This window comes from Actinoplanes sp. NPDC023801 (genome assembly GCF_040639655.1).
Taxonomy (GTDB): Bacteria; Actinomycetota; Actinomycetes; order Mycobacteriales; family Micromonosporaceae; genus Actinoplanes.
In genome coordinates this window covers 519,045-570,482 of record NZ_JBFAAI010000003.1, presented here as the reverse complement: position 1 = coordinate 570,482, position 51,438 = coordinate 519,045, and the positions used below count along the sequence as shown (strand labels likewise).

Annotated in this window: 51 protein-coding genes (1 of these 51 cut by a window edge); 32 read left to right on the top strand and 19 right to left on the bottom strand. The window is 71.4% G+C overall.

Going from position 1 to position 51,438, the window contains the following annotated elements:
• The first annotated feature begins 858 nt into the window (after window positions 1–858).
• Both AB0G04_RS09645 and AB0G04_RS09640 read left to right on the top strand, forming a co-directional pair.
• Window positions 859–2,010 (top strand): Replicase polyprotein 1ab, encoded by a 1,152-nt coding sequence (locus AB0G04_RS09645; RefSeq protein ID WP_360979378.1) that lies wholly within the window; start codon window positions 859–861, stop codon window positions 2,008–2,010.
• Window positions 2,007–3,020: an HAD-IIA family hydrolase gene (locus tag AB0G04_RS09640; protein WP_360979344.1), complete on the top strand. Its 1,014-nt coding sequence runs from the start codon at window positions 2,007–2,009 to the stop codon at window positions 3,018–3,020. The genes AB0G04_RS09645 and AB0G04_RS09640 overlap by 4 nt, the downstream gene beginning before the upstream one ends.
• A 259-nt stretch (window positions 3,021–3,279) precedes the next feature.
• Here the strand turns inward: AB0G04_RS09640 and AB0G04_RS09635 are convergent, their stop codons facing one another.
• The gene (locus AB0G04_RS09635) at window positions 3,280–3,564 is read right to left on the bottom strand and encodes a hypothetical protein (protein ID WP_360979341.1); all 285 of its coding nucleotides are present in this window, start codon (window positions 3,562–3,564) and stop codon (window positions 3,280–3,282) included.
• A gap of 144 nt (window positions 3,565–3,708) precedes the next feature.
• On the opposite strand from AB0G04_RS09635, the gene AB0G04_RS09630 reads away from it, so the two are divergent.
• Both AB0G04_RS09630 and AB0G04_RS09625 read left to right on the top strand, forming a co-directional pair.
• Window positions 3,709–3,918: a hypothetical protein gene (locus tag AB0G04_RS09630; RefSeq protein ID WP_360979338.1), complete on the top strand. Its 210-nt coding sequence runs from the start codon at window positions 3,709–3,711 to the stop codon at window positions 3,916–3,918.
• 177 nt (window positions 3,919–4,095) lie between these two features.
• Complete coding sequence (locus AB0G04_RS09625; protein ID WP_360979335.1) at window positions 4,096–4,821, top strand: methyl-accepting chemotaxis protein; 726 nt, start codon at window positions 4,096–4,098, stop codon at window positions 4,819–4,821.
• A 112-nt stretch (window positions 4,822–4,933) separates the two neighbouring features.
• Here the strand turns inward: AB0G04_RS09625 and AB0G04_RS09620 are convergent, their stop codons facing one another.
• On the bottom strand, window positions 4,934–5,269 hold the full coding sequence (locus tag AB0G04_RS09620; RefSeq protein ID WP_360979332.1) for an SCP2 sterol-binding domain-containing protein: 336 nt from the start codon (window positions 5,267–5,269) through the stop codon (window positions 4,934–4,936).
• 96 nt (window positions 5,270–5,365) lie between these two features.
• Between AB0G04_RS09620 and AB0G04_RS09615 the strand changes: the two genes are divergently transcribed.
• The 13 genes from AB0G04_RS09615 to AB0G04_RS09555 all read left to right on the top strand — a co-directional run bounded on the left by AB0G04_RS09615 (window position 5,366) and on the right by AB0G04_RS09555 (window position 21,186).
• Complete coding sequence (locus AB0G04_RS09615; RefSeq protein WP_360979329.1) at window positions 5,366–6,676, top strand: hypothetical protein; 1,311 nt, start codon at window positions 5,366–5,368, stop codon at window positions 6,674–6,676.
• Window positions 6,677–6,845: 169 nt separating this feature from the next.
• Window positions 6,846–7,031 (top strand): hypothetical protein, encoded by a 186-nt coding sequence (locus AB0G04_RS09610; RefSeq protein WP_360979326.1) that lies wholly within the window; start codon window positions 6,846–6,848, stop codon window positions 7,029–7,031.
• A 108-nt stretch (window positions 7,032–7,139) separates the two neighbouring features.
• On the top strand, window positions 7,140–8,000 hold the full coding sequence (locus AB0G04_RS09605; protein WP_360979323.1) for a TlyA family RNA methyltransferase: 861 nt from the start codon (window positions 7,140–7,142) through the stop codon (window positions 7,998–8,000).
• The gene (locus AB0G04_RS09600) at window positions 7,997–8,884 is read left to right on the top strand and encodes an NAD kinase (protein WP_360979320.1); all 888 of its coding nucleotides are present in this window, start codon (window positions 7,997–7,999) and stop codon (window positions 8,882–8,884) included. The genes AB0G04_RS09605 and AB0G04_RS09600 overlap by 4 nt, the downstream gene beginning before the upstream one ends.
• A 51-nt stretch (window positions 8,885–8,935) precedes the next feature.
• Window positions 8,936–10,696, top strand: coding sequence for a DNA repair protein RecN (gene recN, locus AB0G04_RS09595; protein ID WP_360979317.1), 1,761 nt, complete (start codon window positions 8,936–8,938; stop codon window positions 10,694–10,696).
• A gap of 50 nt (window positions 10,697–10,746) precedes the next feature.
• Window positions 10,747–11,940: a putative cytokinetic ring protein SteA gene (gene steA / locus AB0G04_RS09590; protein ID WP_360979314.1), complete on the top strand. Its 1,194-nt coding sequence runs from the start codon at window positions 10,747–10,749 to the stop codon at window positions 11,938–11,940.
• Between the two features lie 24 nt (window positions 11,941–11,964).
• A complete protein-coding gene (locus tag AB0G04_RS09585; protein WP_360979311.1) occupies window positions 11,965–12,900 on the top strand; it encodes a copper transporter in 936 nt (311 codons plus the stop codon).
• Window positions 12,901–12,925: 25 nt separating this feature from the next.
• Complete coding sequence (locus tag AB0G04_RS09580) at window positions 12,926–13,759, top strand: hypothetical protein (RefSeq protein WP_360979308.1); 834 nt, start codon at window positions 12,926–12,928, stop codon at window positions 13,757–13,759.
• The gene (locus AB0G04_RS09575; protein WP_360979305.1) at window positions 13,756–15,339 is read left to right on the top strand and encodes a lipid II flippase MurJ; all 1,584 of its coding nucleotides are present in this window, start codon (window positions 13,756–13,758) and stop codon (window positions 15,337–15,339) included. The genes AB0G04_RS09580 and AB0G04_RS09575 overlap by 4 nt, the downstream gene beginning before the upstream one ends.
• Window positions 15,340–15,448: 109 nt before the next feature.
• Window positions 15,449–16,561, top strand: a complete 1,113-nt coding sequence (locus tag AB0G04_RS09570; RefSeq protein ID WP_360979302.1) for a glycosyltransferase family 4 protein — start codon at window positions 15,449–15,451, stop codon at window positions 16,559–16,561.
• Window positions 16,558–18,792, top strand: a complete 2,235-nt coding sequence (locus AB0G04_RS09565; protein WP_360979299.1) for a hypothetical protein — start codon at window positions 16,558–16,560, stop codon at window positions 18,790–18,792. The genes AB0G04_RS09570 and AB0G04_RS09565 overlap by 4 nt, the downstream gene beginning before the upstream one ends.
• A 119-nt stretch (window positions 18,793–18,911) precedes the next feature.
• Entirely contained in the window at window positions 18,912–20,606 is a 1,695-nt protein-coding gene (locus AB0G04_RS09560; protein WP_360979296.1) for a CTP synthase, read from the top strand.
• A 1-nt stretch (window position 20,607) separates the two neighbouring features.
• Window positions 20,608–21,186, top strand: coding sequence for an NUDIX hydrolase (locus tag AB0G04_RS09555; protein WP_360979293.1), 579 nt, complete (start codon window positions 20,608–20,610; stop codon window positions 21,184–21,186).
• Window positions 21,187–21,188: 2 nt separating this feature from the next.
• Here the strand turns inward: AB0G04_RS09555 and AB0G04_RS09550 are convergent, their stop codons facing one another.
• Entirely contained in the window at window positions 21,189–22,382 is a 1,194-nt protein-coding gene (locus AB0G04_RS09550; RefSeq protein WP_360979290.1) for a macrolide family glycosyltransferase, read from the bottom strand.
• A 78-nt stretch (window positions 22,383–22,460) separates the two neighbouring features.
• Here AB0G04_RS09550 and AB0G04_RS09545 point away from each other — a divergent pair, with 78 nt between their 5' ends.
• A complete protein-coding gene (locus AB0G04_RS09545) occupies window positions 22,461–23,084 on the top strand; it encodes a TetR/AcrR family transcriptional regulator (RefSeq protein ID WP_360979287.1) in 624 nt (207 codons plus the stop codon).
• 133 nt (window positions 23,085–23,217) lie between these two features.
• Here AB0G04_RS09545 and AB0G04_RS09540 read toward each other — a convergent pair whose 3' ends face one another.
• Window positions 23,218–24,303, bottom strand: coding sequence for a nucleotide disphospho-sugar-binding domain-containing protein (locus AB0G04_RS09540; protein WP_360979284.1), 1,086 nt, complete (start codon window positions 24,301–24,303; stop codon window positions 23,218–23,220).
• A gap of 30 nt (window positions 24,304–24,333) precedes the next feature.
• Between AB0G04_RS09540 and AB0G04_RS09535 the strand changes: the two genes are divergently transcribed.
• Entirely contained in the window at window positions 24,334–24,750 is a 417-nt protein-coding gene (locus AB0G04_RS09535; protein ID WP_360979281.1) for a VOC family protein, read from the top strand.
• An 85-nt stretch (window positions 24,751–24,835) separates the two neighbouring features.
• On the opposite strand, the gene AB0G04_RS09530 is transcribed toward AB0G04_RS09535, so the two are convergent.
• On the bottom strand, window positions 24,836–25,291 hold the full coding sequence (locus AB0G04_RS09530; RefSeq protein WP_360979278.1) for a MarR family transcriptional regulator: 456 nt from the start codon (window positions 25,289–25,291) through the stop codon (window positions 24,836–24,838).
• Window positions 25,292–25,392: 101 nt separating this feature from the next.
• Here AB0G04_RS09530 and AB0G04_RS09525 point away from each other — a divergent pair, with 101 nt between their 5' ends.
• Entirely contained in the window at window positions 25,393–25,854 is a 462-nt protein-coding gene (locus tag AB0G04_RS09525; RefSeq protein ID WP_360979275.1) for a DUF6069 family protein, read from the top strand.
• Window positions 25,855–26,061: 207 nt separating this feature from the next.
• On the opposite strand, the gene AB0G04_RS09520 is transcribed toward AB0G04_RS09525, so the two are convergent.
• On the bottom strand, window positions 26,062–26,352 hold the full coding sequence (locus tag AB0G04_RS09520; RefSeq protein WP_360979272.1) for a hypothetical protein: 291 nt from the start codon (window positions 26,350–26,352) through the stop codon (window positions 26,062–26,064).
• Window positions 26,353–26,430: 78 nt separating this feature from the next.
• On the opposite strand from AB0G04_RS09520, the gene AB0G04_RS09515 reads away from it, so the two are divergent.
• Window positions 26,431–26,826: a PPOX class F420-dependent oxidoreductase gene (locus AB0G04_RS09515; RefSeq protein WP_360979269.1), complete on the top strand. Its 396-nt coding sequence runs from the start codon at window positions 26,431–26,433 to the stop codon at window positions 26,824–26,826.
• A gap of 53 nt (window positions 26,827–26,879) precedes the next feature.
• Here the strand turns inward: AB0G04_RS09515 and AB0G04_RS09510 are convergent, their stop codons facing one another.
• Entirely contained in the window at window positions 26,880–28,088 is a 1,209-nt protein-coding gene (locus AB0G04_RS09510) for a barstar family protein (RefSeq protein WP_360979266.1), read from the bottom strand.
• A 90-nt stretch (window positions 28,089–28,178) separates the two neighbouring features.
• Here AB0G04_RS09510 and ald point away from each other — a divergent pair, with 90 nt between their 5' ends.
• The 5 genes from ald (at window position 28,179) to AB0G04_RS09485 (ending at window position 33,326) form a co-directional block, all read left to right on the top strand.
• The gene (ald, locus tag AB0G04_RS09505) at window positions 28,179–29,294 is read left to right on the top strand and encodes an alanine dehydrogenase (protein WP_360979263.1); all 1,116 of its coding nucleotides are present in this window, start codon (window positions 28,179–28,181) and stop codon (window positions 29,292–29,294) included.
• Window positions 29,291–30,205, top strand: a complete 915-nt coding sequence (xerD, locus tag AB0G04_RS09500; protein ID WP_360979375.1) for a site-specific tyrosine recombinase XerD — start codon at window positions 29,291–29,293, stop codon at window positions 30,203–30,205. The genes ald and xerD overlap by 4 nt, the downstream gene beginning before the upstream one ends.
• 114 nt (window positions 30,206–30,319) lie before the next feature.
• On the top strand, window positions 30,320–31,252 hold the full coding sequence (locus AB0G04_RS09495) for a ParA family protein (RefSeq protein ID WP_360979260.1): 933 nt from the start codon (window positions 30,320–30,322) through the stop codon (window positions 31,250–31,252).
• Window positions 31,253–31,263: 11 nt separating this feature from the next.
• Window positions 31,264–31,932 carry a hypothetical protein gene (locus AB0G04_RS09490; protein ID WP_360979257.1) on the top strand — a complete coding sequence of 223 codons (669 nt, stop codon included), beginning with the start codon at window positions 31,264–31,266 and terminating at the stop codon, window positions 31,930–31,932.
• A gap of 83 nt (window positions 31,933–32,015) precedes the next feature.
• Window positions 32,016–33,326, top strand: coding sequence for an MFS transporter (locus AB0G04_RS09485; protein ID WP_360979254.1), 1,311 nt, complete (start codon window positions 32,016–32,018; stop codon window positions 33,324–33,326).
• Between the two features lie 128 nt (window positions 33,327–33,454).
• On the opposite strand, the gene AB0G04_RS09480 is transcribed toward AB0G04_RS09485, so the two are convergent.
• Both AB0G04_RS09480 and glpK (AB0G04_RS09475) read right to left on the bottom strand, forming a co-directional pair.
• Window positions 33,455–35,161, bottom strand: coding sequence for a glycerol-3-phosphate dehydrogenase/oxidase (locus tag AB0G04_RS09480; RefSeq protein ID WP_360979251.1), 1,707 nt, complete (start codon window positions 35,159–35,161; stop codon window positions 33,455–33,457).
• Window positions 35,162–35,183: 22 nt separating this feature from the next.
• A complete protein-coding gene (gene glpK, locus AB0G04_RS09475; RefSeq protein ID WP_360979248.1) occupies window positions 35,184–36,665 on the bottom strand; it encodes a glycerol kinase GlpK in 1,482 nt (493 codons plus the stop codon).
• Window positions 36,666–36,757: 92 nt separating this feature from the next.
• Here glpK (AB0G04_RS09475) and AB0G04_RS09470 point away from each other — a divergent pair, with 92 nt between their 5' ends.
• Window positions 36,758–37,519, top strand: coding sequence for an IclR family transcriptional regulator (locus AB0G04_RS09470; RefSeq protein WP_360979245.1), 762 nt, complete (start codon window positions 36,758–36,760; stop codon window positions 37,517–37,519).
• Between the two features lie 30 nt (window positions 37,520–37,549).
• A complete protein-coding gene (gene glpK, locus AB0G04_RS09465; protein WP_360979242.1) occupies window positions 37,550–39,031 on the top strand; it encodes a glycerol kinase GlpK in 1,482 nt (493 codons plus the stop codon).
• Here the strand turns inward: glpK (AB0G04_RS09465) and AB0G04_RS09460 are convergent.
• Both AB0G04_RS09460 and AB0G04_RS09455 read right to left on the bottom strand, forming a co-directional pair.
• Entirely contained in the window at window positions 39,013–39,750 is a 738-nt protein-coding gene (locus AB0G04_RS09460; protein WP_360979239.1) for a class I SAM-dependent methyltransferase, read from the bottom strand. The genes glpK (AB0G04_RS09465) and AB0G04_RS09460 overlap by 19 nt on opposite strands.
• Window positions 39,751–39,813: 63 nt before the next feature.
• Window positions 39,814–40,080, bottom strand: coding sequence for an acylphosphatase (locus AB0G04_RS09455; protein WP_360979236.1), 267 nt, complete (start codon window positions 40,078–40,080; stop codon window positions 39,814–39,816).
• Window positions 40,081–40,273: 193 nt separating this feature from the next.
• On the opposite strand from AB0G04_RS09455, the gene AB0G04_RS09450 reads away from it, so the two are divergent.
• Window positions 40,274–40,492, top strand: coding sequence for a hypothetical protein (locus tag AB0G04_RS09450; RefSeq protein ID WP_360979233.1), 219 nt, complete (start codon window positions 40,274–40,276; stop codon window positions 40,490–40,492).
• Window positions 40,493–40,511: 19 nt separating this feature from the next.
• On the opposite strand, the gene AB0G04_RS09445 is transcribed toward AB0G04_RS09450, so the two are convergent.
• Window positions 40,512–41,048 carry a GNAT family N-acetyltransferase gene (locus tag AB0G04_RS09445; RefSeq protein WP_360979230.1) on the bottom strand — a complete coding sequence of 179 codons (537 nt, stop codon included), beginning with the start codon at window positions 41,046–41,048 and terminating at the stop codon, window positions 40,512–40,514.
• Window positions 41,049–41,166: 118 nt separating this feature from the next.
• Between AB0G04_RS09445 and AB0G04_RS09440 the strand changes: the two genes are divergently transcribed.
• The 3 genes from AB0G04_RS09440 to AB0G04_RS09430 all read left to right on the top strand — a co-directional run bounded on the left by AB0G04_RS09440 (window position 41,167) and on the right by AB0G04_RS09430 (window position 44,055).
• Window positions 41,167–42,180 (top strand): segregation/condensation protein A, encoded by a 1,014-nt coding sequence (locus tag AB0G04_RS09440; protein WP_360979227.1) that lies wholly within the window; start codon window positions 41,167–41,169, stop codon window positions 42,178–42,180.
• 323 nt (window positions 42,181–42,503) lie between these two features.
• On the top strand, window positions 42,504–43,331 hold the full coding sequence (gene scpB / locus AB0G04_RS09435; protein WP_360979372.1) for an SMC-Scp complex subunit ScpB: 828 nt from the start codon (window positions 42,504–42,506) through the stop codon (window positions 43,329–43,331).
• Complete coding sequence (locus AB0G04_RS09430; RefSeq protein ID WP_360979224.1) at window positions 43,300–44,055, top strand: pseudouridine synthase; 756 nt, start codon at window positions 43,300–43,302, stop codon at window positions 44,053–44,055. The genes scpB and AB0G04_RS09430 overlap by 32 nt, the downstream gene beginning before the upstream one ends.
• Window positions 44,056–44,187: 132 nt before the next feature.
• Here AB0G04_RS09430 and AB0G04_RS09425 read toward each other — a convergent pair whose 3' ends face one another.
• The 7 genes from AB0G04_RS09425 to AB0G04_RS09395 all read right to left on the bottom strand — a co-directional run.
• Window positions 44,188–45,171, bottom strand: coding sequence for an ABC transporter substrate-binding protein (locus AB0G04_RS09425; protein WP_360979221.1), 984 nt, complete (start codon window positions 45,169–45,171; stop codon window positions 44,188–44,190).
• A gap of 195 nt (window positions 45,172–45,366) precedes the next feature.
• A complete protein-coding gene (locus AB0G04_RS09420; RefSeq protein ID WP_360979218.1) occupies window positions 45,367–46,662 on the bottom strand; it encodes an ABC transporter permease in 1,296 nt (431 codons plus the stop codon).
• Window positions 46,659–47,354 carry an ABC transporter ATP-binding protein gene (locus AB0G04_RS09415; protein WP_360979215.1) on the bottom strand — a complete coding sequence of 232 codons (696 nt, stop codon included), beginning with the start codon at window positions 47,352–47,354 and terminating at the stop codon, window positions 46,659–46,661. Before AB0G04_RS09415 ends, AB0G04_RS09420 begins: the two co-directional genes overlap by 4 nt.
• Window positions 47,351–48,322, bottom strand: a complete 972-nt coding sequence (locus tag AB0G04_RS09410; RefSeq protein WP_360979212.1) for an efflux RND transporter periplasmic adaptor subunit — start codon at window positions 48,320–48,322, stop codon at window positions 47,351–47,353. Before AB0G04_RS09410 ends, AB0G04_RS09415 begins: the two co-directional genes overlap by 4 nt.
• A 110-nt stretch (window positions 48,323–48,432) precedes the next feature.
• Window positions 48,433–48,672, bottom strand: coding sequence for a hypothetical protein (locus AB0G04_RS09405; RefSeq protein ID WP_360979209.1), 240 nt, complete (start codon window positions 48,670–48,672; stop codon window positions 48,433–48,435).
• A 26-nt stretch (window positions 48,673–48,698) separates the two neighbouring features.
• Complete coding sequence (locus tag AB0G04_RS09400; RefSeq protein ID WP_360979206.1) at window positions 48,699–49,475, bottom strand: metallophosphoesterase; 777 nt, start codon at window positions 49,473–49,475, stop codon at window positions 48,699–48,701.
• A gap of 56 nt (window positions 49,476–49,531) precedes the next feature.
• Window positions 49,532–51,438, bottom strand: the 3' portion of a protein-coding gene (locus tag AB0G04_RS09395) for a bifunctional diguanylate cyclase/phosphodiesterase (RefSeq protein WP_360979203.1). Its footprint extends 349 nt past the window's final position; only the last 1,907 of its 2,256 coding nucleotides appear in the window; the start codon falls outside the window, past its right edge — the gene reads right to left on this strand; its stop codon occupies window positions 49,532–49,534.

Here is a 51,438-nt window from a genome sequence, read left to right as displayed (position 1 = left end):
GGGTTCCGTGGTGGGGACCGTCCGGGTTACCAGGGTGGCGGCGACCGTCGTCCGAGCGGCGACCGTCCGGGCTATCAGGGTGGCGGCGACCGTCGTCCGAGCGGCGACCGTCCGGGTTACCAGGGTGGCGGCGACCGCGGTGGATTCCGTGGCGGCGACCGCCCCGGCTATCAGGGTGGCGGCGACCGTCGGCCCAGTGGCGACCGTCCGGGTTACCAGGGCGGTGGCGACCGCGGTGGATTCCGTGGTGGCGACCGTGACCGCGGTGGCTACCAGGGTGGCGGCGACCGCCGGCCTAGCGGTGACCGTCCCGGTTACCAGGGTGGCGGCGACCGCCGGCCCAGCGGTGACCGTCCCGGTTACCAGGGTGGCGGCGACCGTGGCGGAGCTCGTGAGAGCTTCCAGGGCGGATCCGGTGGATTCCGCGGTGGCGACCGTCCGCAGGGTGGCGGCTTCCGGGGCGGGGACCGTGAGCGGTCCTTCGACCGGCCCCGAGGCGACCGGCCGACCGGCGACCGGGGCGGCTACCAGGGCGGCGACCGCCGGCCGAGTGGGGACCGTCCGGGTTATCAGGGCGGCGACCGCCGGCCCAGTGGCGACCGTCCGGGTTACCAGGGCGGTGGCGACCGCGGCGGATTCCGTGGTGGCGACCGTGACCGTGGCGGCTACCAGGGCGGCGGCGATCGTAGCGGCTACCAGGGTGGCGGCGACCGTGGCGGGTTCCGGGGCGACCGTAATGAGGGCGGCTACCAGGGCGACCGGGACGACCAGGCGAACGCCGGTCAGCCGCCGTTCGAGGCTCCCGAGATTCCCGAGGACATCAACGCCAGCGACCTCGACAAGGAGGTCCGCGCCGAGCTGCTGAGCCTGGCCCGGGACGTGGCCGACAAGGTCGCCCGGCACCTGGTGGCGGCCGGCACGATCATCGACGAGGACTCCGAGCTGGCGCTGCGGCACGCGATCGCGGCCCGGCGGCTCGCCTCGCGGATCGCGGTCGTACGGGAGGCGGTCGGTCTGGCGGCGTATGCGGCCGGCGACTGGACCACGGCGATCGCCGAGCTGCGCACCTACCACCGGATGACCGGCCGGCAGACGCACCTGGCCGAGCTGGCCGACTGCGAGCGGGCGCTGGGCCGTCCCGAGCGGGCGATCGACCTGTACCGCGGCGCGGACGTGGCGAAGCTGGAGAAGGCCGGCGCGATCGAGTTGCTGATCGTCGCCGCCGGTGCCCGGGGTGACCTGGGCCAGCACGACGCGGCCGTTGCGATGTTGCAGGTCGGCGACCTGACCGGCCCCGAGGACGCCGAGTGGGCGGCGCGTCTGCGCTACGCCTACGCGGACGCGCTGCTGGCCGCCGGTCGCCGGGAGGAGGCACGGGAGTGGTTCGCACGGGCTGCCGCAGCCGACGAGGACCAGGCCACCGATGCGGCCGAGCGGCTGCTCGAACTCGACGGGGTCACCATCGAGGGTGACGACCACGACGAGGACGACGACGAGGAGACCGCCGAAGCGTCTGCGGGCGGTGGCGACCGTGAGTCCAGCGATGGCCGCGGGTCCGATGACGACGAGGACGGCGACTTCGACGACGGGGACGACCTCGACGACGTTGACGCCGAAGCCGACCAGGACGGCGACTTCGACGACGAGGACGAGGACGACGAGGACCGGCATGACGGCCTTGGCGTCGATGAGCGGGCGCCCGTCGCGGACACCGATGTGAACACCGACGGCCTCGGCGGCGACGCCGGCGCGGCGGCGGTCAGTGGTGGTGTCACGGATTCGCTGGAGAAGCCGGCCGACGAGTTCACCGGGAAGCAGAGCGTCGACGGCGGCTTGACCGACTCGGTCGACAAGGCGCTGGACGCTGAGGCGCTGGACGCTGAGGCGCTCGATGCTGAGGCGTTGGACGACAAGGCGCTGGACGCCGAGGCGGCCGGTACCACGGGCGACAAGGCGGACGAGTCCGTGGCCGGCGAGGTCAAGGACGACGAGGAGAAGCCGAACGCGTGAGCGATCACCTTGCCGGTGGCTACGACCTGGTCATCTTCGACCTGGACGGTGTCGTCTTCCTGATCGACAAGCCGATCCCGGGAGCGGCCGAGGCCGTCGAGAGGCTGCGTGCGGACGCGACGACGATCGCGTACGCGACCAACAACGCCTCCCGGCGTGCCGCCGAGGTGGCGACACTGCTGACCGGCATGGGTGTGAGCGCGACGCCGGCCGAGGTCTTGACCTCGGCCGGCGCCTCCGCGGCGCTGCTCGCCGAGCGCCTGCCGGCCGGGGCGCCGGTGCTGGTCGTCGGTGCGGAGGCGCTCCGCGGCGAGGTCCGTGACGCGGGCCTCACGCCGGTCGACTCCGCTGAGGACGAGCCGGTCGCGGTGGTTCAGGGGTACGGGCCGGAAGTCGGCTGGAAGATCCTGGCCGAGGCCGCGCTGGCAGTCCGTGCCGGTGCGGCCTGGTACGCCACCAACGCCGACCGCACCCTGCCGAGCCCGCGTGGCCCTCTGCCCGGTAACGGCTCACTGGTCGCCGTCCTGCGGACCGCGCTGGATCGCGACCCGGACGTGGTTGTCGGGAAGCCGCAACCGGCCCTGTTCCGGACCGCGGCGTCCCGCTCCGGCGCCCAGCGACCGCTGTCGATCGGCGACCGCCTGGACACTGACATCCAGGGCGCCGTGACCGCCGGCATCGACAGCCTGCTGGTGCTGACCGGTGTCAGCGGGCCCGCCGATCTGCTGGCGGCCCCCGAGGATCGGCGGCCGACCTACGTGGCCGCCGACCTGTCCGCCCTGTTCCGTCCACCCGCCGATGCCCGCGTTCCGGCGCCCGGCGACGAGGCCGGCGGCTGGCAGCTGTCCCGTGAAGGTGACAGCGTCACCTTGAAGGGCTCCGGGACCCCGGTGGATGCGCTGCGCCTGCTCTGCGGGGCCACGTGGAACGGTGTCCCGGTCGCTGCTCTCGCCGCGGCCTCTCCCGAAGCTGAACATCTGCTCCGGTCCTGGGGCCTCCCGACCCCCTGACTCTCCGTCACACCCGTTACGGGCGGATCGCCTTCGCCGACGAGGCGGCCGGGCGCATCACCGGCCTCGAGCGTGACCGGGCGTGAGGATTTGCGGGCGGATACCCTTCGCCGACGAGGCGGCCGGGCTCATCACCGGCCTAGGGCGTGACCCGGCGTGACGATCCGATTTGCCGGACAGGCCGTAGGCCACCGGCGGGCTCGCGCCGGCCGGCGACCGCCGCGATGAGGTGACGCATCGGTGGTGGCTCTCCAGGCGGTCAGTGACGGATCCGGGTCAACGCTGCCAGGAGAAGGCCGCCGCTCTGCGCCGCGTCGTCGACCGGGGTGACCTGCGGGCCTCCCGCCGGGCGCGGAATCCTGTAGCGGTGACGGGACGGCAGTGGTGTGTCCGGATCGATGTGCAGCATGCCGTCGACCATCGCCACGACCGGGGTGCTCATCCAGTCGAAGTCGGGTACTGCCACCTGCTCGGCGCGCTCGTGCACGTTCGCGGCGGACACCGTGGCGTCGAAGCGCGGGAGGCCGGGACGGGGTTGTTTCATGGTCCCTCCCTGTTCGGGCCGGCACAGCCGCCGGCCGTTGGGTTCCCTTCGTTCATCGTGGCACCGTTCATGGCCTGGCAGGCACACCTTCCGCCTTTTGCCCTGAGGGGTCATGCCTGTCGTCCCCCGGCCGATCGGAGGAGTGTGACTTCTCTTACGCTGCCGCGTGGCACCCGGCTCTCCGAGGCGTCGTGGCAGGCCCGGCATCGGATCGTCAGCCGGTTTCTCTGGTTCCACGTGCCGATCTTCCTGGTCGTCGGCATTCTCGGCCCGCGATCGCCGTGGGAGGCGGTGCTGCTGTCCGGCGCCGTCGCGGTGTGGGGCGGCGCCGGCGGGCCTGGTCCCGTCGGCTAAAGGCCGGGCAAGTCACGTCAGCGTCGGGCTGATCGCGTGCACCTTCGTGGCGATCGAGCTGACCGGTGGGGAGATGTCCACCCACATCCACCTGTACGCGGTGCTCATCTTCGTGGCGCTCTACCAGCAGTGGACGCCGCTGGTGTCGGCGATCGTCGTGGTGGTGCTGCATCACGGGTGCTGGGGCTGCTGTCGCCGGAACGGGTCTTCGGCGAGCACCACATGGGCATCGCCGCCGCGATCGGGATGGTCGCGGTGCACGCCGGGCTGCTCACCCTCGAAGTGGCCGGCATCGTGGTCTTCTGGCGCTTCGCTGAGCAGGCGGAACGCGAGAACGAGGTGTTGTCGCGGCAGGCCGGCGAGGCTGGCCGCGAGGGGGAACGCGCCGAGCAGGATTCCCGGGAGCGGGCCGCCCGACGAGTGGCGCGGGCGCGGGCGGCCGGGACCGCCTCCTCCGGCAAGGAGGCGGCGGCGTCGGCCGGGGAGAAGGTCCGGCAGCTGGAGAAGTCAATCGGGGAGATCGCCGACGTGAACGCGATCATCGCCTCATCGGCCGAGCCGACCAACCTGCTCGCGCTGAACGCCACCCTCGAGGCGGCCCGGGCCGGGGAGCTGGGCAAGGGATTCGCGGTGGTCGCCGGTGAGGTCAAGGACCTGGCCCGGGAGACGGCCACGTCGGTGCAGAAGGTCAACCAGGTGATCTCCGCGATCGTGGCGGAGACGTTCGCGTCCACCACCGGGGCGGTCGACGACATCCACCAGCTTCAGCTGAACATCGCGTCCTCGGTGGAGGAACAGGCGTCGGTACTCGCCGAGGTGACCACGCAGCTGTCAGCGGCCACCGCGGCGGCCGACCAGGTCCTCTCCGGGTTGCAGAGCCTCTCCGCGACGGCCGGCCGCTGACGGAGCGTGTGCGACAGCGCGCGATCGTACGATCCGCGACTGATGGTGTTGATCCTTTGAACTCACCGGCAACCGGGACCGTATCCCCGGGCACAGCCGCCGGCGGTCGGTCTCAGAGGAGTTTGCGGAGCTTGAGCAGGTCGAACGGGTTCGCCTTGATGCTGATCTGCCGGGTGGCGATCGCTCGGGTCACGTCGAGCCTGCCGGACACCAGCAGAAGCAGGTCGTCGCTCGCAGTGATCAGGGCGATCTTCGCCTTCGGGTCGTCGCCGTCGGCGATGTCGACCAGCCGGCCGCCCGTGATACGGGCGTGGAAGGCGGCACCGAGATCGGTGACACGGCAGGCGAGGGTGCGGTCCAGATCGAGGCGCCCCTGTGCCTCGGCATTGGTGTCGAGGCGGGCGGCCAGGTCGTACAGCGCCTGGCGGCAGTCGTCCACGGTGGCCATAAGCGCATCCTCCCTCACGACACCAGCACGGTACCTCAGGAGTTTCCCGGAGGTGCCCGGTAGCGTGGCACCCGACGCGGCGAGAGGAGGCGAGACATGCCGGACGCATGGCGGGCATATCTGGACCTGGCACTCGGTTTGACGGAGGCCCCCCGGAAGAAGGCGCAACAGGTCGCCGGGGAGCTGCTCAACCGGGGCGGGGCCACGGCGGCACAGATGCAGGGCCTGGTCGAGGACCTGCTGTCGGCGGGCATCGCGAATCGTGAGGCACTGACGAACATCGTCCGGTACGAGGTGGACCGGGCCCTCGGACGGGTGGGACTCGCCACCGCCGAGGAGGTGTCCGACCTCACGACCAAGGTGCGTGACCTGGAACGGCAGTTGCGCGACGCGCAGACCCGGGTGAGCACGGCCGAGGTAACCGGCGGTACGCGGCTGGAGCAGCCGGCGCCGGTGCCACCGCCGGCGAAGAAGACGGTGGCCAAGAAGGCGCTCAAGGCGAAACCGAACGCGATGCCGGCGGCAGGCACCGAACCGGCGGCCGGGCCGGCCAATGCGGCGGCGGCTCCGGCGGCGACCGGTTCGACGGCGGCCGCTCCGGCGGGGGAGCCCACACCGGCGAAACGCACTTCGGCCAAGCGTGCCCCGGCCAAACGCGCCGCGGCGAAGGCTGCGCCGGCAAAGGGCACGCCCGCGGCGGTCGAGGCGACCCCGGTGAAGCCCGCGGCGGTCGAGGCGACCCCGGTGAAGCCCGCGGCGGTCAAGGCGGCGCCGGTCAGTTCGACGCTGGCCAAGCCGATGGTAGGCGGGACGCCGACAGCCGAGACGACTCCGGGTACGTCGACGTCCGTGAACGACGCGCCGGCGAAGTCGGTGCCTGCCAAGGCGGCGCCCAGGTCCGCGCCGGCACCCGCCAAGGCGGCGCCGGCCAAGTCCGCGCCGGCCGCCACGGGTGAGACGCCGCCCGTCAAGCGGGCTCCGCGGAAGACGGCCGCTGCGGCGCCGGTGTTCGTGGAACCGGCGACGGCTGACAGGACGGTGGCGCCGGAGCCGGGCGAGACGGCTTCGAAGAGCGACCAGACCGCGCCGGTGTTGGCCGATAAAGCTCAGCAGGCCGACGAGGCAGCGCCGGATTTCGCCGGGAAGCCGGCATCGGAACGGGCCGTGAAGGCGGCGCCCCAGCGGACGTCGGCGAAGAAGGCTCCCGCCAAGCAGACGCCCGCCAAGCAGACGCCCGCCAAGCAGACGGCGGTCAGGCAGACGGCGGTCAGGCAGACGCCTGCCAAGCAGACGCCCAGCACGCAGGAGACGCGGCGGTCCGCACCGGCGAAGAAGGCCACGCAGGTGCCGACGCAGCAGAAACCGGCGTCGGAGACGATCAGCCGGACCGAGACTTCGGAGACGTGAGGCAGTGAATCCCTACTCGCCGCAGCCCGGCCCGCGGCCCGGTCCTCCACAGCCCGGCCCACAGCCCGGTCCTCCACAGCCCGGTCCTTCTCAGCTTGGTCCTTCACCGTCCGGCCTGCAGTCCGGTCTTCCGCAGCCCGGTTCGCAGTCCGGTCAGCCCGGTGCACCGGTGGACGGACCGCGGGCCGTGGTATCGGTCGCTGCGCACAGCGGGGAGGACACCGGGCACCCGGCCGTGGACGCGGTGCTACGGTCGCTGGCCAACGCTTCCCGGCTGGCTCCGGCCGAGCAGATCGCCGAGTACGAGGCGGCGCACCAGGTGCTCCAGGAGACTCTCGCGAGCATCGATCGTTGACGATTGTTCGTGGTTGGCCGAAGCTGCGGGGGAAGAACCGGCGGTACGGCCGAACCGACCGGCCGTACCGAAAAGCATCGACCGCCCGTACCGAATAAAAGGATCTTGATGGCCCGCCGTGCGCGTCTCGACGCCGAGCTCGTCCGTCGCAAGCTCGCCCGCTCCCGGGAGCAGGCCGCAGCGCTCGTCGCGGCCGGCCGGGTGCAGGTGCGTGGCACCGCCGCGCTGAAGGTGGCCGCGATGGTCGACCCCGCCGATCCGATCCTGGTGACCGGGGAGGACCCGAAGGACGAGTACGTGTCGCGGGGTGGCCACAAGCTCGCCGGCGCCCTGGCGGCCTTCGGGGCCGGCGGCCTGACCGTGGCGGGACGTCGCTGCCTGGACGCGGGTGCGTCGACCGGCGGGTTCACCGATGTGCTGCTGCGCGCCGGGGCCCGGCAGGTGGTGGCGGTGGACGTCGGGTACGGGCAGCTGGCCTGGCCGATCCGCACCGACGAGCGGGTGGTGGTGCAGGAGCGGACCAATGTGCGTTCGATCACCGCCGAGTCGATCGGCGGACCGGTCGATCTGACCGTGGCGGATCTCTCCTTCATCTCGCTGCGGCTGGTGCTGCCGGCGCTGGCCGGGTGCACCGGGCCGGACGGTGATCTGGCGCTGATGGTGAAACCGCAGTTCGAGGTCGGCAAGGAGCGGGTCGGCTCGGGCGGTGTGGTTCGTGACTGGCGGCTGCGGGCCGAGGCGGTGCTGGACGTGGCGGCGGCGGCCGCGGAGCTGGGGCTGGGGGTGGCCGGCGTGACGGCGAGCCCGCTGCCGGGGCCGAGCGGCAACGTGGAGTTCTTCGTGTGGTTCCGGCGGGACGCGCCACCTGCCGACCCGGCCCGCATCGAGACAGTGGTGGAGGCCGGTCCGGCCGGGACGACGACGGCGGCGACGGCCGGCGCCGGAGAAGCTCTCTTGGAGGAGAAATGACGCGCTCGGCCCTGCTGGTGACGCACACCGGGCGCCGGCAGAGTACCCAGCACGCCCGTGCGGTGGCGCTGGACCTGATCGCCGCCGGTTTCGAGGTGCGGGTGATCGCCGAGGAGGTCGACGACCTGGAGCTGCCCCCGGGGGTGGAGCCGGTGTTCGGCCCGGACGTGGCCGACGGTGTGGAGATCGTGCTGGCGCTCGGTGGCGACGGCACCATTCTGCGTGCCGCCGATCTGGCCCGGCCGGCGAAGGCTCCGCTGCTCGGGATCAATCTGGGCAAGGTCGGCTTCCTCGCCGAGACCGAGATCGATCACATCGACCACGCGGTCGCCGAGGTGGTGGCCGGCAACTACACGGTCGACGAGCGGCTGACGCTCGATGTCCGGGCGGAGTACGACGGCCGTCTGATCGCCGAGTCGTGGGCGCTCAACGAGGTGACCGTGGAGAAGGGCCAGCGGGCCCAGATGCTCGAGCTGATGGTGGACGTCGACGGCCGGCCGCTGTCCCGGTACGGCTGCGACGGTGTGGTTTGCGCCACACCGACGGGGTCGACGGCGTACGCGTTCTCCGCCGGTGGCCCGGTGGTCTGGCCCGAGGTGGAGGCGCTTCTGCTGGTGCCGATCAGTGCGCACGCGCTGTTCTCCAAGCCGCTGGTGACCGCGCCGACGTCGACGTTCGTGCTGACGGTCGACCCGTACACGTCTTTTGCGGTGTTGTGCTGCGACGGGCGCCGTACCTGGGACCTGCCGCCCGGCTCACAGGTGACGGTCGAACGGGGCCGGCTGCCGGTTCGCCTGGTCCGGCTGGCACCGCGTCCGTTCACCGACACGCTGGTCGCGAAGTTCGGTCTGCCGGTCGTCGGGTGGCGCGGGAATCGACGCTGATCAGACCTGCGCCGTTGGGCAATTGTCGGGGGGTCCCGATACTGTCTGGCTGTGCTTGAGGAACTGCGCATCACCGGGCTCGGCGTCATCGACGACACGACGCTGCGGCTCACGTCGGGCATGAATGTGATCACCGGCGAGACCGGGGCCGGTAAGACGATGGTGGTGACCGGTCTCGGACTGCTGTTCGGCGGGCGGGCCGACGCCGGCCGGGTGCGGGCTGATCCGGGCCGGGCCGTGGTCGAGGGCCGGCTCAATCTGCGGGGCACCCTGGGCGACGCGGTGCGGACCCGGGTCGCCGATGCGGGCGGCGAGGTCGACGACGACGGCTCGGTGTTGCTGAGCCGCACGGTGACGGCCGAGGGCCGGTCCCGGGCGCATGTCGGCGGCCGGAGCATGCCGGTGTCGACCCTGAGCGAGCTGGGTGAGCAGGTGCTGGCCGTGCACGGCCAGTCCGACCAGCTGAGACTGCTGCGCCCGTCGGAGCAGCGGTCCGCGCTGGACCGTTTCGCCGGCCCGGAGCACGAGAAGCTGATCGACTCCTACAAGGAGGCGTTCGTCCGGTGGCGTGCCGTGGTCGAGGACCTGGCCGACCGCCGCCGCAACGCGCGGCAGCGCTCGCAGGAGGCCGATCTGCTCAAGCTGGGCCTCGACGAGATCACCCGGGTGGACCCGCAGCCCGGTGAGGACGACGACCTGCGTAACGAGGTGCAGCGGCTGGAGCACGCCGAGGGGCTGCGGGTCGCGGCGGCCCTGGCGGCGCAGGCACTGGCCGGTGGGGTGGAGGTGGCCGACGACACCCCCGACGCCACGCAGCTGCTGGGTCTGGCCCGGCGCACGCTCGAGGGCCAGTCGGCGGTCGACTCGTCGCTCGGTGACCTCGCGGCCCGGATCGAGGAGGCGGCCACCCTGGTGGGTGACGTCTCCTCGGAGCTGTCGGCCTATCTCGGCACGCTCGACGCGGATCCGGCCCGGCTGGAGGCGATCTACGAGCGGCGGGCCGCGCTGCGGGCGCTGACCCGCAAATACGCCGACGACATCGACGGTGTGATCGCCTGGGCGGAGAACGCCCGCACCAAGCTGGGCGAGCTGGACTCGTCCGACGAGCTGCTCGACGAACTCGACAAGGAGCGGCAGCGGCTCGAGGTGACGGTCGGCGAGCTGGCCGGGCGGCTGACCGCGGCCCGGCGGGAGGCGGCCGGGCGGTTCTCCGAGGCGGTCAGCGTGGAGCTGGCCGGGCTGGCGATGCCACACTCGCGGGTCGAGGTGGCGGTGCTGACCCGGGCGCCGGTGCGGGACGAGCCGGCCGTGACCGTCGACGGTGCGACCCTGGCCGCCGGTGCCGACGGCGCCGACGAGGTGGAGCTGCGGCTGCACGCGCATCCCGGTGCGCCGGCGTTGCCCCTGCAGAAGGGCGCCTCCGGAGGCGAGCTGTCCCGGGTGATGCTGGCGATCGAGGTGGTGTTCGCCGGCGCCGGTGGGCCGCCGACCCTGGTGTTCGACGAGGTGGACTCCGGTGTGGGCGGCACGGCCGCGGTGGAGATCGGCCGGCGGCTGGCGCGCCTTGCTCGTACCCATCAGGTGTTGGTCGTGACGCACCTGCCGCAGGTCGCGGCATTCGCCGATCGTCACCTGGTGGTCGCGAAGGACACCGGTGGGGCGATCACCACCAGTGGTGTGCGCATTGTGGAAGAAACCGAGCGAGCCAGGGAATTGTCCCGGATGCTGGCTGGTCTGCCCGATTCCGACCTGGGTATCGCGCATGCTGAGGAGTTACTCTCCGTGGCCGCGCGGGAGAAACGCGCTTCCTAGAGGTGAGCTGGCGCATGTCGCGGGGCCGTCGGGTGCGGTGGCATGTCAGGATGGCCGGGATGCGACTTCCCATTCCCACCCTCCGCCGGACCAGGAGCGTCGACCCCGGTCCGGTCTCCGGCGTGGCCCGGCTGGACCGGCGGACCAAACGCCTGACCGGCCGGCTGCGACCCGGCGAGATCGCCGTGATCGATCACGTCGACCTGGACCGGGTGGCGGCCGACTCGCTGGTCGCCGCCGGGGTCAGGGCGGTGCTCAACGCGAAACCGTCGATCTCGGGGCGCTATCCGAACCTGGGTCCCGAGGTGCTGATCCAGGGCGGCGTGATCCTGGTCGACGATCTCGGCGAGGACGTCTTCGCCGGCCTGCGCGAGGGCCAGACGATCGGGATCGACGGCGAGACGGTGCTGCTCGACGGTGAGCCGGTCGCGTCCGGTGTGCGGCAGGACGCGGAGAGCGTCGCCAAGTCGATGGCCGACGCACGCGAGGGACTGTCCGTGCAGCTCGAGGCGTTCGCCGCGAACACCATGGACTATCTGAAGCAGGAACGCGACCTGCTGCTCGACGGTGTCGGTGTGCCGGACGTGCAGACCCGGATCGGCGGGCGGCACGTGCTGATCGTGGTGCGCGGCTACGACTACAAGGAGGACCTGGAGGTTCTCCGGCCGTACATCCGGGAGTACAAACCGGTTCTGATCGGCGTCGACGGCGGTGCCGACGCTCTGGTGGAGAACGGCTACACCCCCGACATGATCATCGGGGACATGGACTCGGTCACCGACGACGTGCTGCGCTGTGGCGCCGAGATCGTGGTGCACGCCTACCCGGACGGGCGGGCGCCCGGCCTCAAGCGGGTGGAGAACCTCGGTGTCGACGCGCTGACCTTCCCGGCCGCGGCGACCAGCGAGGATCTGGCGATGCTGCTCGCCGACGAGAAGGGCGCGTCCCTGATCGTGGCGGTCGGTACACACGCCAACCTGGTCGAGTTCCTCGACAAGGGACGCGGCGGCATGGCGTCGACGTTCCTCACCCGGCTCAAGGTCGGCGGCAAGCTGGTCGACGCGAAAGGTGTGAGCCGGCTCTACCGGCAGAGCATCTCCGGGTCGGCGGTGCTGCTGCTGGTGCTGTCGGCGCTGGCCGCGATGGCCTCGGCGATGGCGGTGTCCACGGTGGGGAAGGCGTACCTAACCGTCGTGTCCGAGTGGTGGGACAATCTGCTCTTCCAGCTCGGCAATCTTTTCTGAGGTCGACGTTCTCCTGAGGGCATTGTGATCAACTTCCGGTACCACGTGGTGTCGCTCACCGCGGTATTCCTGGCTCTGGCGATCGGTCTGGTGGTCGGCACCGCGGCGCTCAACGGCCCGGTCTCCGAGAACCTGCGCAACAATCTGGCCGCGCTCAACAAGGACAACAACGTCCGCCGTGAGCAGGTCAACAAGTTGAACGACGAGGTCAACCGGAACCAGGAGTTCGCCAACCAGATCGCGCCGATGCTGCTCGGCGGCAAGCTGACCGGCCGCAAGATCGCGGTGGTGGCGCTGCCGGGCACCGAGGAGCCGGCCGCCGGTGTGGTGAAGATGTTGACCGTGGCCGGGGCGACGATCACCGCCCAGGTCCGGGTGGAGGAGAAGTTCTTCGATCCGAGCACGGTCAACGAGCTGCTGCTCCTGGTCGACGAGCTGTCCCAGCCGAGCATCTCGACGGTCGGGCTGCCGCTCAACAGCGACGGCGTCGAGACGGCGAGCGCACTGCTCGCCCGCACCCTGTACCGCGGCACCAGCCCGACGCCGCCGACGGCAGGTGACGTGACCGCGGTGCTTGCCGCTTTCGCCCAGCCCGGCTACCTCACGGCTGAGGAGGGTGCGACCGGTGGCGCCGAGGCGGTCGTGCTGGTGGCCGGGGTGCCGCCGACCGACAAGGAAGCCGGTAAGAAGACGGAGTACGCGCTCACCATGGCCGAGCAGTTCGGTCAGGGTCAGCCGTTGGTGGTCGCCGGCGACGACGCGGGCGACGGAAATCTGGTCGCCGGCATCCGCAACGACCCGGCGCTGGTCGCCGTCACCTCCACGGTGGACAACGTGAGCACCGTGCAGGGTCAGGTCGCGACGGCGCTGGTCACGGTGGAGCGGCTGGTGCAGAACAAGGTCGGCCAGTACGGCCTGGCCACCGGCGCCACCTCGATCGTGCCGTCGGCCGCGCCGTAGCCGTCCCCGTCTAGACTCTCCGGCCATGGCTTACCTCCGTTCCGCTGCCGTCGGTGCCCTCGTCGCCCGGAATGTGCTCGCCTGGGTGCGCCGCGACCCGAAGGCACGTGAGCTGGAGCGAACCAACTTCCACGGGCGCACCGTGACACTCGCGGGCGGTCCGGCCCTGGCGGCCGGCGCCACGATCGGCGCGGCGTCCGGGGCACCGACCGGCCGGCTGGCGGCCGCCGCGGCGGTGGCCGGGGCGGTCAGCGGTGCGGTCGGCTTCTACGACGACGTGGTCGGCAACCGGCCGGAGCAGAAGGCGGCGAAGGGTTTCGCCGGGCACCTGGGCGCGTTGCGCGAGGGCATGGTCACCAGCGGGCTCGTCAAGGTTGCCGGAGTGGGTGCGGCCGGGCTCGCCGCCTCCGCGCTGATCGGCAGCGGCCGGTCCTCGCGGTTCGGGCGCGGCGTCGACGTCCTGCTCGGCGCCGGGGTGATCGCCGGCACGGCGAACCTGCTCAACCTGCTGGACCTGCGACCGGGCCGGGCGATCAAGGCGGGCACGATCATCGGTGCGCCGCTGGCGGTGGGCCGCAATGCGTCGATGACGGCGGGCACCCTGGGCGCGGGCGCCGCGCTGCTGCCCGACGACCTCGGCGAGGAGATCATGCTCGGCGACTCGGGGGCGAACGCGCTCGGTGCGCTGCTCGGTGTCGCGCTGGTGGCGCGGTCCTCGACGACCGGCCGGGCGGGTGCCCTGGCGGCGCTGGCCGCGCTGACCGCGGCGAGCGAGAAGGTCAGCTTCACCAAGGTCATCCAGGACACCCCGTGGCTGCGTACCCTCGACGACCTCGGCCGCCGGCAATCCCAGGCGTGACCTCACAACCTTCCGGCGGTACGACGGCCAAGCTCGCCGGCGCGGCCGCGCTGATCACCGTACTGACGATCGTGGCCCGCCTGGCCGGGTTCGGCCGCACCCTGGTGTTCTTCTACACCGTGGGCGAGGACGGCCTGGCCGACCTCTACTTCGCCGCGAACCTGGTGCCGAACATCGTGTTCGAACTCGTCGCCGGCGGAGCGCTGGCCAGTCTCGTGGTGCCGCTGCTGGCCGGCGCCGTGGCGGCCGGCGACCGGGACCGCGTCCAGCGGGTCACCTCGGCACTGCTCACCTGGGTGCTGCTGCTCACCGTGCCGCTGGCCGTGGCGGTGTTCCTGGCGTCCGGCCCGATCAGCGGCCTGCTCGACGGGGTGCCGCCGGAACATCAGGAGGTCGCCGCCCGGATGCTGCGGGTCTTCGCGCCGCAGCTGCCGCTCTACGGTGTCGGGATCGTGCTGACCGGGGTGCTGCAGGCACATCACCGGTTCGCGTGGCCGGTGATCGCTCCCCTGCTGTCGAGCGTGACAGTGATGACGGCGTACCTCGCGTACGCCATGATCGACGGCGCGCGCACCGGGTTCGCCGGGCTGAGCCGTGCCGGTGAGCTGACCCTGTCGGTGGGCACCACCCTGGGCGTGGTCGTGCTCAGCCTCTGCCTGCTGGTTCCGGCCGCGCGGCTGGGGCTGCGGATCCGGCCGAACCTGCGGTTCCCCGGCGCCGAGGGCCGCCAGGCGCTGCGGCTGGGCTGGGCGGGCGCCGTCACGGTCGGCGCGCAGCAGGTGGTGGCCGCACTGATCGTGGTGTTCGCGGCGCGGGAGATGGCGCACTACACCGGTGCACAGACGGTCTTCCTGCTGCCGTGGGCGGTGCTCGCCGTCCCGCTGGCCACGGCCGTCTATCCACGGCTCGCGGCGTCGTTCTCGGGCGGCGACGAGGCCGGCTTCGCGGCCGCGCTGTCCGGTACCGCCCGCTCGGTGGTGCTGCTGGCCGGGCTCGGCACGGCCGCGCTGGCCGGGCTGGCGGTTCCGGTGGCCGCACTGATGAACGCGCGCGGCGCGGCCACCGGTGTCGTCGGGTTCGCCCCGGGCCTGTTCGGTTACGCGCTGTTCGCGCTGCTGTCGCGGGCGCTGTACGCGCGGGGCGCGACCGTTGCGGCCGCCGTCGCCTCGGCCGTGGGATGGCTCACCGCCGGTGTGGCCGTGATCGTCGTCACGACCCTGCCGGGTGACGGTACGCGGGTGTTCGGCCTGGGGCTGGCCAACGCGATCGGCATGACGGTCACCGGCGTGCTGCTGGTCCTGGCGGTACGCCGCCACGCGGGCCGGGAGGCGCTGGCCGGGCTGGGCCGCGCGGCCGGGGCCGCGGTGCTCGCGGCGGCGTTCGCGGCCCTCGCCGGGCAGGGGGTGGTCGCCGGTCTCGGCGCGGCCTTCTGGCCCACCCCGGGCGTGCTGGGCAGCCTCGTTGAAGGCATGCTGGGCGGAGTGGTGGTCGCCGGGGTGTTCCTCGCCGTGGCCCTCGTGCTGGACCGGCGGGACCTCGGACCACTGATCGGCACGCTGGGGAGACGCCTCCGCAGGTGACCGGCGCCCCGGGATTCCGGGCGGACGCCGGGCCGCGAGCAGGAACCGGCCGGGCCGGAGGCAGGACGCCGGTCGGACCGGTGCGACAGGGGAGAGGGGTTTGCCGGTCGTGAGCAGCGACGGGGAGTGGCGCGGCTCGGTCGTGCTGGTGGTGGCGTCCAGTACCGGCGGGATCGGCCAGCACGTCGCCTCACTGGCCCGCGGCCTGGTCACCGCCGGCTGCCGGGTGCTGGTGTGCGGGCCGTCCGCGGTGGATCAGCACTTCGGGTTCTCGGCGAGCGGCATCGAGTTCTCGGTGGTGGAGATCCCGGCCGACCCCGGTCCGCAGGACTCCGGCGCGATCCGGCAGCTGCGCAAGGCGATCGCCGGGCGCGACGCCGAGGTGATCCACGCGCACGGTCTGCGGGCCGCGTTCGTGGCCTCGGTCGCGCGGACCGGCGTGCCGCTGGTGGTGACCTGGCACAACGCCGTGCTCGCCCGTGGTCTGAAAGGTCAGGCGGGCGCCCTGCTGGAGCGGATCGTGGCGCGCAACGCCGCGCTGACCCTCGGCGCCTCCGATGACCTGGTGCGACGGGCGACGGCGCTCGGCGCCCGCAAGGCGCGACTGGGCCCGGTGGCCGCGCCGCAGCTGGCGCAGCCGAAACGGAGCCGGGCGGCGGTACGCGCCGAGTTCCGGCTGCGCGGTGAGACCCCGCTGATCCTGTCGGTCGGCCGCCTGCACCCGCAGAAGCACCACGACCTGCTGATCGACGCGGCCGCCCGATGGCGTGACCTCGACCCGGCCCCGGTCGTGGTGATCGCCGGCTCCGGGCCCAGCTACATGCCGCTGGCGCAGCGCGCGTCGCGCCTGCACGCACCGGTCCACCTCCTCGGGCACCGGACCGACGTGCCGGACCTGCTGCTCGGCGCCGACCTCGCGGTGATCACCAGCGACTGGGAGGCGCGGCAGCTGTTCGCCCAGGAGGCGCTGCACGCCGGGGTGCCACTGGTCACCACCGCGGTGGGCGGGCTCCCCGGCCTGGTCGGGGACGCGGCGGTGCAGATCCCGCCGAATGATCTCGACGCGCTTGACGCGGCGGTCCGGCGGCTGCTCGGAGATCCGGAGCTGCGCGCCGACTACGCGGCCCGCGGCCCGCGGCAGGCCGCCACCTGGCCCGGGGAGGCCGACGTGGTCGCCGATGTGCGGTCGGCCTACGCGGAAGTCGCGGCGGTCCGCCGGTGACGGAGAAGCGTGGCCCACTCGACCGGTTGCGCCGGGTCCGCCCGCCGGGCACCCCGCGCGGGCCGGTCGTCGCCGCCTGGGTGCCCTATCTGCTGGTGATGCTGGTCGCCGCGGCGAGCCTGGCCATCCTGGCGCTCCGGCCGGCCGAACGGCAGCGCGGCGGCGAAGCCGACTACGTGGTGGTCGCGGCCGCGGCCGGGCTGCGCTGGGAGGACCTCGATCCGCAGCGCACCCCGGCGCTGTGGCAGGAGGCGACCCGTGGGTCGGTCGGCTGGCTGTCGGTGCGGTCGGCGCATTCGGTGACCTGTCCGTCCGACGGCTGGCTGACGCTCGGCGCCGGCAACTACGCGGCCTGGGACACCCGCACGGTGACCGGCCGCTGCCCGGCGGCCCAGCCACGCCTCACCCAGCCGGACGGGCGCGGCGCCAACCTCACCGACCAGCCCACGGTGGTCCGCAACAACCAGGACCGGATGCCGTACGGGACGACGCCCGGCGCCCTGGCCGAGTCGGTGCGCTGCTCGGTGGCCGTCGGTCCCGGTGCGGCCATCGCGGCGGCCCGCCCGTTCGGCCGGGTCGACCGGTACGTCGCCGAACTGCCGGCGAACCCGGCCGAGCTGCTCGACGACTGTGTGCTGAGCATCGTCGACCTCGGCACGATCGAGGGCGACGGGGCGGCCCGCCGGACGGCGGTGGAGGCCGCCGACCGTACCCTCGCCAGGGTCCTCGCCGCCCGCCCGGAACGCTCCATGATGCTGATCGCCGGCCTCGCCGACACCGACACCACGTCACGCCTGCACGTGGCGATCGCCGAAGGCCCCGGCTGGGAGGGCGGCTGGCTCACCTCGGCCGGTACCGGCCGGGAGGGGTACCTGCAGCTCGTCGATCTGGCTCCGACCGTGCTGTCGGCACTCGGTAAACCGGTGCCGGAGAAACTGTTCGCCGGGTACACGGCCGGTGTCACGCCGGGCCGTGCCGCCGATCCGGCCGCGGCGATGCAGGGCCGGCAGGACGCCGACCGGCGGGCGATCGCCCAGCGTGGCGTCGCCGAGATCTTCTTCACCGTGCTGGCGGTCCTGCAGCTGGTGCTCTTCATCGCGGTGGTCCCGGTGCTGGTCCGGGCCCGCCAGCACGCCGGTCCGCTCGGGCCGCCGCTGCCGCCGCGCCGCCTCGTCGAACTGGCCGAGCTGGCGCTGATCGCGGCCGGGCTGGCGATCCCGGCGGCCCTGATCGCCGACGTGGTGCCGTGGTGGAGCAGCGCCCATCCGGCGTGGATGTTCGGGTCGGCGACGGCCGTTCTGATGGCGGTGGGAACACTGCTGATCCGGCTCGCGCCGCGTTACCAGCGGACGCTGTGGCCGATGGCCGCGGTCGCCGCGGTCAGTGCGCTGGCGGTGGCCGTGGACCTGGCCACCGGGGCCCGGCTGCAGCTCAACTCGGTGGCCGGCTACTCGGCGATCCACGGTGTGCGCTACGCCGGGCTCGGCAGTGTCGGCCTCGGCGTCTTCGTGGCCGGGCTGTTCCTGCTCGGCGGCTCGCTGGCACAGTGGGTGACCCGGCGCTGGCGCCCGCTGGTCATGGTCACCTTCGGCGGCCTCGGTGTGGTCATGGTCGGCAGCACGCACCTGGGCGCCGATCCGGTCGGCGCGATCGCGGTCACCGCCGGCGCCTGCGTGGCCGCGGTGATCAGCACCGGCGGCTGGCTGACCTTCCCGCGGTTCGCCTGGGCGGCACTGACCGGGGTGGTGGTGACCATCACGTTCGCGGTCCTCGACCTGCGGCGGGCGCCGCTGGAGCAGGGGACGCTCGGCCGGTTCCTCACCGCGCTCGGCGACGGCACGGCCGGCCCGGCGATGCAGCGTGCCGCGACCGCCAACGGCCAGGCCCTGGTGGACAGTCCCCTCACGCTGCTGGCCCTGTGCGGCGCGGTGATGCTGTTGTTCTGCCAGTTCTCCCCCTGGGGCGGGCTGAACCGGGTCTACGGCCTGCATCCGGCGGTCCGGGGCGGCGTCGCCGGGACGGTGGTGACGACGCTGATCGCCGGTGTGCTCGGTGGCACCGCTCTCGGCGTGGCCGGGGCCGCGGCCGCCGCGGCGGCGCCGATCGCGGTGCTCACGGCCCTGCGGGTGCTGCTGCACGCCGCCGACCGGACCCCCGCTCCGGGCGAGACCGACGGTCCCGGTGGCCCACTACTACGTAAATCCGACGAAGATCCGTTAACTGTGCCATGACACGCACGTCCACCAGCCCGAACGTGGAGGTGACAGCAATCGGTGTTACGGTGAACTCCCGTGGATGGGGTCCTGCCCCGGCCGCAAGAACCTGTTAACGGCGACCACGGGAGCGGGCCTTGGCCTCAACAGTGCGCGAAACGCGGCACATCTTCGTCACCGGGGGCGTCGCCTCCTCGCTGGGCAAGGGCCTCACCGCCTCCAGCCTCGGCAATCTGCTCACCGCCCGCGGCCTGCGCGTCGTGATGCAGAAGCTGGACCCCTACCTCAACGTCGACCCGGGAACGATGAACCCGTTCCAGCACGGTGAGGTCTTCGTCACCGAGGACGGGGCGGAGACCGACCTCGACGTCGGGCACTACGAGCGTTTCCTCGACCGTGACCTGTCCGGCAAGGCGAACGTGACGACCGGCCAGGTGTATTCGGCGGTCATCGCGCGCGAGCGGCGCGGTGAGTACCTCGGCGACACGGTGCAGGTCATCCCGCACATCACCAACGAGATCAAGAGCCGCATCTTCGCGATGGCAGACCCGGACGAGAACGGCAACGTCCCGGACGTGGTGATCACCGAGGTCGGCGGCACGGTCGGCGACATGGAGTCGCTGCCCTTCCTGGAGGCCATCCGGCAGGTCCGCCACGAGGTCGGCCGTGACCACGTCTTCTACCTGCACGTGTCGCTGGTGCCCTACCTCGCCCCGTCGGGTGAGCTGAAGACCAAGCCGACCCAGCACTCGGTGGCCGCGCTGCGCAACATCGGTATCCAGCCGGACGCCCTGATCTGCCGCAGCGACCGGGAGATCCCGGAGAAGATGAAGCACAAGCTGGCGCTCTACTGCGACGTGGACGCCGAGGCGGTCATCGCCTGCCCGGACGCGCCGAGCATCTACGACATCCCGAAGGTCCTGCACGACGAGGGCCTCGACGCGTACGTCGTCCGCCGGCTCGGCCTGTCCTTCCGCGACGTGAACTGGAAGACCTGGAACGACCTGCTCGAGCGGGTCCACCACCCGAAGCGCACGATCACGATCGCGCTCGTCGGCAAGTACGTGGATCTGCCGGACGCGTACCTGTCGGTGAGCGAGGCGATCCGGGCCGCCGGTTTCGGCAACACCGTGAAGATCAAGATCCGGTGGGTGCCGAGCGACGACTGTGTCACCCCGGCCGGCGCCGCTGCCGCCCTCAAGGGCGCTGACGGCATCGTCATTCCGGGCGGGTTCGGCGTCCGCGGTATCGAGGGCAAGGTCAACACATCCCGGTACGCCCGGGAGAACAAGATCCCGATTCTCGGGCTGTGCCTCGGCCTGCAGTGCATGACCATCGACGCGGCCCGCAACCTGGCCGGACTGGCCGGCGCCAACTCGGTCGAGTTCGACGAGAGGGCCACCTACCCGGTGATCTCCACGATGGCCGACCAGGAGGAGATCGTCGCGGGCAAGGGTGACCTGGGCGGCACCATGCGGCTCGGTGCGTACCCGGCCAAGCTCAAGGCCGGATCGATCGTGGCCGAGGTGTACGGCGCGACCGAGATCTCCGAGCGGCACCGCCACCGCTACGAGGTCAACAACGACTTCCGGGACAAGCTGTCGCAGTCCGGTCTGGTCTTCTCCGGCACCTCCCCGGACGGGCGCCTGGTCGAGTTCATCGAGCTGGACCGTGGGACCCACCCGTACTTCGTGGCGACCCAGGCCCACCCGGAGCTGAAGAGCCGCCCGACCCGCCCGCATCCGCTCTTCGACGGGCTGGTCAAGGCCGCCATCGCGTACGCCTCGGCGGACGAGCTGCCGGTCGAGATCGATGTGACCGAGGCCTCCTGACATGACGTTCGCCCACGAGACGGTGTCCCGGGCCGAGCGTTACCACGGTGCGATCTTCTCCGTCTACACCGACCAGGTGACCATGTCGGACGGCAGCACCGCCGCCCGCGACGTGGTGGAGAACCGCGGTGCCGTCGTCGTGGTCGCCGTCGACGACGCCGATCGGGTCGTGCTGATCAAGCAGTACCGTCACCCGGTCGGCCGGCACCTCTGGGAGCTGCCGGCCGGCCTGCGTGACGTGCCCGGTGAGGACGAGACGCTCACCGCGGCCCGCGAGCTGGCCGAGGAGGTCGACCTCACGGCCGGGCGGATCGATCGGCTGGTCGATCTGCACACCTCACCCGGCTTCGCCGACGAGTCGGTCCGGGTGTTCCTGGCCCGTGACCTGGCGCCGGTGCCCGATGCGGACCGCCACGAGCGCACCGCGGAGGAGGCCGACATCGAGGTGCGCCGCGTCCCCCTGGACGAGTGCGTCGCCATGGTGTTCCGAGGCGAGATCACGAACGCGGCCGCGGTCGCCGGGGTGCTGGCCGCGGCTCGCGCCCGTGACTCCGGCTGGACGCTTCTGCGGACCGTCTGACCTCACGCCGCGGCGTTCTCGATGAGCGTCGCGGCGTATCCGGCACCGCTGTTCTCGCGCAGCTTCCGGCTGATCCCGGCGCTCGCCCGGCGTACTTCCGGGTCGTTGATCAGAGCGAGGAACGTCTCCCGCAGCTCCGCCGCACCGGTCTCGGTGCCGATCCGCCGGGCCACTCCCAGCTCGACCAGGCGGTCGGCGTTGCCGAACTGGTCCACGGCCTGCGGCGCGACAAGCATCGGGGTGCCGCAGTAGAGGCCCTCGACGCTGCCGCCCATGCCGGCGTGGGTGAGGAACGCCTGCGCCTGGCGCAGGATCTCCAGCTGCGGCACCCAGGGGTGGACCTCGATGTTGCCGGGCAGCTCGCCGAGCACCGCGGGGTCGACGTGCTTGCCGATCTGCAGGACGACGTGCCAGCCGGGCAGCCCGCCGAAGGCCTCGACGCAGCGCCGGTAGAACTCCGGATGTTCGGTGAACGCCGAGCCCAGCGAGATGAGCAGCACATTGCCGGCGTCCGGGGGCCGGGTCCAGCCGCCCTGGCCGGCGCGATCGCCGAGGATGGGGCCCGCGAAGGAGAAGACCTTGTCGTCGACCCGGTCGGCGTTCGGCTGCATGACGCGCGGGATGAGGACCAGCGACCGGTCGGGACGGCCCTGGAAGGCCATGCTGTCGGTGACGGAGGATCCGTTCTCGGTCAGCCACTGTTCGAACCGGCGGTAATAGGCGGCTCCGCGCGGGTCGGTGCGCATCGCCTCGACCATCGGCGCCATCTCCTGCTCATAGCCGTCCCAGGCGACGAAGGTGGGGGAGAGCTGCATCGACGGGATGCCCCACTGCTCGGCGAGCAGCCGGGCCGGGGCACCCGCGATGTCGTACAGGAACAGGTCGGGCCGGTCGTGCTGGTAGGCCTCGCGCAGTTGCGGGAGCATCGCGATCCCGTCGTCGAGGAAAAGGGTGAGCTGGTCGATCACGTCGCCGTCGGACCCGTCGTTGCCGCCCGTCAGGGTGGATCGATATGGCCGGAACTCGGCGCCGGTGGCTTCGATGATCTCGGCGTAGGAGGGGTCGTTGGCATAGGTGACCCGGTGGCCACGGGTCACGAGTTCCCGGATGACCTCGATGCTGGGGTTGACGTGGCCGGGGAACGGGATGCTGACCATGGCGATGTGCGGCACGGTGACCTCCAAGTCGTTCAACAAGACGAGACGTAGCGTCTCGTCTCAGTGCCGTCCTGTCAAGACGAGACGTCGCGTCTCGTTCGCGGTAGGATCTGCGGCATGCCCGACGCCACCCGCCGCAGCGAACGCTCCCGGTCCGCGATCCTCCAGGCCGCTCTGGGGCTGCTCGAGGAGAAGGGCTACGCCGACCTCACCGTCGAAGCCATCGCTGCCCGCGCCGGCGTCGGCAAACAGACCATCTACCGATGGTGGGGCGGGCGCGGCCCGGTCGTTCTCGACGCCCTCGTCGAACAGATCGGCCCGGACGGGCCGCCCACCCTGCCGGACACCGGCGACCTCGAGGGCGACCTGCGGGCCGTCTTCCGCGCGATCGTCGCCGAGCTAGCCGACAGCCGGTTGTCGGCCACCACCCGCGCCCTCACCATCGAGACCCTGTCCAGCGACGACTTCGCCGAGCGGATGCGTGACCGGCTGCTACGACCACAGCTCGACACCGTCAAGGACCGGTTGCGATCAGCCCGCGCCGCCGGTCAGCTGCGCGAGGACGTCGACCTCGACCAGGCCGTCGAGCTGCTGATCGGGCCCGCGTATCACCGCTGGATGATGCGCACCGGCCCGCTCACCGACGACTACGCCGACGGCATCGTCGATCTGGCGCTCGACGCGCTGCGGCCGGGGGCGGTCCGCTCCGGGACGGCGCACGGTGCCACCGGCAGTCCATGACGGCCGGCTGCGGACGATCACCTCGACCGGCGCGCTCGGGCCGACGGCCGGCTATCTGTGGCCGTGGTACCGGAACATGTGGGCGATCTTCGTGGTGCACGGGCGGGGAACGCGCTCGCTCGGCGGCCGATCTTCACCCGACCGCCTGCCGGATCGCCTCCACCAGCTGCTCCGGCGGGGGCATCGCCGCGATCTCGGCACTGACCTCGCGAGCCGCCGACGGCAGCGCCGGGTCGGTGATCAGGCGGGTGAGCAGCGCCGGTGAGATGTCACGCTCGTCGGCGGCGATCCCCGCGCCACGGGCCGCGACCAGTTCGGCGTTGTGCCGCCGATCCCCGGCACCCCGGATGATCAGCTGAGCCGCACCCGCGTGCAGCGCGCTCAGCGTGGTGCCCGCACCGCCGTGATGGACGATCACGGCCCCCGCCGCCAGCGCCGCCGGAATCGGCACCCAGTCGGTGGCGCGCACGTTCGGCGGCAGGGTCCGCGCGTCGATGTTCGGCCGGATCAGGACGACATCGGCGTCGATCTGCCCGGCCGCCTCCGCCACCCGTGCCATCACCCGGTCCCGGCCCGGCTGCGGCACGGTGCTGCGGCTCACCAGGATCCGTGGCCGGGACGGCGGACCGGCCAGCCACTCCGGCAGCGGGCCGTCACCCGCGTACGGCACGAACCGCATCGGCAGGTGCGTGCTCCGCCCGGCCACACTCGCCGGCGTCACCCGGATCACCACGGCCGGCGCCGCGAACCCGGGACGCCCCCGCATCCGGGTCGCCGCCAGCAGCGCCGGGCCGTCGAACAGCGAATTCTCCTGCAGGATGCCGGGTACGCCGAGCCGGGCCGCGGCCACCGCACCGGCCGCCGCCAGCGGTTCGAACACGATCCGATCCGGCCGCCACTGTTCGGCGACCCGCTGCACGCCACCGAGCAGCCGGTCGTTCACCGCTCCGAACAGGTGGCCCACCACTCGGGTACCGGCGGTCCCGGCCAGCTCCGCCCTGATCAGCATCGGACGCCGCAGCATCGCACCGGCCGCCACCCGGCCGAATCGGAATCCGGGCGCCACGTCCCGTACCTCGAAGCCGGCCTCCGCCACCCGCAGCCCGTCACCGGCGGTCGCGAACACCACCTCGTGCCCGGCGTCGCGCAGCGCCCCGGCCAGCGGAACCATCGGAAACACATGCCCCACCAGCGGTGCCGATACCACGAGAACACGCATCAATACACTGTAGGCGGGTACGCCAACGGCATGACCGTTCCGAAGCTGCAGTCGTTCGTGCTGGACACCACGGACGCACGCCGTCTCGCCGAGTTCTACCGTCAGCTGCTCGGTCTGGAATACCGCAAAGGCGACGAGCCGCCTCCGGCGGGCACCGAGAATCCGCAGGAGAACGGCTGGCTGGTGCTGGTGTCACCCGACGGTTCGTGGCGTCTGGCGTTCCAGCAGACCGATGGCGTACGCCCGACGAGCTGGCCGTCCGGCGAGGTGCCACAGCAGATGCACCTGGACACGTCGGTGAGCTCCCCCGAGGAACTGGACCGTCAGCACGAGCGCGTGCTGGCGCTGGGCGGAACGCTGCGCTTCGACCGCCGTGACGACCCGGACGAGCCGCTGCGCGCTTACGCCGACCCGGACGGCCACATCTTCTGCATCTTCGTGGCCTGACCCCGGCCATCCACATCATCCAGACGCCCCGGGCCACGTTCCCGCCGTGTGCCGCGTTGCCGGTCGAACGGCCCGGGGCGCTCGATCACGGGTGCCGCTGACCGGTACCGGCGACTGTCGCGAGAAGGTCGCGCAGCCGCTGCCGGTCACCGTCCGGCAGGTCGAACAGTTCGGTGGCGCGGTCGTGGGATCTCGCGGCCAGCACGTCACGACGGCGTTGTCCCTCGTCGGTGAGAACCAGCCGTTTGACCCGGCGGTCCGCGGGGTCGGTGCAGCGAGTGACCAGGCCGCGGCGTTCCAGCCCGTCGACGATTCCGGTCACGTTGGACGCGTCGCAGCTCAGCTGGTCGGCGAGGTCCCGCATCGGCACCGAGCCGCGCAGGTTGACCAGGGCGAGGGCCTGGGCGGGCGGTAGGTCCAGCTCGGCCGCGGCCGAGTTGAAGCCGTGCCGGAGCCGCCCGGCCGTCGCGAACACCAGGTCGGCAAGCTCGGTGATGAGCTGGTCCGCGCTCTCTGCTGGTCCGGCGGCCTGATCAGTCATGACCCGATGGTACGTGGCTTCAATGGTTGAGTTCCTCAAGTATCTGCTACGCTCCCGGATAGTTGAGGAACTCAACAGTTGAGCTAGTCAAGGAGAGCATGATGGCGGTAGCAGCGGATACCGGTCAGGCGCGACGGACGGACCGGTTCGGCCGGGCCGGTACCCGGGCCCTGGTGGTCGCGGGTGCGGTGCTCGTCACGGCGCTGGTGTGGGTGGTCGGCGAGCCGTTGCTCGGCCACGACCTCGTGGTCACCTCGCCGGGGCAACCGGCCATGGACCTCGGCCTGGCCGAGATCGCCTTCGTGGCCCTGGCCTCGAGCCTGGTCGGGTGGGCGGCACTCGCCGTCCTCGAACGTGTCACCCGGTACGCGATCCCGATCTGGACCGTCGCGGCGCTCGTGGTGCTGGCGGTGTCGTTCGCCCCCTTCGCCGGAGTGCAGGCGTCAACCGGAAGCAAGATCGTGCTCGCGCTCACGCACGTCACGGTCGCGGCCGTCCTCATCCCGGGCCTGTGGCGGACCGGCACCCGTCGCACGGCGGCCACCCCCGCCCGTCCCGAATAGAGCCGGCGCGGCCGCCCGGCCGGCGGCGAACAGAAATCAGCCCGGCCGGCGGCGAACAGAAATCAGCCCGGCCGGCGGCGAACAGAAATCAGCCCGGCCGGCGGCGAACAGAAATCAGCCCGGTCGGCGGGGAACCGGAATCGGCTCGGCCGGGCAGTGAACCGGAATCGGCTCGGCCGGGCAGTGAACCGGAATCAGGCCGGCGGGTCAGCGGCCGCCCAGGGCCAGTCCGGTGCAGGCGATGGCGAACAGGATCAGTGCGGCGGCCAGCAGGCGGTCGGACATGCGCTGATCACGGTCGGCGAGCCAGACACCCACCCCGCAGACGCCACCGGCGACCATGGCGACGGCCGACAGCAGCTGGACGACGGTCAGCTCGCCGGTGGCCATGATGAACACGGCGCAGAACCCGCCGAGGATCGGCAGCTGGGCGATTCTCACATGCAGGCGCTGGAGCGCGTCCTCATGAGCCGGACGTCTCCGGTTCCGGTCCGTCATGCCGGCGACGCTATCAACCGGTATCGAATCCGCCGGCCGGGTTGACCTCAACCTTCCTTGAGGTTGCAGGCTCGGGTGATGACGTTCACCGAGCTCGAGATCGAATACCTGGCCGGCCAGCGGCTGGGCCGTCTGGCGACGGTTCAGCCGGACGGGACGCTTCAGGTCAGCCCGGTCGGCTTCCGGTACAACCCGGAGACCTTGACGATCGACATCAGCGGCTACGACATGGCGCGGAGCCGCAAGTTCCGGAATGTGGCGGCCAACGGCCGGGTCGCCTTCGTTGTCGACGACCTGCCGTCGACCGATCCGTGGCGGGTCCGCTGCCTGGAGATCCGTGGTATGGGCGAGGCGATCGGCGGTGCGGCCCCGATCATCCGGATCCATCCGCGCCGGGTGATCGCTTTCGGCCTCGACGAGCCGGACACCGATGCGCACCACCTGACCGTCCACCGGCGGGACGTCAGCGTTTGACGGTTACCGGCCGCACCGCGGACATCCGGGATGTGCAGTCGTCCCGGCGTCGGTCAGCGCAGGTCGACGTCGACGCCGGAGTCGGCCAGGTAGCCGAGCAGGTCGTCCATGGTCACGGCCGGGGTCCACCAGCGCCGGTCGTAGCCGGGCACCAGGTGCGTGCGGGCCACCTCGGAGTCGTGCCAGACCAGCTGGAAGCCGGGCGCCGCGCCCCACCCGCCGTTGGCGCAGTCGTGCAGGGCGCCCAGGTTCCAGCCGAAGTAGCCTCCGGGCCCGTTGATCGCCTCCCCGATGGCGCAGAAGAACCCTTCGACGTCGGTGATGTGCCGGCCGGCCATGTGGTACCGGGTGCCGGACGGCCGGTCGGGCCGCTGCTCGTGGTGGGCGAGGGCGACCCCGGCCCACTCGTGGCGCAGGTCGGCGTCGTACTCGGTCCATTCGCCGTGCACGTCCGGCCGCCCGGCCCGCCAGCGCTGCCAGACGGTGCGGGCCCCGGCCGGCCGGGGCCCGCCGACCGCGTGGCCGTACGTCGGTTCCAGCTTGACGTCGACCAGCCCGTCGCCGAGGCGGGACGGGCGGACCGCGGCCACCTCGGCACCGAGCCCGGCGCCGACCATGCCGACCGCGGTGCCGTCCCGGTCGACACTGAAGATCGAACCTTTGATCCAGCGCCGCCGGCTGGCCGCACCGCGATGGAGGGCGTCGATGGCGCGTTGCAGGGGTGGTTCGGGCCGGCAACCGATCAGGGCGGCGCCGCGCGGGGCGGGCGCGGGCCGGGACCGGAACACGCCTTCCACCTCCCGGCACATCCCGAAGTCCTCCTCGCCGTGCCCGGAGACTCCGACCAGCAGGTACCCGTCTGCGTCGGGTGCCCGGTCGGTGCCGCGCGCGAACCGGGCCAGTTCCTCGATCCGCAGCCGGCCCTCGAGCGTCACGTCGAGCAGGCCACGCCCGCCGCCCGAGCGGCGGGCGTCGACCACGGTGATGTCGAGCAGTTCCTCGGCGCAGTGCCAGCAGTGCGGCGGGTGCTTGGAGGTGAGCGGGTGGATCGCGTCGAGGCCGACGTTGCCCAGCCAGGCGGGCCCGGTGCCGTCACAGGCGGCGCGGAGCCGGCCGGCCGGCTCGCAGCCGAGGAGGGTGTACGTCTCGACCGGCGGTTCGGGCGATTCCACGAACAGTCCGTCGATATCGGAGCAGGCGGCTATCACGAGTTCACCGTCGTCGGTGTTCTGGTCCACCAGAAGCCAGGGAAAGCCGCTCATCGGGTGGAACCGTACAGCCCGGACCGCCTACCGGGGGACGCCGGTGCACGAGTCGGGAAAGTTCAGCAGCTCAGGGGTAACGTCCGGCAGATGAAGGTCGGCATTCCCAGCGAGGTCAAGAACAACGAGTTCCGGGTGGCGATCACCCCGGCGGGCGTCTATGAGCTCACCCGCAACGGCCACGACGTGGTCGTGCAGGCCGGTGCCGGCGCGGGCTCATCGATCACCGACAGTGACTACCGCGCGGCGGGGGCGGCGATCCTGCCGGACGCCGACGAGGTGTGGGGCGCCGGTGATCTCATCCTGAAGGTCAAGGAGCCGGTGCCGGAGGAGTACCACCGGATGCGGGCGGGTCAGGTGCTCTTCACCTACCTGCACCTGGCGGCGTCGAAGGAGTGCACGGACGCGCTGCTGGAGCGGAGGGTGACCGGGATCGCGTACGAGACGGTCGAGCTGCCGGACCGGTCGCTGCCGCTGCTGGCGCCGATGTCCGAGGTGGCCGGGCGCCTCGCCCCGCAGGTCGGTGCCTATCACCTGATGCGGCAGGGCGGTGGCCGCGGCGTGCTGATGGGTGGCGTGCCGGGGGTGTACGCGGCGAAGGTGGTGGTCATCGGCGCGGGCGTGTCCGGTCTGAACGCGGCCGCGATCGCGCTCGGCATGCAGGCCGAGGTGCTGCTGCTGGACAAAAACGTGGCCCGGCTGCGGGCGGTGGACGCCGACTACCGCGGTCACATCCAGACGATCGCGTCGAACGCGTACGAGATCGAGAAGGCCGTCCTCGACGCGGACCTCGTGGTGGGCGCGGTGCTGGTGCCGGGCGCGAAGGCCCCGAAGTTGATCTCCAACGATCTGGTGTCCCGGATGAAGCCGGGCAGTGTGCTGGTGGACATCGCGATCGACCAGGGCGGCTGCTTCGAGGACTCACGGCCGACCACACACGACGACCCGACGTACCCGGTGCACGAATCGATGTTCTACTGCGTCGCCAACATGCCCGGGGCGGTGCCGCACACCAGCACCTACGCTCTGACGAACGTCACCCTGCCGTACGCTCTGGAACTGGCCAACCGCGGATGGCGCGGCGCGCTGAGTGCCGATGCCGCCCTGGCCGCGGGTCTGAACACGTTCGACGGGAACGTCGTCTCCCGCCCGGTCGCGGAGGCGCACGGGATGCGCTCGACAGCGGTGACGGAGGTGCTCCACTGAGTCTCGATCGGGCCGTGAAGACCTACCTGGACCACCTGACTGTGGAGCGTGGCCTGTCCCGGAACACGCTCGCCTCCTACCGGCGCGATCTGGACCGCTACGCCGAGCACCTCGCGGCCGAGGGTGTCGAGGACCTCGGCGAGGTCCGTCCGGCGCACGTCGAGGGGCACCTGGCCCGGCTGCGCGAGGAGGGCATGGCCTCGGCGTCGGCGGCGCGGGCCATCTCGGCGGTCCGTGGTCTGCACCGGTTCGCGCTCCGCGAGAGGCTCGTGACGCACGACGTGGCCGCGGACGTACGGCTCCCCGCGCCGCCGAAACGGCTGCCCAAGGCCCTGGATCCCGATCAGGTCGGGCGTCTTCTCGCGGTGCCGGCCGCCGATTCGCCGCTCGGTCTGCGTGACCGCGCCCTGCTGGAGTTCCTCTACGGCACCGGCGCCCGGATCTCCGAGGCGGTCGGCGCCGACATCGACGACCTCTCGCTGGACACCGAGCCGGCGGTGATCCTGCGGGGCAAGGGCGGGCGCACGCGGGTGGTCCCGGTCGGCGGTTACGCCCGGGCCGCGTTACAGGCATATCTGGTACGGGCCAGGCCCGCGCTTGCCGAGTCGGGCCGGGGCACGCCCGCCGTGTTCCTCAACGCGCGCGGCGGCCGGTTGTCACGGCAGAGCGCGTGGACGGTCCTGCACCGTTGCGCGATCGCGGCCGGCCTGCCGGTGGACGGCCCGTACGCGGTGAGCCCGCACACGCTGCGTCACTCCTACGCCACGCATCTGCTCGACGGCGGGGCGGACGTACGGGTGGTGCAAGAACTGCTGGGACACGCCTCGGTCACCACGACGCAGGTGTATACCCTGGTGACCGTCGAACGCCTCCGTGAGGTGTACGCGACCGCACACCCGCGGGCTCGTTAGAGGCTATGGATGCGTAGGCGCGACACGCCGAACGAGTGACCCCTTCGGGGAAGAGGGGTTGGCGTACAGTCGGGCATCGGCTCCGGCTTGTGAGTCGGAAGGGGGCGACGGCAGATGTCAGGGAACGGCGAGCGTGCGGAGGCCTGGACCTCCACGCTCCGGGAGCAGCAGAATTCGCTGGATCTCGGTGCCGACCTGGGTCCAGCCGATCCCACGGCGTACACCATGCGCCGCCCGATCCCCGAGCCGATGCCGAAGGACCGGCACGGTCCGGCCCGCATCATCGCGCTGGCCAACCAGAAGGGTGGCGTCGGCAAGACCACGACGACCATCAACCTGGGCGCCGCTCTCGCGGAGTACGGGCGCAAGGTTCTGCTCGTCGACTTCGACCCGCAGGGTGCCTGCTCGGTGGGCCTGGGTGTGAACCCGCACAACCTCGACCTGAGTGTCTACAACCTGCTCATGCAGGACGACGTCGCCACCGAGGACGTGATCATCAAGTCCGACGTCGCCGGCCTGCACCTGCTGCCCGCCAACATCGACCTCTCGGCGGCCGAGATCCAGCTGGTGAACGAGGTCGCGCGCGAGATGGCGCTGGCCCGCGCCCTGCGGTCGGTCCGTAAGGAGTACGACTTCATCCTGATCGACTGCCAGCCCTCACTGGGCCTGCTGGCGATCAACGCGCTGACCATCGCGCACGGTGTCCTGATCCCCCTGGAGTGTGAATTCTTCTCCCTCCGTGGTGTGGCGCTGCTGCTGGACACCATCGACAAGGTGCGGGAGCGGCTCAACTTCGATCTCGAGCTCGAGGGCATCCTCGCCACCATGTACGACTCCCGTACCACCCACTGCCGCCAGGTGCTGCAGCGTGTGGTCGAGGCCTTCGGCGACAAGGTCTACCAGACGGTCATCACCAAGACGGTCAAGTTCCCGGAGTCGACCGTGGCGGGCGCTCCGATCACTACGCTGGACCCGGCGTCGTCCGGCGCCCGCAACTACCGTCAGCTCGCTCGCGAGGTCATCGCCGCACAGGCGGAACGAGGCTAGGTCCGGCATCCGTGCTCTTCGCCCTAGGCGACCCGGTGGCGTTCGCCGCCCTGCTGGTCGCTTTCCTTCTCGGTCTGGTGCTGCGCTCCGCCGCCATGCGGTTCACGGCGCGGGTCGTCGGCCTCGGTGACGGGCGTCCGGTGCTGCGGTTCAGCCCGCGGGAGGACATCGATCCGTTCGGGGCGGTCTCGGCCCTGATCGCCGGGGCCGGGTGGGGCCGGCAACTGTCCGTCGACGAGGTGCCGCGCTGGCGTGGCCGGGGCCGGGCCGCCGCGGTCTTCGCCGCCGGGCCGGTCGCCTGCATCCTCGCCGGTGAGGTGATCATCGCTGGGTTCGCGCTGGTGTATCCGGCCGAGCTGCTCGGTGGCATCAATCCGGGCTGGATCCTGCGCGGTGTGCCGCTGCCGTACGACGCGCAGGCGGTCCTGTCGCTCGGCGGGGGCCTGCTCTGCTTCGGCCTGCTGGCGCTGATCCCGATCCCGCCGCTGGACGGGTTCGGCGTGCTGTGGAACGCTCTGCGCCACCCGGGCCCGAGCATGAACTGGATGCGGCTCTGGTTCGAGGACAAGAACATCGGCGCGTTGCTCCTGCTGGTCTTCGCCTTCTTCCCGACCGGCTATCCGATTCTGCTGACGGTCGTCGACTTCCTGGGCATCCTCTTCCTGCGGATCTGGGCCTGAGTCCGGTCCGGCTCCGTGCTTTCCGTGTTTTCGAACCGCCTGCGCTGCTGATTTTCCCGGTCACCGGGGTTATCGTTTGAGCGATGTCGATGTCACTGGCTGTCGCTGTGCTGCTGCTCGGCGTCGCCGATTCGATGGTCGGCTCCTATTTCGTCCTTTTCGTCACCGAGGTCGCCGGGCTCACCCCGCTGCAGACCGGCCTGTTCGTCTCGGTCCACGGCGCCGGCGGCATCATGATCGCCTGGCTGGCCGGTCGGAGCTTCGACATCCGGCCGTCCCGCGGGTACGCGGCTGCCGCCATGCTCTCCGGCGGCGTCGCCCTCTGGCTGATGACCGTCATCCGGTCGTACCCGCTTCTCATCCTGCTCGCCGTCACCCTGCTCGGCGCCCTGGCCGCCGCCTTCCCGCAACTGTTCTCGCTGGCCCGGCACGTCCTCGGCGACGGACCGGCGGCCGGCCGTTCGGTGCCGCTGCTGCGGTCGGTGTGGTCGCTGGCCTGGGCGACCGGCCCGCTGCTCGGCGCGGTCGTTCTCACCGCCGCCGGGTTCTCCGCCATCCTCCGCTCGGCGGCCGTCGTGCTGATGGTGGCGGCCTGCTGGGTGCTGATCGCGGTACCCCGGCCGGGCCCGCCGTGCCCGCCGGGCCGCCACGGCAGCGAAGCCGGCCCCGGCCTGCCGAGAACCGCCGCCGTCCTGCTGACCTGCAGTGTGACGCTCTTCTACACGGCCATGTTCGCCGGCTCGGTCGCCATGCCGCTGTTCGTCACCCGCGACCTCGCCCAGTCCGACTCGGCCGTCGGCGTGCTGTTCAGCGTCTGCGCCGCCGTCGAGGTGGTCGCCGCACTGCTGCTCGCCGCCGTGCCGGCCCGCATCAGCCAGCGCCTGGTCATTCTCGCCGGCATGAGCTGCTTCGTGTTCTTCTTCACGCTCACCGTGGCGGCCCGCGGCCTGACCGGGCTGATCGCCGGGCAGGTCGTCCGCGGTATCGCGGTCGCGGTCGTCGGTGCCGCCGGTATCCGCTGGTTCCAGGACGTGATGGCTCCCGCCACCGGCCGCGCGACCACCCTGTTCGCCAACGCCACCACCGCGGGCATGGTGATCGCGGGTGTCTTCGCGGGCGGTGCCGTGTCGCTTCTCGGGTACACCGGGACGCTGCTGCTGTGCGGTGCCGTCACGCTGTCCGCGGCGGTGGCCTTCGCCCTCGGCACCGCGGCACATTCCGGCCGGCCTCCGCCGGAGTCGAGCCGGCCGTCGTCGCCGCTCGACGGCCCGCCACCACTGCCCGGCGGCGCCGCGACCGAGCCACCGGGCGGCCACCGCCCGCGGACCGTACTCCCCGCCGCCCGCCGGCCGGCACCGGATGAGCCCGGGCGTGTTCCGCGACGCGACCGGTGAGCACCGGCGCCGCCGGTGGGCGAGTACCGGTCCTTGGGCGTGGTCCGGGACGAGCGGCCGCGCCGGACACTGTCGCGATGAGGAAGGGGGCTCCGGCAGCCCCCTCAGCTGCCGGAACCCCCGGGCGGTCAGGCGGCGGCCAGGGCCGCCCGGCGGAGGGTGGCGTCGGCGGTCTCGTCGTCGGGCTGTTCCTGGGCGGCCAGTTCGGCGACGACCCGGGATTCGTAGCCGGCGGCCTCGGCGTCGGCCTCGGCGCCGGTCCAGCCGAGGATCGGCGCGATCAGGGCGGCGGCGGCGCGGGCTGCCGCGACCCCACGGTCCGGGGTCTCGAAGGCGATTCTGGTACGCCGGGCGAGCACGTCCTCGAGATGCCGGGCGCCCTCGTGGCTGGCCGAGTACACGATCTCGGCCCGGAGGTGGCCGGGGGCGCCGTCGAGGGGGAGCCCGAGCGACGGGTCGGCCTCGACCAGGGCCAGCACCTCGTCGATCAGGGTGCCGTACCGGCGCAGCAGGTGTTCGATCCGTTCCGGATGCAGGCCGGACTCGCGGGCCAGCGCGTTGCGGCGGTTCCAGGCGGCGCGGTATCCGTCGGCGCCGAGCAGCGGTACCTGGTCGGTGCAGGACTGCGGTACCCGGGTGGCGAGGTCACGGACGGCGGCGTCGACCGCGTCGCGGGCCATCACCCGGTACGTCGTGTACTTGCCGCCGGCCACCACGATCATGCCGGGCACCGGGTTGCCGACGGCGTGCTCGCGGGACAGCTTCGCGGTGCTGGCCGCGCCGGCCGACAGCAGCGGCCGCAGACCGGCGTAGACGCCCTGCACGTCGTCGCGGGTCAGCGGCGTGGCGAGGGCCTTGTTGACCTCGTCGAGCAGGTAGTCGACGTCGTGGGCGGACGCGGCCGGGTCGGCCTTGTCGAGGTCCCATCTGGTGTCGGTGGTGCCGATGATCCAGTGCTGATCCCAGGGGATCACGAACAGGACACTCGTGGCCGTACGCAGGATCATCCCGGTGCTTCCGGCGATCCGTTCCCGCGGCACCACCAGGTGGATGCCCTTGCTCGCGGTGATCGTGAACTCGCCGCTCTCGCCGGTGAGCAGCGCCTGGCTGTCACCGGTCCACACACCGGTCGCGTTGATCACCGTCCGGGCGCGGATCGTGAGTTCCGCGCCGGTCTCCAGGTCACGGGCGCGGACGCCGACGACCCGGCGGCCCTCGCGCAGGAAACCGGTCACCTCGGTACGGGAGGCCGCGTGCGCGCCGTGCGCGACGGCCGTGCGGACCAGGAACATGGTGTGCCGGGCGTCGTCGACCTGGGCGTCGTAGTAGCGGATCGCGCCGACCAGGCTCTCCGGCCGCAGCGACGGGAACGTCTTGAGCGCCTCGACGCGGCTCAGGTGCCGGTGCACGGGCACGCCGGCGCCACCACCGGACAGCGCCAGGATGTCGTAGAGAGCCACGCCCGCGCCGACGTACAGGCGTTCCCAGGCCCGTTTCTGCAGCGGGTAGAGGAACGGCACCGGCCGCACCAGGTGCGGCGCCAGTTTCTGGATGAGCAGGCCACGTTCCCGCAGTGCCTCCCGGACCAGGCTGAAGTCCAGCATCTCCAGGTAGCGCAGGCCGCCGTGGATCAACTTGCTGGACCGGCTGGAGGTGCCGCTGGCGAAGTCACGGGCCTCGAGGATGCCGACGGAGAGGCCCCGGGTGGCGGCGTCGAGCGCCGACCCGGCACCGACCACGCCGGCGCCGACGACCAGCACGTCCAGTTCCTCGCCCGACGACATGACGGCGAGAGCCCTGGCGCGGGCCTGTGGCGAGATCGCTCCGGTTTTCATTTCTGATCCTCTTTTCAGCGAGTCAGCCGACGCTGACCCAGTCGAGGGTGCGGTCGATGGCCGCTCTCCAGCGGGTGATGCCTTCGGTGCGGCGGGCCGGGGTCCACGAGGGCTGCCACCGCCGGTCCTCGTGCCGGTTGGCGCGCAGGTCGTCGAGCGATGTCCAGAAGCCGACCGCGAGCCCGGCCGCGTAGGCGGCGCCGAGTGCGGTGGTCTCGGCGACCGCGGGCCGGCTGACCGGTACGCCGAGGATGTCGGCCTGCAACTGCATGCAGAGCCCGTTGGCGGTGACTCCGCCGTCGACCTGCAGGCAGTCCAGGTCGGTGCCGGAGTCCTGGGCCATCGCCTCGACGACGTCGCGGGTCTGGTAGCAGATCGCCTCGAGTGCGGCCCGGGTGATGTGGGCGGCGGTGTGGAAGCGGGACAGCCCGACGATCGCGGCGCGGGCGTCCGGCCGCCAGTAGGGCGCGAACAGGCCGGAGAACGCCGGCACGAAGCAGACACCGGCGCTGTCGTCGACCTGCCCGGCGAGGGTCTCGCTGTCGCCTGCGGTGCCGAGGACGCCCAGCTGGTCGCGCAGCCACTGGACGGCGGCGCCGCACGCGGCGATCGACCCTTCCAGGGCGAAGACCGGCGGCCGGCCGGCGAAGCGGTAGCCGACCGTGGTGATCAGGCCGTGGCGGGAGCGGACCGGGGTGGCCCCGGTGTTCATCAGCAGGAAGCCGCCGGTGCCGTAGGTGCACTTGGCCTCGCCGGGCGCGAAGCACGTCTGCCCGAACAGTGCGGCCTGCTGGTCACCGATGGCCGCGGCGATCGGCACGCCGGGCAGCACCGTCGCGGCGGTGCCGTACACCTCGGCCGACGACCGGATCTCCGGCAGCATCGCCCGCGGGATCCCGAACAGGTCGAGCAGTTCGGGGTCCCAATCAAGATCGGTCAGATTCATCAGCATCGTACGGCTGGCGTTGGTCACGTCGGTGACGTGCAGGGCTCCGCCGGTCAGGTTCCAGATCAGCCAGCTGTCGACGGTCCCGAAAAGCACCTCGCCGCGGACGGCACGCTCGCGCAGGCCGGGGGTGTGCTCGAGCAGCCACTGGATCTTCGGCGCCGAGAAGTAGGTGGCCGGCGGGAGGCCGGTCCGTTCGCGCAGGAACTCCTCGTCGAGGCCCGCGACCAGGTAGTCGGTGCGGGTGTCCTGCCAGACGATCGCGGGCGCCACCGGGGTGCCGGTGGCCCGGTCCCACAGCACGATCGTCTCGCGCTGGTTGGTGATGCCGACCGCGGCCAGGTCGCCCGGCGTCAGGCCGGTGCCGGCAAGTGCCATGGCGATGGTCTTGAGGGTGTTCTCCCAGATCTCCACGGCGTCGTGCTCGACCCATCCGGACCGTGGCTGGATCTGCCGGTGCTCCAGCTGGTGCCGGCCGATCTCGGCACCCGAACGGTCGAAGATCATGAACCGCGTGCTGGTGGTGCCCTGATCGATCGCCCCGACGTACCGCGCCACGTGCCCTCCCTGTCCCCACCGGCGTGTCCTTGACCCGGACGCTATGAACGGATCGAGGGCGGGGCAACGGGCCGCGTGCGACAATGTCGCACGTGCCGGGGATGATCCAGTCGATCGAACGATCGTCGGCCGTGTTGCGCCTGCTCGCCGCCGGACCCGACCGGCTGCGCGTCAAGGAGATCGCCGACGCACTCGACCTGCCGAAATCCACGGCACACAGCATCCTGCGGACCCTCGAGCACGTCGGATTCGTCGAACAGGACCCGCGCACCGCCCGATACCGGCTCGGCCGTGGCCTGCTCGACCTCGGCTCGGCCGGGATGGACGCCAACGAGCTGCGCGGGCGCGCGCTGGACTGGGCCGACGCGCTTGCTGCCCGCAGCGGCGAGGAGGTACGCCTGGGCGTGCTCGACGACAACCGGGTGCTCGTCGTGCACCACGTGTTCCGGCCGGACGACTCGGCACAGTCCCTCGACACCGGCGTCCGGCTGCCGGCACACGCCACCGCGCTGGGCAAGGTGCTCCTCGCCTGGTCGGCCACCGCGGAGGCGACGGTGGCGGCGGCCGGGCTCGACGCGTACACCAGGAGGACCGTGACCGGCCGCCGCGAACTCGCCGGGGAGCTGACCGGGACCCGCGCCCGGGGCTGGGGTCTCTCGGTCGAGGAGTGGCGGCCCGGCCTGGCCGGGATCGCCGCCCCGGTGCGCACCTCCGGTGGGCTGGTGGTGGGCGCGGTGGGCATCGCCGGACCGGTGGAGCGGCTCACCGACACCCGGCGGCAGGCCCGGCCGGCGCTGGTCGAGCAAGTGCTGGCGGCGGCCCGGTCGATCTCCCGCGACGTGGCCGGATCATGAACGGGGCCGGATCATGAACGGGGCCGGATCATGAGTTATGTGCTGGCCGTGGACCAGGGGACGACGTCGACGCGGTGCATCCTCTTCGACCGGCGGGCCACCGTCGTGTCGGTGGAGCGGGCCGAGCATCCGCAGTCCTACCCGCGGCCCGGCTGGGTGGAACACGACGCGGCACGGATCTGGCGTGACGTCCAGCGGCTGATCCGCAGGACGCTGCGTGAGGTGGCACCCACGCAGGTGGCGGCCATCGGGATCGCGAACCAGCGCGAGACGGTGGTCCTGTGGGACCGGGTCAGCGGTGCGCCGGTCGCTCCGGCGATCGTCTGGCAGGACACCCGGACCGATGTGTCGGCATTGGACGCCGACCTCGTGAAGAGCCGGACCGGGCTGCCGCCGGCCACCTACTTCTCGGCCACCAAGATCCGGTGGCTGCTCGACAACACCCCCGGCCTGCGCGAGCGTGCCGTCCGCGGCGACGTGCTCTTCGGGACCATGGACAGCTGGCTGATCTGGAACCTGACCGGCGGAGCCCTGCACGTCACCGACGTGACCAACGCCAGCCGTACGATGCTGATGAATCTGACCGATCTTGATTGGGACCCCGAACTGCTCGACCTGTTCGGCATCCCCCGCGCCATGCTCCCCGGAATAAGATCCTCCTCCGAGGTGTACGGGACCGCCGACGCCGTTCTTCCCGGGGTGCCGATCGCCGCGGCCATCGGTGACCAGCAGGCCGCACTGTTCGGGCAGACGTGCTTCGCGCCCGGCGAGGCCAAGTGCACCTACGGCACCGGCGGCTTCCTGCTGATGAACACCGGCACGACACCCGTGCGGTCACGCCATGGGCTGATCACCACGGTCGGTTACCGGATCGGCGAGCAGCCACCGGTGTTCGCGCTGGAGGGCTCGATCGCGATCGCCGGATCACTGGTGCAGTGGATGCGCGACGGCCTCGGGCTGATCGGCACCGCGTCCGAGATCGAGACGCTGGCCGGGACGGTCGGCGACAACGGCGGCTGCTACATCGTCCCGGCGTTCTCCGGACTGTTCGCGCCGTACTGGCACAGCGAGGCCCGTGGCGTGATCGTCGGCCTGACCTCGTACATCACCAAGGGACACCTGGCCCGGGCCGTGCTGGAGGCGACCGGCTGGCAGACCCGCGACGTCGTCGACGCCATGAACGCCGACTCCGGCCTGGCCCTGACCACTTTGAACGTCGACGGCGGGATGACCGCCGACAACCTGCTCATGCAGATCGTCGCCGACTTCCTGCAGGTCCCGGTGGTGCGCCCGATGGTCGCCGAAACGGTCTCGCTGGGTGCCGCCTACGCGGCCGGGCTCGCCGTCGGTTACTGGTCGGACCAGCGTGACCTGCGCGCCAACCGGCATCGGGCCGGTAGCTGGCGGCCCGGACTCGACTCCGGCCGGCGCGACGCCGAGTACGCGAACTGGCGTCGCGCCGTGGAGTGCGCGGTGATGTTCAGCCGTGACGGTCAGGACGGCTTGCGGTAGACGGAGATGTGGTCGGTGCTCTCCGGGCCGAACTCGTCGCGCTGCCACGTGGCGTACCGAGCCTCCAGTTCGAGACCCGCGGCCGCGGCCATCGCGTCGATCTGCTCGGGCCACTGATAGCGCATGCCGAACGGCTGGAGACGTACGCCGCCGTCGGTGAACGTGATGGTCTGCCGGACGAACGTCTGCGCGGCGCGGTCGTACCGATGCATCCGCACCGTGACCGCGTCCTCGGTGACCGACCGGACCTGCACCTCGCGCTCCTCCTGATCGAACTTCGCCTCGTCGGGTACGAACGCCTCGACCACGAACCGCCCGCCGGGGGCGAGGACCCGGGCCACATTGTGCAGACAGTCCTCCTGCCGGCCCGTCACGGTCAGGTTGAACAGGGTGTTGAAGACCAGGTAGACCAGGGGATAGGTGCCGTTCACCGGTACGTCGGCCATGTCCGCCACGGTCACCGGGACACTGTCGCCGCCGGGCTTGCCACGCAGCAGCTCGACCATCTCGGGGGAGGCCTCGATGCCCTCGACCGGGATGCCGCGCGCCGCGAGTGGCAGGGCCACCCGGCCGCTGCCGATGGCCAGCTCGAGCACCGGGCCCGCACCGGCGAGCCCGGCCAGGAAGTCCACGGCCGGTGCCGGATCGGGGTTGCCGGGCGAGTCGTAAGCAGCGGCCCACTGGCGGCCGAACAGTCCGGGATCGTCGAGTTTCGCCATGTCCCCACGTCTACCGGGGTACCTCGGATGCGGCAACTCATTTGGATCGTCCGGTTCGGACGGTCAGCGGATCTGGAAGGCGTCGAAGCCCTCGGGCGGTTCGTCGTGGATCTCCACGTCGTCGACGCGGGCCCGGGTCGGACCGGTGCGGGCCCAGGTCAGCAGGCGGTCCACGCCGTCGGAATCACCCTCGAAGACCGCCTCGACCCGGCCGTCGGGCAAATTGCGAACCCAGCCCCGGACACCGTGCCGACACGCCACCCGGCGGCACGAATCGCGGAAGAACACGCCCTGGACCAGGCCGGACACCAGGACTCGCTTGCGGACCACCGGCTCACCCTACGTCGGGATTGGTCACCGCGAGTCGTAAATGCGGCCGGGGCGACCCTTGTTTCCGGTCTGCAGGATGGTGAACATTTGCCTTCGGTCTCATGTACCACAGGTTTCGCAAGATCATCTACAGTCACGTGCACACGCGCGCCGGCTGGTAGCGCGTGAGGCGTACAGGTGAAAGGAGGCCGACGTGGCGAAGACCAAGGAAAAGGCCAAGAAGGCGGTAGAGGTCGAGGCTGCGCCGGTTGTCGAGGCGCCGGTCGAGGTCAAGGTCAAGAAGGCCAAGAAGGACAAGAAGACCGTCGTGGCCGAACCCGTCGCCGAGGCGCCCGTCGTCGAGGAGGCCCCGGTCGCCGAGGAGGCCCCGGCCAAGGCCGCGAAGAAGTCCAAGAAGGACAAGAAGAAGTGATCTGCCGGGCCGTCGCGCATCAGCCGGCGGCCCGTTCCTCCGTGGTGAACAGTTCCAGCGTGACGTTGTAGTAGCGGTCGGTCGGCCCGACGTGCCGCATGCCGAGCCGCCGGCACACCGCCTGCGAGGCGGTGTTCTCCGGATAGGTGACCGCCAGCACCGGATCGATTCCCGAGCGCGCCGCGTACGACATCACCGCGTTGGCCGCCTCCGTCGCGTACCCCTTGCCCCAGGCGTCCGGATGCAGATGCCAGCCGATCTCGGTCTCCCCGGCCGGCAGCAACTTCTCGCCGGAGGCCAGCAGCGGAACCAGCAGCGCGGTACCCAGCAGACGCCCGGTCGCCCGGTCCTGGATCGCCCAGACCGTGTGCACGTCGTCCTGCCGGCCGCGCCAGCGGGTCAGCGTCGCGACGGCGTCGTCACGGCCGGACAGCACACGAGGCGCCGCGCCGAGGAAACGCGCCACCTCCCAGCGCGAGTACATGTCGAGAAGGAAGTCGACATCCTTCTCCTCCCACTCGCGCAGAAGCAGCCTGGGTGAGATCAGTGACCGCATCGCCGCAGCGTAACCGGGATCACGAGCAAATGTAACCGGCCGGTAACCCCATCGCGGAGCAACCCCGCGGGGATTGTGACGTTGGAAGAGCGTGCGCCCGGAGGAACTAGTCACAGGCATGGTCTACGGTCGGCACGTGCTTGAAGAGCCCGCCCTGTCGCCGCCGGAAACCGGCGAGGTCGTCCCGGCCGTCCCGGCCGCCGGCGTGGAGATCGAGACCAGCGGATTCACCGTCCGGCTGGAGAACTTCACCGGCCCGTTCGACCTGCTGCTGCAGCTGATCGGCAAGCACAAGCTGGACGTCACCGAGATCGCGCTGCATCAGGTCACCGACGACTTCATCTCCTACATCCGGGCGATGGGCGACGACTGGGACCTCGGCGAGACCAGCGAGTTCCTGCTCGTCGCCGCGACCCTGCTCGACCTCAAGGCGGCCCGGCTGCTGCCCGCCGCCGAGGTCGAGGACGAGGAGGACCTGGCCCTGCTGGAGGCCCGCGACCTGCTCTTCGCCCGCCTCCTGCAGTACAAGGCCTTCAAAGAAGCCGCCGCGCACATAGCGGAGCTCGAGGCCACCGGGGCGCGTCGCTGGCCGCGGATGGTCACCCTCGAGCAGCGGTACGCCGACGCGCTCCCCGAACTCGTCCTCGGCATCGGGCCGGAACGCCTGCTCAAACTGGCGCTCAAGAGTTTCCTGCCGAAACCCGGGCCGCCGCAGGTGTCCATCGCCCACATCCACCAGGTGCGGGTCAGTGTCCGCGAGCACGCCACCCTGCTGCGTGACCGGTTGCGCCGCGCCGGTACCGCCACGTTCAGCCTGCTCGTCGCCGACTGCGAGAACACCCTCGAAGTGGTGGCCCGCTTCCTCGCGCTGCTGGAGCTCTACCGCGAAGGGCTGATCGAGTTCGACCAGCCGGTCTCGCTCGACGAGCTGACCGTGCGCTGGATCGGCGGCGACGGTGACGTGGAACTCGACGTCGACGACTACGAGGGCATCAAACCGGCAGAGGACGATACCGGTTCGGACGATCCCACGGCCGCGCGGCTTGACTCGGACGCTCCCGATAGCGATCTTGGCACGGGTGACGACGAGGCCCCGGCCGACGAGCCGGCGGCTGTGGAGGAGACATCGTGAGCACCGAGGAGCGTCCCGAATCCCTGGCCGCGCAGGCGGCCGCATGGGTGCCGCCGTGGGAGCGGCGACGGGAACCCGACCGCGAGTACCAGGCCGAGGCGGTCGCTTCCGTCGTCGAGCCCTCCTCCGAAGATCTGCCCGAGCCCGCGTCCGGCTCTTTGCCGCAGTCGGAGGCGCAGCCATCCGCTCCGGCGCAACCCGAGGCCGAGCCCTTCTACGGGGCGGACCCCTCCTTCCGGGTGGAACCGGACTCGGCTCTCGAGCCGGTGGCCGAGGCCGCAGAGGTGGCGGGGACCGAGCTTTCCGCGGCCGTTGAGCCTTTCGTGGCGACCGAACGGTTCGTGGCCGCCGAGCCAGTGGTTGCCGAACCTGCGGTGGCGGCGGAGCCGTTCCCGGCGATCGAACCGTTTTTGGCGGTCGAGCCGTTCCTGGCGGCCGAGTCTCCGGTGACCGCCGAGCGCTTCACGGCGGTGGAGCCGGAAGTCACACCGGCTGCGGCCGAGCCCCTCGCGGCAGCCACGGTTCCCTCCCAGCCGCGGCGGCCGCGGGCCGACGTGCCCGCGGTGGCCGAGAGCGCCACCCGTACACCGGATCCGGTTCTGATGGACGACGCCGAGCTCGCCGCCGCCCTCGAATCGATCATGCTGGTGGTCGACGAGCCGGTCGGTGAGTTGCAGCTCGCGCAGGTGCTCGAGCAGCCGGTGGAGCGGATCGCACGGACGCTGGAGAACGTGTCGGCGCGTTACACCGCGGCGGGGCACGGCATCGACCTGCGGCGGGTGGCCGGCGGGTGGCGGCTCTACACCCGTCCGGAGTACGCGGCGTACGTCGAACGGTTCGTCCTCGACGGCCAGTCGGTGCGGCTCACCCAGGCCGCGCTGGAAACACTCGCCGTGGTCGCCTACAAACAGCCGGTGACCCGATCGCGCATCTCGGCCATCCGCGGTGTGAACTGTGACGGGGTCATGCGTACGCTGGTCACTCGCGGCCTCATCGAGGAGGTCGGGACCGAGCCGGAAACCGGGGCATACCTGTACCGGACGACCTCGCTGTTCCTCGAGAAGCTCGGCCTCAACTCGGTCGACCAGCTGCCGCCGCTTGCTCCGTTCCTGCCCGACGATGTGGAAGAAGTGCTCGATGCCTCAGGCTGACACCGCCGAACGCCTCCAGAAAGTCCTGGCGGCGGCCGGTGTTGGATCCCGGCGCGCCTGTGAAGATCTGATCTTCCGGCGGCGCGTCACCGTCAACGGCCGGGTCGCCAAGCTCGGCGACAAGGTCGACCCCGCCACGGCGGAGATCCACGTCGACGGGCAGCGGGTGATCACCAACACCAAGCTCGTCTACGTCGCGCTGAACAAGCCGCGTGGTGTCGTCTCCAGCCTCGACGACGAGAAGGGCCGCACCGAGCTGGCCGACTTCCTCGGCGCGAACTTCGAGCAGCGGCTGTTCCATGTGGGCCGGCTCGACGCCGAGTCCGAGGGCCTGCTGCTGTTCACCAACGACGGCGGGCTCGCGCACAAGCTGATGCACCCGTCGTACGAGATCAACAAGACCTACCTGGCCGAGGTGGTCGGGCCGCTGCCGCGCACCGTGGGCCGGGCCCTGCAGGCGGGCATCGAGCTGGAGGACGGCCCGGCCAAGGTCGACTCGTTCCGTCTGGTCGACGCGATCGGCAAGACCGCGCAGGTGGAGATCGTCCTGCACGAGGGCCGCAAGCACATCGTCCGGCGGATGATGGACGCGGTGGGGCACCCGGTGACCCGGCTGATCCGTACCGCGGTCGGCCCGATCCGGCTGGGTGACCTGCGGCCGGGTGGGTTCCGCCACCTGTCGGCCGCCGAGGTCGCCGCACTCTTCAAAGCCGTGGGCGACTGACCCACCCCGCCTCAGCTGTGCGTCACCGTTGTCTCAGCTGCGCTGAGACAACGGTGCGCGACAGCCGAAAAAGCCGTGGCTGGTCGCTACCGCTGTCTCGGGCGTGTCGAGACAGCGGTGTGACGGGTGGGGTCAGTAGGTGCGGTCGTCGATCTCGTCCGCGGCGGTCTCCGGGTCGAAGACCGCCTTCTCGGACCGGATGTTCTTCTGCACCCGGCCGCCGTGGAACAGGTCGACGACGACGGTCATGAGTGGCTCGCCGATTTCCGGGCTGCATTCGACGACGTAGTTCAGCTTTCGCTGGATGAGACCCTCAAGCGCCGCCTTCGTACCGTCCACGGTGACGATTTTCGGCTCTTTTCCCGGTTTCTTACCGGCCGCCTCGAGAGCGATAACAGCGCCTAATCCCATATCGTCGTTCTGGGCGAAAACCGCATCGATCCGCTTGTTCCGGCGAAGCAGACGGGCCATGGCGGCCTTGCCGCCGTCCTTCGTCCAGTCGCCGGTCTCCTCGTCGATGATCTTGAGGCGGCCACCCTTGGCGGCGGTGGCGGCGAAGCCCTCGGCCCGCTGCTTGGTCGGTGTCGCGCCGGCCACCCCGAGGATCTGCACGACGTTCACCGGCTCCTTCACCCCGGCGTAGTCGTTCTCCAGGTAGAGGGCGGCCAGGTTGCCCTCGGCGGCGAACTCGGCCCCGATCGAGCTGGCCCAGAGCGAGGTGTCCTTCTCGTCGATCAGGCGGTCGGTGAGTACCACCGGGATCTTCGCTTCGCGGGCCCGCCGCAGCACCTCACCCCAGCCGGTCTCCACCACCGGGGCGAAGGCGATGACGCTCACCTTGGCGTCGATGAACGAGTGGACGTCGGCGATCTGCTTCTTCGGGTCGCCGCCGGCGTCCTTGAAGTTGAGGTCGATCCGGTTGCGCTCGGCGGCCTTCTTGATCGAGGCGGTGTTCGCCTTGCGCCAGCCGCCCTCCGCGCCCACCTGGGAGAAGCCCAGCGTGATCGGGCCCTTGGGGGCGTCGCGCATGTTGAAGCCGTCCTTGTCCCGCCCGCAGCCGGCCAGGGCCGAGTACACGCCCGCCGCGCCCAAGGTCACGAAAGAACGTCTTCGCATGGAGGAGCTCCCGTCATCTGCGCGAATCGAATGATCAATTCCCGGAACGGCTGTTGACGATAACAACGAGATCATCGTCGCTCTACCCCACGTATTGAATTGTCGGTCTTCATTTTCTGAGACTGCTAAGTACTGATTTTTCGGATGATCCCGGCATCGGCGGCCATTGTGAAGCCGATGCCGGGAACGGAACCGTCAGGCGCGCATCACGGTGGCGATCGGGATTCCGGCGGCTCGGATGGCCGGGATGAACCCGCCCAGCACGCCCGCGACTAGGCCGGCGATCACGCCCGCCACCCCGGCCTCCCACGGGAACTGCATGCCCTGCAGGAACGGCTGTGAGGTGCCGGCGAAGGCGACCACCCCCTTCAGCGCCAGCGCACTCACGCCGATCGCCAGGGCGGCCGTCAGCAGGCCGGTGATCAGGGTCTCGGCAAGCACGATGCCGGCCAGCAGGGCACGGGGGGTGCCGACCGCCCGGCGGAGCGCGAACTCCTCGACCCGCTCGCCGACCGTGGCCAGGCCGACGTTGAGGATGCCGGCCACGCCGATCAGCAGCACCAGCCCGGCCATCGCCAGGAACACCAGCCGCATCAGGGACAGCTGGTCGGCCATGTCCTTCTTGGAGTTGACGGTACGGACCATCGGCTCGACACCGACCGCCTTGAGCTTCGTGGACAGCACCTGCTCGACCGGGGTGCCGGCGACCATCAGCACCCGGACCTCGCCCATGTTCGGGTCGACGAGCTTGTTCTCCGGCACCCAGTGGCTCAGTTCGTCCAGCCGGACGTAGGCGCGCGGCTGCTGGTCGCCGTCGTCGACCACGCCGACGAAGTGCGGGGTCATGTTGGCCGAGGCGCCGGGGACCCGCATCTCGGCGGGCACCCGGTACTGCTGGAAGCCCTTCGCGGCCTCCTTGTTGAGTACCAGCCGCGGGCCGAGCGACGGCATCGCGGCGAAATCGAGCCATTCACCGGCCTGCGGGCGGTACGGCCGGAACTGGCGCACGTTGCCGGTCAGCGCGGTCAGGCGTACCTCGATGGCCTGGCCCTTGGGCTGGACCTCCGCGGCCGGCAGTTCGCGGCAGCCGGTCTCGTCGCACTCCATCGGCGGCCCCGGGTCGCCCCAGGAACCGTCGAAGGGAGCACCACCCTCGTTGACCGGCCGCACTCCCGGTTCACCGATGACGGCCTGCATGCTCGTCATGGCCACCGCGTCGGACCGGCCGGCGACCGTGCTCGTGACGATCGAGCCCAGCCGCGGTGACGTGCCACCCATGTCCATCACCACGGTGCCGTCGACGCCCTCGTACAGCTCGAGGTCGGAGAGCAGTGCGCGCTCGGCGATGCTGGCGCCGGCCTGGACCACCACGACGGCGAGGACTCCGAGGAAGAGGCTCACCATCGACAGCAGGGTGCGCGTCTTGCGGGCCCGGATGCCCTGCAATCCGATGATCAGGGCCGACCGTCCCCGGCCGGACATCCGCATCATGCGCTCACCCCCGTGCGGTCGTGCAGCACGCCCGCCTCGAGGTGCATGACCCGGCCCATCCGGGCGGCGTGGTCACGGTCGTGGGTGACCAGGATCAGGGCGCAGTCGCGGGCCGTGACCGCCTGCAGGGCGTCGATCACCAGGGCGCCGGTCTCGGTGTCGAGGGCGCCGGTCGGCTCGTCGGCGAGCAGGATGCGCGGTTCGCGGACCAGCGCGCGGGCGATCGCCACCCGCTGCTGCTCACCGCCGGACATCCGGGTCGGCCGGTTCTTCGCCAGGTGGGCGATGCCGACCTCCTCCAGCGCCTGCATCACCTTGGCCCGGCGTTGCCGGCGGGGCAGCCAGCCCTGTCCGTTGACCAGGGCCATCGCCACGTTCTGGGCCGCGGTCAGGTGCTTGAGCAGGAAGAACCGCTGGAACACGAAACCGAAGTGCGAGCTGCGAAGCTTGGCCGCCTTGCGTTCCGGCAGCCGGCTGATGTCGTCACCGGTCAGGATGTAGCTGCCCTGGTCCGCGCGGTCGAACAGGCCGAGCACGCTGAGCAGGGTGCTCTTGCCGGAGCCGGAGCGGCCGACGATGGCGACGCTCTCACCGGCGTGCACGTCGAGGTTCACCCCGTCGAGGATGGTACGGGGCTCCTCCTGGCCCTTGAGGACCTTGGTGATCCCGGAGAGCTGGATAAGAGCCGTCACCCGGTCACCTCGGCCGGTGCCGGGATCGGCAGGTTGGGGCCCGGCACCGCGACGGTCTCGCCTCCGGTCAGGCCTTTCTTGATCTCGACGACCTTGCCGTCCGAGATGCCCAGCTCCACGTCGATCGTGGTGCGCTGCTTGTTCTCGTCGACCAGGTCGACCTTGCCCTTGCCCTGCAGGCCGGCGACCGCCTCGACCGGTAGCACGAGCACGTCCTCGGCCCGTCCGGTGATCACGTCGAGCGTCACGTCGGAACCGTTGATCAGCCGGACCTTCGACGGGGCGACACAGACCAGCCGGAGGCCGGTCGGCTCGGAGCCCTCGGGGGCGGTGGGCTGCTTCTCCTCGATGACCGCGTTCGGCGCCGACGGGTTGGTGGCCGGTGCGGTGGTCTTCACCGGCTCCGGCTCGGGGAACGTCCCGGCGGGCAGGGCCGCGATGGTGCCGACCGGCTCGCAGTCGAACGGCCCGGGCCCGTTCTTGATCTGTGCCTTGATCGACTTGACCGCGCCGGAGATCCGGTACGCCTGTGCGCTGTCGACCTCGGCGGTGATGCCGTACCCGACGTGTTTGGCGGAGAGGATCGGCATGCCCTTGGCGACCTCGGAGCGGTCCGGCATGAGGCGGCCGGCCATCATGGCGCCCTCCGGCACGAAGACCTTGCGCGGGGCGCCGTCGTTCCAGATCGACGCCACCCAGGTGTCACGGCTGACCGCAACGGTGGTCGGCTGCCGGGTGGTGAATCGGAGCTCGCCGGCAGCCGGGGCGACGATGCCGAACACCGGGTTGATGGTGACCTTTCCGCTCAGGCTGATCTGGTTGGTCAGATCCTGCCGGGCCGGCTGCACGGTGGTGAGGACGGTGCCTCTGGCTTCGAGGTCCGGTGTCTCCACCGAGTCGCCGTCCGACGTACAGCCACTCAGGACCACCGCGACGGCCGTGGCCATCACACCCAAACGTCTCTTCACTCGCTGCCCCGTTCCGCTGTTTTCGGACATACCGGCATCGAAGTAGGTGTCTGTAAGCCGGCGCGGCAGAACGGTACCGTACGGTCGCAACCCCTGGGGAGAGGGTTGTGTCAATCCTGTGTGTAGCCGTGGGCCACCAGGACCGCGAGGAGTTGCTCGTCCCAGGCGATCTCGTCGGCGTCGTGCCACCGATGACCGCGGGGACACTGCCGGTTCGGGGGCCGCTCCGGCATCACGCAACCGCCGAGGGCGAGGTCGCCGTCACGCGCCGCGGCGTGCGCCTCCGGCACCGGGAGCCCGAAGAGCAGCGGTACGCCGGTCGTCCCGCACTCGGGACACGAGTTGGTCATCCTCCGGACGCTACTCCCTGACCGGGTCAGAGGAGACGGGTGACGAGGACGACGCCACCCTCGAAGACACCGCCGTCGATGGCCAGGACACGGCCTCCGCCGTACCGCAGAGGGTTGCGGGCCTGCTCCCGGCTGAGGCCGAACGCGCTGATCAGCGTGCTGTGGCCGTGGACGATGAGCGAGCCGCCGAAGGCGGCGAGAAGTGCGCCGGCGACATCCGGCGAGTGGAGCTCGCCGCGCCCGCTGACCCGGGAGCAGAAGGTGAGCCACTCGTCCGGGTCGTGCCCGGCGAGGTGCCCGGCCACCGCCTTGTTGACGGCCTCGACGCTGTCGCCGAACTCGAGGTACCGGGTGCTGTCGCAGTGCAGCAGCAGGTGCCCGTCGACAAGTGCCATCGCGGGCAGGGCCTCCAGCCAGGCGAGATGCTCACCGGTCAGGCGGCGCATGTCGTGCTCACGGCCACCCAGGGTCAGCCAGGCGCCGTAGTAGCCGTCGGTGCGGGCGGCCCAGCCGGGGATCGGCGCGACCCCGAACCGGTGAGCCGCCACCAGGTGCGCCTCATGGTTGCCGAGCAGCGCACCCACCTCGCCGCCGGCGGCAGCCGCCTGCGCGGTGAGGCGGCGGATGTCGTCGACGACGCCGATACCGTCGGGGCCGCGGTCGAAGTAGTCGCCGAGCACCCACAGCCGGGCGTCGGCTCCGGACCAGTCACCGGACGTGTCGATCAGTCCGGCGTCACGCAGGGCGGCGCGGAACTCGGCACGATGGCCGTGCATGTCGCTGGCAGCGAAAAGAGGGCGCACGGCCGCGGACTATATCGATCCTTTGTATCGGTGGTGTTGAGATTCAGGGCACGATTTCACGGCACCGGGACCGGATCGGCCAGCAGTGCCTCGATCTCGGCGGCCGGAACCGGGCGGGCGAAGTAGAAGCCCTGGGCGTACCGGTAGCCGAGCGCGTGCAGCCGGTCCGCCTGGTCCCGCGTCTCGACACCCTCAGCGACGGCGCGCAGGCCGAGCGTGCTGGCGATCGTGCTCAGCGACGAGGCGATGGCCTCCTGCTCGGCGGTGCCGTTGAGGTCGTCGATGAACGACTTGTCAACCTTGAGCGTGGTGACCGGGCAGGTGCGCAGCAGGGTCAGCGAGCTGTGCCCGGTACCGAAGTCGTCGAGGGCCAGGCCGACGCCGAGTTCGCGGAGCTCACGTACCGTCTCGAGGGCCGCGCCGCCGGCGAACACCGCCGTCTCGGTGATCTCGATGGTGATGCGGTCGGGCTCGAGGCCGTGCTTGTGCAGAGCGTTCGCGACCAGGCCGGGCAGGTCCGGGTCGAGCAGCTGCCGTGCCGAGACGTTGATGTTGACCCGCGGTCCGGCCGGCCCGCGCCCGCGCTGCCAGGCCGCCGCGTCCGCGCAGGCCTGGTCGAGGATCCACGCGCCCAGGTCGATGATCAGGCCGCTGTGCTCGGCGACCGGGATGAACTCGGCCGGTGAGACGACCGGCTTGTCGACCGGCTGCCAGCGGACCAGCGCCTCGACGCCGGTGACCGTTCCGCCGGGCAGCTCCACGATGGGCTGGTAGAGCAGCCGGAACTCGCCCAGCTCCAGGCCACGGCGCAGGGCGGCGGCAAGTTCGGCGTGGTGCTGCGCGGTGGCGTCCAGCGCGCCGCTGTGCTCGCGGCTGCGGTCGGCGCCGGTGTACTTGGCCGCCTGCAGCGCCACCTCGGCGCGGCGCAGCAGGTCCGGGACCTCGTCGCCGGCGCCGGTGGCGACGCCGGCGGTCACGGTGACCAGCAGATCACGGGAGTCCACCCGCAGCGGGGTACGGAACGCGTGCACCAGCCGCTCGGCGAGCAGGGTGTCCCCGCCCGGCAGGAGCACGCCGAACTCGTCGCCGAGCAGCCGGGCCACGACCGCGTCGCCCCCGGTGACCGTGCCGACCCGCTCCGCGGCGGCCCGCAGCAGCGCGTCGCCGGTCTCGTCACCGAGCCGGTCGTTGAGTGCGGCGAAGCCGTCCAGGTCGCAGACCGCGACCGTGGTCGGCGCGGTCCGCCGGGTCAGGGTGGAGGTGAACAGGCGGCGGTTGGGCAGCCCGGTGAGGTCGTCGTGGTGGGCCTGGGAGTCCAGGCGGTCGAGCAGCACCGCGTTGTCGAGCAGGGCGGTGAGCTGCCGGGTCACCACGAGCACGGTGAGCAGCACGGATCCGCCGGCCAGGCCGGGCGGCAGGTGACCGGCCCGCAGGGTCACGACGATCAGCAGCGTGGCGACCGAGGCCACCGCGACGTACGGGACGATGCTGATGTTGCGCCAGGCGCTGCGGCGGCCGGTGCCGGAGGGCTCTGCCGCGGCCGGACGATCCGAGACGTTCGTGCGGGTCTGCATCCACGCGGCGAACGTGGCGATGAGACCGGACACCGGCAGCGACGCCACCGACGCGTCCAGGTGCGGCCACTGGGCGAGAACCGGCGTCAGCAACCAGGAGACGGGGGAGAGCAGGCCGATCGGGGCGAGCGTCCACAGCGCCGGCGCGAGGGCCGGTCCGGCGCCGGCGATCCCCGCCTTGATGATCGCGGCCACCGCGGCGGAGGCGGCGATCATCACGATCAGCAGGAACGTCGCGGTCGCCGTGTCACCGATGGCGGAGTTGCCGCTGCGCCAGAGGAAATGGCTGAAGATGATGGCCGCGGCGGTGGCGACGATGGCCATGTCCAGGCAGATGGCCACGGAGGCCCGCCAGGTACGGCGGGCGTGTGGCAGGCGGAGCACCGACA

What these genes read in the sequence shown, in the direction of transcription:
- AB0G04_RS09635 (WP_360979341.1), bottom strand. Translation starts at nt 3,564, where the DNA reads ATGAAACAACCCCGTCCCGGCCTCCCGCGCTTCGACGCCACGGTGTCC.
- AB0G04_RS09620 (WP_360979332.1), bottom strand. Translation starts at nt 5,269, where the DNA reads ATGGCCACCGTGGACGACTGCCGCCAGGCGCTGTACGACCTGGCCGCC.
- AB0G04_RS09615 (WP_360979329.1), top strand. Translation starts at nt 5,366, where the DNA reads ATGCCGGACGCATGGCGGGCATATCTGGACCTGGCACTCGGTTTGACG.
- AB0G04_RS09605 (WP_360979323.1), top strand. Translation starts at nt 7,140, where the DNA reads ATGGCCCGCCGTGCGCGTCTCGACGCCGAGCTCGTCCGTCGCAAGCTC.
- AB0G04_RS09600 (WP_360979320.1), top strand. Translation starts at nt 7,997, where the DNA reads ATGACGCGCTCGGCCCTGCTGGTGACGCACACCGGGCGCCGGCAGAGT.
- steA (WP_360979314.1), top strand. Translation starts at nt 10,747, where the DNA reads ATGGCCGGGATGCGACTTCCCATTCCCACCCTCCGCCGGACCAGGAGC.
- AB0G04_RS09580 (WP_360979308.1), top strand. Translation starts at nt 12,926, where the DNA reads ATGGCTTACCTCCGTTCCGCTGCCGTCGGTGCCCTCGTCGCCCGGAAT.
- AB0G04_RS09555 (WP_360979293.1), top strand. Translation starts at nt 20,608, where the DNA reads ATGACGTTCGCCCACGAGACGGTGTCCCGGGCCGAGCGTTACCACGGT.
- AB0G04_RS09545 (WP_360979287.1), top strand. Translation starts at nt 22,461, where the DNA reads ATGCCCGACGCCACCCGCCGCAGCGAACGCTCCCGGTCCGCGATCCTC.
- AB0G04_RS09540 (WP_360979284.1), bottom strand. Translation starts at nt 24,303, where the DNA reads ATGCGTGTTCTCGTGGTATCGGCACCGCTGGTGGGGCATGTGTTTCCG.
- AB0G04_RS09535 (WP_360979281.1), top strand. Translation starts at nt 24,334, where the DNA reads ATGACCGTTCCGAAGCTGCAGTCGTTCGTGCTGGACACCACGGACGCA.
- AB0G04_RS09530 (WP_360979278.1), bottom strand. Translation starts at nt 25,291, where the DNA reads ATGACTGATCAGGCCGCCGGACCAGCAGAGAGCGCGGACCAGCTCATC.
- AB0G04_RS09525 (WP_360979275.1), top strand. Translation starts at nt 25,393, where the DNA reads ATGGCGGTAGCAGCGGATACCGGTCAGGCGCGACGGACGGACCGGTTC.
- AB0G04_RS09520 (WP_360979272.1), bottom strand. Translation starts at nt 26,352, where the DNA reads ATGACGGACCGGAACCGGAGACGTCCGGCTCATGAGGACGCGCTCCAG.
- AB0G04_RS09515 (WP_360979269.1), top strand. Translation starts at nt 26,431, where the DNA reads ATGACGTTCACCGAGCTCGAGATCGAATACCTGGCCGGCCAGCGGCTG.
- AB0G04_RS09510 (WP_360979266.1), bottom strand. Translation starts at nt 28,088, where the DNA reads ATGAGCGGCTTTCCCTGGCTTCTGGTGGACCAGAACACCGACGACGGT.
- ald (WP_360979263.1), top strand. Translation starts at nt 28,179, where the DNA reads ATGAAGGTCGGCATTCCCAGCGAGGTCAAGAACAACGAGTTCCGGGTG.
- AB0G04_RS09495 (WP_360979260.1), top strand. Translation starts at nt 30,320, where the DNA reads ATGTCAGGGAACGGCGAGCGTGCGGAGGCCTGGACCTCCACGCTCCGG.
- AB0G04_RS09485 (WP_360979254.1), top strand. Translation starts at nt 32,016, where the DNA reads ATGTCGATGTCACTGGCTGTCGCTGTGCTGCTGCTCGGCGTCGCCGAT.
- AB0G04_RS09480 (WP_360979251.1), bottom strand. Translation starts at nt 35,161, where the DNA reads ATGAAAACCGGAGCGATCTCGCCACAGGCCCGCGCCAGGGCTCTCGCC.
- glpK (WP_360979242.1), top strand. Translation starts at nt 37,550, where the DNA reads ATGAGTTATGTGCTGGCCGTGGACCAGGGGACGACGTCGACGCGGTGC.
- AB0G04_RS09460 (WP_360979239.1), bottom strand. Translation starts at nt 39,750, where the DNA reads ATGGCGAAACTCGACGATCCCGGACTGTTCGGCCGCCAGTGGGCCGCT.
- AB0G04_RS09445 (WP_360979230.1), bottom strand. Translation starts at nt 41,048, where the DNA reads ATGCGGTCACTGATCTCACCCAGGCTGCTTCTGCGCGAGTGGGAGGAG.
- AB0G04_RS09440 (WP_360979227.1), top strand. Translation starts at nt 41,167, where the DNA reads ATGGTCTACGGTCGGCACGTGCTTGAAGAGCCCGCCCTGTCGCCGCCG.
- AB0G04_RS09430 (WP_360979224.1), top strand. Translation starts at nt 43,300, where the DNA reads ATGTGGAAGAAGTGCTCGATGCCTCAGGCTGACACCGCCGAACGCCTC.
- AB0G04_RS09425 (WP_360979221.1), bottom strand. Translation starts at nt 45,171, where the DNA reads ATGCGAAGACGTTCTTTCGTGACCTTGGGCGCGGCGGGCGTGTACTCG.
- AB0G04_RS09420 (WP_360979218.1), bottom strand. Translation starts at nt 46,662, where the DNA reads ATGATGCGGATGTCCGGCCGGGGACGGTCGGCCCTGATCATCGGATTG.
- AB0G04_RS09405 (WP_360979209.1), bottom strand. Translation starts at nt 48,672, where the DNA reads ATGACCAACTCGTGTCCCGAGTGCGGGACGACCGGCGTACCGCTGCTC.